Raw genomic sequence first — 57,529 nt, 5'->3', positions numbered from 1 at the left:
AGATCTGCATGATCTTCCACCTTGGGCACTTTGATGCCGTCGGCCCGTGAGGGTCCACCTTCCTTCTTCGCTTCCACCGCTCACGGGTGGGAGGCGTTCATATCATTCTTCGAGATTGCGCAAGCTCAGCGGGTAGGCCACGTACCAACGCACGCACACCAACATGATCTCAACCGGATAGTGCAACCGCTTCAGCACCTTGGCTACCGCCGGACTCAGCGCTTTCATTGTCGTTCACATCATTTCTGTAAGGTTCCGCAGCATACCAGCCTCCGCTATTGCGACGGAACCAAATTCGGACCCTTCCGAACAAAGCCCGTCAGCGCAAACGTGGGTCGACTGTTGCGAATCGACGAAGCGGCGCCATCTGCAGGATCAGCGCCTAGCTGCGTGGTCTCTCACGCACACCAGGCCGGTCCGCGCGCCAACGTGTGCCAGAACGCGATGTCGTGATTCGGCCAGATCGTGGCGCCAGTCTGCGCCGCGAGCGCTTTCAGCTTGCGAATGCTCATGAGGGCGAGATCTTCTCGATCGTTCCAGCAGACGCCAGGCGCCACCTCGTCGTCGATGTTCTCGGTCAGGTCGGCCGCGTCGCCCGCGAGTATCACGGGCCTGCCGCGCGGTAGCTCGATCCACAGCGACATGTGGCCCGCGGTATGGCCGGGCGTGTTGATTGTGCGTACGCCGGGCGCCACGTCGTACTCGTCGCGCTGCGTTCGCCAACGATAGTCGCCACTGAAGTCGTCCTGGAAGTAGGCGAGATCCGCTTGCGCGCGCGCTGCCTCGAGCTCATCCGCATGCACGTGGATGTCCGAGCCGCACACCTCGCACAGGCCGCCTGCGTGATCGAAATGCAGATGGCCGATCATCACCACGTCGATGTCCGACGGCTGCAGTCCGAGCCGTGCCAAATGGTTCGGAATGCGCTGCTCCTCGATCATCTGAGGCGCCGGCATCGGGGCGGCGCCGCACTCGTAGTAGCGCTTGCGCAGCGCCGGGTCCGCGATCTTGAGGTAGTCGCAGCCGACGTCGTAAAGGATGCGTCCGTTTCGCGTCTCGATCAGGTACGCAAGGATCGGGGCGTCGATGTCGGTGCCGATGCCGCGATTGCGTGTCGATATCGACTTGTCGTAACGGTGCATCGCGCTTAGGAGGGGCCATAGCCGCAAAACCTGTGTCATCAGTTTGCTCCTGCTCTTGGCAAGTCGCATCGCGCTGGGAGGCGCGATGCGACTTATCACTTAGCGTGCTGCGGTCAGCGACGGATCGATATAGTTGTTCACGTCCTGCTGCTGTTTGTAGACGGCGTTGCGCACGTTGAACTTGTCCGCGTTCTCGCTCGAACCGTAGAGCGAGTCGAGGCCTGGGCCCTTGCCGAACGCTTTCTTCGCGGCCGCGGCATCGAGCAGTTGTGTGCCTTTGAGCAAGGGAAGATATTGCTCGGGCGTGAGACCGACACGCGCGGACATGATCTTCAGCGCGTCCGGTTGCGTCTTCGGATCGTTGATGTAGGCAACGCAACGGTACCAGACGCCGATCACTTTCTCCCAATCTGCGCGACGCGCGGCGACGCTCGCCGGGTTGACGGTAAACACGTCGTAAATGAGACCCGGGGCATTGGCCGAGGTGAAGATCGGGCGCGAGCCGGGCACGCGCTTGAGCGCTTCACTCGCGTTCGGCTGCCAGAGTGCGACCGCCGCGATGTCGCTGGACGAGCCCAGCACCTGCGGCAGTTCGTTGGTCTTCGCATTTACAAGCGTCACGTCCGCTTCCTTCATGCCGTGCTTTTCGAGTGCGGTGTCGAGCAGCAGGTGGTCGACGAGACCGACTTCAACGCCGATCTTCTTGCCCTTGAGCGCTTCGACCGATTTCGTGCCCGGCTTCGCGACGATCATGTCGTTGCCGCTCGAGTAGTCCGTCAACAGGATCATCACGTTTCTCGCGCCACTTGCCCCGGTCACGAGCGCATCGCCGTTGGTCGTGCCCACCGCGTCGAGCTTGCCCGCCGAGAAGGCGTCGAGCGATGCCGAGTAATCGAACCATTCGAAGTCGACGTCGACCCCGGCTTGCTTGAACCAGCCCTTGTCGATAGCGATCTGGAAGGCGACGTAGCCGGGCCAGTCGCTGTAGCCGATCTTCAGCGGCGCGGCGGCCTGCGCAGGCACGGCGGCGCCGATTGCGAGCGCGGTCGCGATGCCCGCGAACGTGCGGCGCACAAGACGCGACGGCGCAATTTCGGTAAGAGCGGATTTGATTTTTTTCATCGATGGACTCCAGGAGACCGGTGAGGATTGAGTTGTCTAAGCGGCTCGTGCGACATGACGTGCACGGGCCCACAACATGACCGGTTCCTGCGGGACACGGAAGACGCAAAGCCGGCCATGGAGAGGCGCAGGTAGCTGTCGCTACCACCACAATCTCCCGGGCTTTTGTCCCGCCGTGTAATGAGCCGCCAGATCAGCTTTAAGCCAATCGCCACGGCGCACCGGGCTGCTCTCGGACCAGACGTTCTCGCGAACCGGAACCCTAGCACCCCTAAGATGCGACTCCGCCGCACCTCTCGCGCAAGGCTATGCGAGAACCATGCCAGGCGCATGCGGTTTTCGCATCGTCGTGTCGAACAGTGCGAACGGTCGCTGTCGATTCACTCGAGCGCGCCAAAACGCTGATGTACGAATGCGAGGAACCGCTCGAGCCGTTCCTCGATCATGGGCGCGAGTCGCACATACTTGATACGGCGGTCGTCCTTGGCGCCCGTCTGAAGCAGCCAACCCTGATCGATCAGGTCCTGGACGTAGCTGACGGCGGTGCGGCGGCTGATACCGGGCATGAAGCCGTAGAGCGCCGTCTTCGGAAAAGAGGCCTGTTCGTCCGCCCACATCTGACAGAACAGATCGCTGTAGTTGAGGTCGCTCAAACCCAAATCGCCGAAGTGAGCGGACCACTGGAAGTCCATGTCGAGAATCGCGCGCGCCACGGCTTGCGCTTTGGCGCGGCTGATTTTCTTCTTCATCGATTCACCACTATGAGCAAAGATGCGCGGTTTTCGTGCGCGCGAGCCCGGAAATCGTGCGCAGCCTGGGCGAGCCGCGCCGGTTCATCGTCAGCATATTGACGCCCACCCATTCGAATGTATTATTGCGTGCAATTTTACATGTAATGGGGCGATGATGAAGTTCGAACTATTCAAGACGTTCTGGGGCTATGGGGCAGGGCCACGCGAAGCTGCGCCGTTGGTGCGGACGGCCGGTTTTGACGGCATCGAGGCGCAGGTGCCTGCCGATGCGGCTCAGCGCGAAGCATTTGCATCCGCGATCGCAGATGAGCATCTCGCGTTCATCGCCGAGATCACGACTGCAGGCAGCTATGTGCCAGAGCGTTCGGCAACGCCTGCCCAGCATTTGCACGATCTGGAGGCGAAGATCGTCTTGGGCAAGCCGCTCAAGCCTCGCTTTTTCAGCGTGATCGCCGGCTGCGATGCGTGGCCGGCTGAGACGCAGATCGACTTTTTCTCGCGTGCCGTCGAACTGGCCGCGCGGCACGATGTAATCTGCAGCTTCGAGACACACCGAAGCCGCTCGCTCTTTAACCCGTGGATCACGCGCGACGTTGTGCGCGCGGTGCCGCAACTCAGGCTGACGTGCGACTTCAGTCACTGGGTCGTGGTGTGCGAGCGGCTGCTCGACAGCGAATGGGATGCTCTCGCGGAGATCGCGCCCCACGCGCACCACATTCACGGACGGATTGGCTATCCGCAAGGTCCGCAGGTGCCGCATCCCGCCGCGCCCGAATACGCCGATTGCCTGCAGTCTCATCTGCGGATCTGGGAGGCGCTCTGGACAGCGCAAGTCGCCGCCGGCTACGCGGTGACGACGATGACGCCCGAGTTCGGTCCCGACGGCTATCTCCACACGCTTCCTTTCACGAATGCGCCCGTCGCGGACCTGTGGGAGGTCAATACCTGGATGGGCGGGCAGGCACGCGGTCATTTCGCGGAGTTTCTCGATCGGTCGGCGCAGGATACGGCGAGCGTGCCTAGCACGAGGGCGGAGTCATGAGCCAGACTCATCACCATGCCACGTTTGATCGACTTCCGATCGTCGACGTGAGCGGACTCTACAGCGATGACCTGAGCGAGCGCATTGCGAGCGCGCGCGAACTCGATTTGGCGGCGCGGGAAGCGGGTTTCTTTTACGTGACCGGCCATCGCGTCGCGCGCGAATTGCGCGCGGCGCTCGTTGAGGAGGCTCGGCGCTTCTTTGCGTCGCCGCAAGAGTGGAAGATGCGCTACTACATCGGCCGCTCAAGAGCGCACCGCGGCTATGTTCCCGAAGGCGAGGAGGTGTTCGCGGGCGGCGCGCGCGACAGGAAGGAAGCATTCGACACGGGCCGCGACTTGCCGCTTGACGATCCCGATGTGGCGTGCAGTACGCCAATGCTTGGGCCGAACGTGTGGCCGGAGCAGCCGGGCTTTCGCGAAGCGGTGAGCCGGTATTACGAAGAGGCGTTTGCTCTCGGATGTGTGATGTTTCGTGGTGTTGCGCTTGCCCTCGGCTTGCCCGAGTTTTACTTCGACGCTTATCTGACGAAGCCGCCAAGTCAATTACGACTGGTCCACTATCCCTATGACGCGTCGGCCGACGATCGCCTAGGCATCGGTGCCCATACTGACTACGAATGCTTCACGATCCTCTTGCCGACCGCCCCCGGGCTCGAAGTGATGAACGGAGCGGGGCAGTGGATCGATGCGCCGCCGCTCGAGGATGCGTTCGTCGTGAACATCGGTGACATGTTGGAGACGTGGACCGGCGGTACCTATGTCGCCACCACGCACCGCGTGCGCAAAGTCGCGCAAGAGCGATATTCATTTCCGCTCTTCTTCGCTTGCGACTATCGGACCCAGGTCGCGCCGCTGCCGCAGTTCTCGACGCCCGAGGTCGTGGCGCGATACGAGCCGCTCACAGCGGGGGAGCATCTGTTTGCGCAGACCGCGCAGACCTTCGAGTATCTGCGGCGGCGTGTAGCGCGCGGCGAACTGACGTTGCCGGAAGGATCGAGGACGCCGGCGAGTTTCGGGAGAGAGATGCGGGCAGATCAGTCGGCGCAGTGAGGCGAGCCGGATGGACAGTACCGGCGTCGGCAAGGCCGTGCCATCGCACTGTCTTTGCTCACGTGCTGCCCATGCATGGGGCGTTTGTGCGCGAAAATCGTGCGCACGAACGCTGCGGGCAGCATGCCACGGTTCAGGTGCATCACGTGCGGTCGGGCCGTGTCGCTCGCGCCGCCTTTCCGACATGACTTCGCGCCACGCTGACGACTGCTGGCACAGTTCTCGCTTAATTTCCCCGCGAGAGGTGCGAAGCAATTTGCATCATCTTCAGGATCGCTAGGGTTCCGGTCGCCTTGCTTCATGGGCGATGCCTGGTCCGAGAGCGGTCCGGTCTTGCCCCCAATCTTGCTTGCAAGGCGTCGGCGAGGCTCCACGGAGGGATAAAAGCCCGGGAGGACGCGATTTCGTCTATCGCCCCTCTCATGCTGATCCAATCGTTAAGAGGAGCCTCCATGCAGTCGAACCCTTCAGTCGACTTTGACCTTCCGCCTATCCCGCACGTGCTGTGGGAAACAGTGCTGCCCGCCGGCACACACTGGTCCGGTGTCTTACGACGCGGGCTCGCGCTGCGTGTCGTCGATCTTGAAGGCGGCGCGAATCTCGCCGCGCTCTTTTATCGCCAGGAGGATCCGCTCGAGCGATACAACATGGCCGACACGCTCAAGGCGCAGCACACGGCGCGTTTCACGCGCGGTGTCGTGCTGTATTCGGACATGGGCCGCGTAATCGCGTCGATCACCGCTGACACTTTGGGCTGGCACGATCCGGTCGGCGGCGTGGGCGATGCGGGGTTGTTCGCGACGAAGTACGGCTCGGCGCGCTATCAGGAGCACCGCAACGAGATGATCCGCAACGGGCGCGACAGCCTGCTCGTCGAGCTGGCGAAATACGGGCTGGGCGCTCGCGACCTCGTTGCGAATGTCAATTTCTTCAGCAAGCTCGATGCTGCCGAGGACGGCTCGCTCACGTTCGCGCCGGACCATTCGCGTGCGGGCGACGCATTCGATCTGCGCTTCGAGATGAATACGCTCGCCGCGTTTTCGAGCGCGCCTCATCCATTCGACCCGAGCCCCAAGTACCAGCCAAAGCCCGTCAAGCTGATCGCCTACCGTGCCTATTCGGTCGACGATCGCGTACCGGCCGACGACCCATGCCGTTCGTCCTGCGCGGAGAACGAGCGCGGCTTTGTCAATACCGAGCGTCTGTTTGTTTAAGGAGACCGCGATGCCCATCGTCGAAAGCCAATTGGATCCGCGTGACGCGATCTACCATTTCACGCTGCCCGCCGGCGAGCCCTGGATTCACGAAGTGAAGCGAGGACAGGTGTTTCGCATTCTCGATCTCGAAGGCAACCAGGCCGTCGATACGCTGTTCTATAACAGCGCCGATCCGCTCGAGCGCTACAGTGCACAGGACACGATTCGCGTGCAACGCAATCTGTATCTGTCCGCAGGCAGCGTGCTCACGTCGAACCTCGGCAATCCGATGCTGACGATCGTCGCGGATACCTGCGGCCGCCACGACACGCTCGGCGGCGCATGCGCAGCCGAAAGCAACATGGTTCGCTACGCGCTCGAGAAGCGCTACATGCACAGTTGCCGCGACAGTTTTCTGCACGCCGTCACTCATTGCACCTGCGGGGTGGGCGTGGGACTGACGAAGCGCGACATCGTGAGCAACGTCAACTTCTTCATGAACGTGCCGGTGACAGCAAGCGGCGGCCTGACGTTTGAGGACGGCATCTCGGCGCCCGGAAAGTACGTCGAGATGCGCGCCGACATGGATGTGATCGTGCTGATCTCGAACTGCCCGCAACTGAACAATCCGTGCAACGCCTACAACCCGACGCCCGCGGAGCTGCTGATATGGAACTGACGACCTTGCGCGACTGGATTTACGACGTGCTGCGGGTTCGGTCGGAATGCTATTTCCCGATTCATCGTTGCGCGACATCGCACGCCTCCGTGAAGCGCTAAACGCCAGACAGCCTCATCGCTGACATGCCGTGGACGACCACGGCGTGCATGCCCACGTGGCGGGACGGCCCGCCCATGCCTAACACGTCCTCTCATGTTCGAGAAAGTCCTCATTGCCAATCGCGGCGCGATTGCCTGCCGCATTCTGCGCACGTTGCGCGAACTCGAAGTTGCGGGTGTCGCGGTCTATAGCGAAGCCGATCGCGCGAGCCGGCATGTCACCGAAGCCGCCTCGGCACACAGTCTCGGCGAAGGCGCAGCCGGCGCGACCTATCTCGACGTCGGCAAGATCCTCGGCGTTGCGCGCGCCGAACGCGTGCAGGCGATTCACCCCGGGTACGGCTTCCTGTCGGAGAACGCGGCCTTTGCCGAAGCGTGTGAAGCGGCCGGCATCGCCTTCATTGGACCCACACCCGAGCAGCTTCGTGCGTTCGGACTCAAACACACCGCACGCGCGATTGCTGCCACTCAGGGCGTGCCGATGCTGGAGGGCACGGGGCTGCTCGACGACCTTCCTGCAGCCCTGGATGCGGCAGAACGCATCGGTTACCCGGTGATGCTGAAAAGTACCGCGGGCGGTGGCGGCATCGGCATGCGCGTGTGCCGCTCGACCGACGAACTGAGCTCGCAGTTCGATGTCGTGAAGCGCCTCGGTCAGAACAACTTCAGCGACGCGGGCGTGTTCCTCGAAAAATACATCGAGCGCGCGCGTCACCTCGAAGTGCAGATCTTCGGCGACGGCAAAGGCGAGGCCATCGCCCTCGGTGTGCGCGACTGTTCCGTGCAGCGGCGCAACCAGAAGGTACTGGAGGAGACGCCCGCGCCGAACCTGCCCGAAGGCATGGCCGATGCGCTCTGCGACGCCGCGATTCTGCTGGCGAAGGCGGTCAGCTACCGCTCGGCGGGAACCGTCGAATTTGTCTACGACAGCCTCGCACAGCGCTTCTATTTTCTCGAAGTCAACACGCGTCTGCAGGTCGAGCACGGCGTGACGGAGCAGGTCTGGGGCGTCGATCTGGTGCGCTGGATGATCGAACTCGCAGCCGGTACGCTGGCGCCGCTCGATACGCTCGTACGCGGCTTGCGCCCTTCGGGCCACGCAATCCAGGCGCGGCTCTATGCCGAGGATCCGGGCCGCGATTTCAAGCCAAGCCCAGGTCTGCTGACGGACGTCGCATTCCCGGCCGCCGATGGCCGCACGCTGCGTATCGACACCTGGATTGAAGCGGGTTGCGAAGTGCCGCCGTACTTCGACCCGATGCTGGCGAAGCTGATCGCGTGGTCGCCTACCCGCGATGACGCGCGCCGCGCGCTCGGTGACGCGCTGGGCGAAACGCGTCTGTATGGCGTCGAGACGAATCGTGACTATCTGCGGCAGGTCCTCGATGACACGCCGTTCGCAAGCGGCGAGCCATGGACGCGCTGTCTCGACGGCCTGCGCTATCACGCCACCACTCTCGAGGTGCTGGGCGGCGGCACGCAGACGACCATCCAGGATTATCCGGGGCGGCTCGGTTACTGGGCGGTCGGTATCCCGCCGTCGGGTCCGATGGACGACCGCGCGTTGCGACTCGGCAATCGCCTGCTCGGCAACGAAACCTCCGCTGCCGCGCTCGAAATCACCATGAGCGGCCCGACGCTGCGCTTCAATACGGACGCGGTCGTCGCCATCACAGGCGCGGCGTTGCCGGTTACCGTCGACGATATCGCCCAGCCCATGGACACGGCGCTTTTCATCGCAGCCGGCGCAACGCTCGCGCTGGGTACGATCCGCGGCGCCGGCGCGCGCGCGTATCTCAGCGTGCGCGGCGGACTCGATGTCGCGCAGTATCTCGGCAGCAGAAGCACATTCACGCTCGGTCAGTTCGGCGGGCACGGCGGCCGCGCGCTGCGTGCCGGCGACGTGCTGCACCTTCAACCGTTGACCGACCGCACGGCGGGCGCGGTGTTGCCCGAGCCGCTCACGCCACAACTGCGGGACGTGCGCGTGCTGCGGGTCATCTATGGCCCGCACGGCGCGCCGGAATATTTCAGCGCCGCCTACATCGATCGCTTTTTTGCCACCGAATGGGAGACTCACTTCAATTCGAGCCGCACGGGCGTCCGCCTGATCGGCCCGAAACCCGAATGGACACGTGAAGATGGCGGCGAAGCGGGTCTGCATCCGTCGAACATTCACGACAACCCGTATGCGGTGGGCGCGATCGACTTCACCGGCGACATGCCCGTGATCCTCGGCCCCGACGGCCCGAGTCTCGGCGGCTTCGTGTGCCCGGTCACGATCATCGAAGCGGATCTCTGGCAGATCGGCCAACTGAAGGCCGGCGACAAGGTGCGCTTTGTTCCCGTCGATATCGCGACGGCACGCGCCGCCGCGCGGGCCCGCCATGCGGAAACCGCCACGCTCAAAGCCCATGCAGACGCCGCGCCGCTCGAAGCCCCGCCCATCGACGCGACGCCCGCACTGGCCTCGCCAGTGGTGTTCGACATCGGCTCGGATCGCGAACGGCTGGTTGCGCGCCTGTCGGGCGATACGCACCTGCTGCTAGAAATCGGACCGGCCGAGCTCGATCTCGTATTGCGTTTTCGCGGCCACGCCTTGATGCAGTCGCTCGAAGCACTCGGCATCGACGGCGTGACCGACCTCACGCCCGGCATCCGCTCGCTGCAGATTCATTACCAGCCGGAACGCCTGCCGCTTGCCGCGCTGCTCGCGACTGTCGCAAGCACATGGCAACGCGTCCTGCTCCAGCAGGACCTGCGCGTGCCCTCGCGCATCGTGCATTTGCCGCTGTCATGGGACGACCCGGCATGCCAGTTGGCGATCGACAAATACATGACCACCGTGCGCAAGGACGCTCCGTGGTGCCCGAGCAATCTGGAGTTCATCCGCCGCATCAACGATCTCGATTCGATCGAGGCAGTGAAGGAGATCGTCTTCGATGCGAGTTATCTCGTGATGGGCCTCGGCGATGTCTATCTCGGCGCGCCGGTTGCGACGCCCCTCGATCCGCGTCACCGGCTCGTGACGACAAAGTACAACCCGGCGCGAACGTGGACCGCCGAGAATTCGGTCGGCATCGGCGGGGCCTATCTGTGCGTGTACGGCATGGAAGGTCCGGGCGGATACCAGTTCGTCGGCCGCACGCTGCAGATGTGGAATCGCTTCCGGCAAACTGCGGATTTTGCTGGCCAGCCGTATCTGCTGCGCTTCTTCGACCAGATCCGCTTTTACGAAGTGCCGGCAGGCGAACTGCTGCGGATACGCGCGGACTTTCCGCTCGGGCGATACCCGTTGCGGATCGAAGAAACCGAACTGTCGCTGACCGACTACCAGACCTTTCTCGAACGCGAAGCCGGCGATATCGACCGTTTCCGCGCGCAGCAACAGGCCGCGTTTCAGGCTGAGCGGCAGCGCTGGCACGAAGCCGGCAGCGTGGAAGAAGCACTCGAGCCTCCCGTCTCCGTCGACACCGCCACAACGCCGCTCGATGACCACCAGATAGCGGTCGACAGCGAGATCGCCGGCAATCTCTGGCAGGTCCACGTGAACCGCGGCGCGAAGGTCGCAGCCGGCGACGTGCTGCTCGTCATCGAGTCGATGAAGATGGAGATTTCGGTCGTTGCACCGTGCGCCGGAATCGTCGATGAGGTGTACGTCGCGCCCGGTTCGCCGGTGCGGGCGGGGCAGCGCGTCGTCGTAATCGGCCGCGCGTGAGGCTTCAGCGATGAACCCCTATTCGAGCCATTCTTCAGGATCCACCATGCCTTCATTCGATCTCCATCTGCCGACGCTTAGTGCCGCCTATCGCGCCGGGACGACTACCCCACGCCGTCTGATCGGCGAACTGCGCGAACGCGCGGCCGCACTCAACGCGGACTATCACCTGTTCATCCATCTTCTGTCCGAGGCGGAGCTCGAGCCGTATCTCGCCGCGCTGGAAACACGCGATATCGACTCGCTGCCGCTCTATGGCATCCCGTTCGCGATCAAGGACAACATCGATCTCGCCCATATCCCGACGACGGCCGGCTGCCCGGCCTATGCCTACACGCCCGACAAGAGCGCCGCAGCCGTCGAGCGGCTGATCGCGGCCGGCGCCATTCCGGTCGGCAAGACTAATCTCGACCAGTTCGCAACGGGGCTGTCGGGACAGCGCTCTCCCTACGGCGCATGTCGCAACGCGCTCGATTCACGCTATGCGTCGGGGGGCTCGAGCTCTGGGTCGGCCGTGGCGGTGGCGCTCGGCGTCGCCGCGTTTTCGCTCGGCACGGACACCGCGGGCTCGGGCCGCGTGCCAGCGGCCTTTCACGGGCTCGTCGGCTTGAAGCCGACCAAGGGCGTGCTGAGCACGCTCGGGGTGGTGCCCGCCTGCAAGTCGCTCGATTGCGTTTCGATTTTCGCGTGCAATGCGAACGACGCGCAGCGCGTGTTCGACGTCGCGCGAGGTGTCGCTGACGGCGATCCTTATGCGCGTGAGTGGATGCCCCTCGCGGCGACATCGGGCTCGCCTGCGCCGGTGCGCTCGCTGCGCGGCGTGCGCTTCGGCGTGCCGCGCGCAGCGCAGCTCGAATTCTTCGGCGACGATTCGTACGCGCACGCTTTCGATGCCGCGCTCGCACGGCTGCGCGCGGCCGGCGCGCAACTGATCGAAATTGACTTCGCGCCGTTTCTCGCCGCCGCGCGCTTGCTCTATGAAGGGCCTTTCGTGGCCGAGCGCCTCGCTGCGATCCGCACGTTCTTCGAGGAGCAGCCGGACGCGCTTTTTCCTGTCACGCGCGAGATCATCGGTGGCGCGGCGCGCTGGAGCGCGGCGGACGCGTTCACCGCGCTCGATCGGCTTGCCGCATTGCGCACGCAGGCTGAAATGGTGTGGCAGCACATCGACGTGATGCTCACGCCGACTTCGCCCACAACGGCGACCGTCGACGAACTCGAAGCGGATCCGATTGCGGTCAACGCGCGTTTCGGCTACTACACGAACTTCGTCAATCTGCTGGATCTGTCGGCGCTCGCCGTGCCGGCCGGCGTATGCGATGCCGGAGCCCATGCGGGCCTGCCGTTCGGCGTGACGTTCGTTGGCCGCGCGCATCAGGACATCTTGCTGCTTGACCTGGCTCGCGCCTGGCTTGACGAGGCGGCAGACGATTGCGCGCCTCGCGTTGCGCCCGCCGCCGGTGAGCTGGCCCATGTGCGCGTTGCCGTCGTCGGCGCGCACCTGCGCGGCGAACCGCTCAACTGGCAGTTGACTCAGCGCGGCGCGCGTCTTGCCGAGACGACTGAGACCGCGCCGGCCTATCGGCTCTACGCGCTGCCAGCCGCGTCGAATGGCAACGTCGCGAAACCGGGGCTCGTGCGGGTGCCGGCCGGCGGCGCGGCCATCGAGGTCGAGGTGTGGGAGATGCCGCTCGCGGTGTTCGGGGGCTTTGTCGCGCAGGTGCCAGCGCCGCTTGGCATCGGTACGCTGACGCTTGCCGACGGTGCGCAGGTGCACGGCTTCCTGTGCGAAAGCATCGCGCTCGAGGGCGCGACGGACATCACGGCGTTCCGCGGGTGGCGTGCTTATCTCGCGAGCCGCGAGACGAGCGAGAGCTGAGTGGCGCAGGCAATGAATACGCGAGGAAAGCATGCAACGGAGGGTTCAATGACAGTCAATCGCCGGATGGAATGGTTCGGGGTGCGCCGCGAGTTGTCGCAGCGCGCTAAATGGATATTGGGGATCGGCTCGTTCGCGCTGCCGTTCCTCGTTTGGTGCGTGGTCAGTTACATACCGTTCGTCTGGCATCCGCAAATGCTGATCACCAGTCCGGGCAGCGTCGATTACTTCCAGGTGGGAATGCGCATTGACAAGGACACGTTCGCCGACGAGCTCGCCAACGCGCACGCGAAGCATGCCGCGCTGCCTGTTGGCGAGCCGGCCAATCCCGTGTATCTGCCAGCGCCGCATCAGGTGCTGCGCGCGTTCTATACGGCGTTCACGACGCCGCCCGCATCGCATGATGGCGTGTGGCTCCATCAAAGCCTCTGGCATAGCGTCCAGATCATCTTTTGGGGCTTCGTCATCTCGTCGGTGATCGGCGTGCCGATCGGCATCATCTGCGGCACGTACAGCGCGTTCGCGCGTTTGCAGGAGCCCTTCTTCGAGTTCTTCCGCTATCTGCCGGCGCCCGCGTTCGGCGCATTGATGGTGGCGATACTCGGCATATACGACGCGCCGAAAATCGCCATCATCGTGATCGGCACCCTCTTTCAGCAGGTGCTCATCATCGCGAACACAGCGCGCAAGCTCGACTACGGATTGTTCGAGGCCGCGATGACGCTTGGCACGAAGAAGCTGCGTCTGCTCACGCACGTGGCGATTCCGGGCATTCTGCCGGATCTGTACCGCGATCAACGCATCCTGCTCGGCTGGGCATGGACTTATCTGATCGTCGCGGAACTCGTCGGCACCAGTTCGGGCATTACCTGGTACATCACGCAGCAGGCGCGCTACGAGCATTTCGACAACGTCTACGCGGCGATCATGATGATCGGCATCATCGGGCTCGGCACGGACATCGTGCTCGCCTTCATCGGTCGCAAGCTGTTTTCGTGGGACCGTGTGCTGAAGGCATGACCTGCCTGTCGGCTTCTTTCATTTCGACCAGATTCGCCACGTAGCAAGGACTTCATCATGCTCAATCCTCAACCGGTCCCCTCTTACCTGATTCAATCTGAAGCCGTGCGTGTGCGCTTTGCGCGCCTGATGGCGCGAGAGACGATCCTGGAAGTTCGCGACCTGAAAAAACGCTTTGAGACGCGTCAGGGCGAGTACACGGCGCTCGACGGCTTGAACTTCAAGACGCATCGGCGCGAGTTCGTCTGCGTGATCGGCCCCTCCGGCTGCGGCAAGTCGACCTTGATTCGTATCCTCGCCGGCCTCGAGCGGCCGACGAGCGGCGAGGTGCTGCTGGACGGCAAGCCGGTCGAGGGGCCGGGTGCCGATCGCGGCATGGTTTTTCAGGGCTATACGCTGTTTCCGTGGCTCACCGTGAAGAAGAACGTCATGTTCGGCCTGACCATGAACGGCTTGAGCAAAGACCACGCGGAGCGTGAGGCACTGCAATGGCTCGATATGGTGGGCCTCACGAAGTTCGCCGACGTTCATCCGCATCAATTGTCGGGCGGCATGAAGCAGCGCGTTGCGATCGCGCGCGCGCTCGCGAATCGGCCGCGCATCCTGCTGATGGACGAGCCGTTCGGCGCGCTTGACGCGCAAACGCGCACGAAAATGCAGAACCATCTGCTCGATATCTGGCGCAACATCGACGTGACAATCCTCTTCATCACGCACGATCTGGATGAGGCAATCTTTCTCGCGGACCGCATCCTCGTCCTGAGAGCGAATCCGGGGCAGGTGCAGGAGTTGATCGAAGTGCCCGTACCACGTCCTCGCGACTATTCACAGGTCACGTCGCCCGAGTTCGTCGCGACGAAGGCGCGGCTCGAAGCGCTGATTCATCCGCCGGTGCCGTCGCAAGACGAGGACGACGGCGTGCGGCCGCACATGATTCGCATGACCCATATCGCCGATAACGTCGAATGAGCGCGATTGAGGGGGCATTGGAGGTAATCGCCCAATCCTCGCAACTTACAGTAAGAACAGGATTTCCAGCTGAGGCGGTAGTGTCAACTTGCCGGGGAACACGCAGGCGAATGCGCATAACATAAGGATCACTAACTTACGCGGCAAGGCGATCCAGCATCGGATTGCCAGTTTCGGTTTCCCATGCTTCGAAGGCCTGGTTGCGTGCCTGCCGCTTCTGCTGCGCGTTCGCGTTGTAGCGGCAGTGCATGAACAGGTTTGCCACCTGGTCGTGGACCGATGTGAATCGTTGCAGCTGACGCGCCGACTTGAAGCGGCGCATTACCTTTTCGCGTACCCGGGTTGGCTGGTGCGAATTCTCCGCCCGGTTGTTCAGTCCCTTGTGCTGACGGTGTTCGACTTTCAGCCCGAGATCCCTGTTTGCTGCCGCGTAGCTCTTGAGCTTGTCGGTGATCAGTACACGCGGAGCGCGCCCGGGCTCTGATGTGATGGACGACTCCCGCTAGACGGCGGGAGTCGTCCATCACATCAGAGCCGCTGTCAAGAAGGTACCGAAGTGGGTGAAGCCCTCGAGTGCCTCAGCCAGCGTCACCTCCGCAAGCCGGCGCTGACTCATGTTACGCGACGCGCTGTCGCAGTTCCAAGGGACACACTCGTGTTGTTGACCTCGATCAACTTAGCATGTCGCGAGACTTTCGATAATCCATAAGCGGGTTTAACGACAATTGGGGAAAACATGAAGAACAGATTTAAGGCAGCAGCCATTGTGTCCTGCATGTTGGGTGCATGGTTCGTGGCGCCGCAGGCCATGGCGGCGGACGACCAGATGGACGGCATCCACTCGGGCGATGTGCTCGTGCGCCTGCGGTCTATTAGCATCGTGCCGGAGGTGACTACGAGCGGCGGAAGCACGCTGTCGGCGATCAACGCCGGCGTGAACAATGCGACCGTCCCGGAACTGGATCTGACGTACATGATTCGCGATAGCATCGGTGTCGAGCTGATTCTCGCTACGTCGCGCCATCAGGTCACGTCGAGTCTTGGCGGACTTGGCGGCGTGAACGTACTGCCGCCGACGCTGCTGCTGCAATACCACTTCAACCACCAGGGGCGCGTGCGGCCATACGTCGGTGCGGGTCTGAACTATACGTACTTCTATAACGATGGCCTCCATGTCGGCGGTCAGGGCGTTCAGATCACCCATAGCAGTTTCGGCCCGGCGCTGCAGGCAGGTGTCGATATTCAGGTCGCGAAAAATCTGTTCTTGAACGCGGACATCAAGAAGGTCTGGATGAGAACTGAGGCCACGCTCGGCAATACTGAGCTGGGCACGTTGCACATCGACCCGACCGTGATTGGGGTCGGCATCGGCATGAAGTTCTGAAGGTGGCGATTCGCGGGCACGCAAGCACAGCGAGCAAAGCATCTCTCTCCGACTCCGGACGCATATTCCGCGCGCACAACAATGGCCGACTGGCTGGCGTGAGCCTCTCTGTAGGGCATGCGTGTGAATCCCACATTTGCGGACTCGTCTTGGCAATCGATCAAATTGGCTTTGGCTGGAGCATCTAATGATTAACAACACCGTGGTTGAACTGTCGCGGCTGCAGTTTGCTGCCACCGCGCTCTATCACTATCTTTTCGTCCCATTGACGTTGGGGATGACTTTTATGCTGGCGGTAATGGAAACCGTCTACGTGATCACCGGCAAAAAAATCTACCGCGAAATCACCCAATTCTGGAGCGGTCTGTTTTTGATCAACTTTGCCCTGGGTGTCGCTACCGGCCTGACGATGGAGTTCGAGTTCGGTACGAACTGGTCGTTCTATTCGGGCTTCGTCGGTGATATCTTCGGCGCACCGCTTGCAATCGAAGGTCTGATGGCGTTCTTCATGGAATCGACCTTCATCGGCCTGATGATATTTGGCTGGGAGCGCCTGTCCAAGGGCAAGCATCTGGTCGTTACCTACCTCGTGGCGCTCGGGTCGAATCTGTCGGCATTGTGGATTCTGGTTGCCAACGGCTTCATGCAGAACCCGCAGGGTGCGGCGTTCAACCCGGTGACAATGCGAATGGAGCTGACCAGCTTCGGCTCCCTGATCTTCAACGAGGATGCTCAGACCAAGTTTGTCCATACCAGCATCGCTGGGTATGTCACCGCGGCGATTTTCGTGACAGGGATCAGCGCGTACTACATGCTGCGCGGCCGTCACCTGGAACTTGCGAAGCGTTCTTTCCGGATGGCCAGCCTGTTTGGCGTGCTGTCGGTTGCCGGTGTGATCACCCTGGGCGACGCGCTCGGCTTCGTCGGTGGCCATGCGCAGCCGTCCAAGCTGGCTGCGATGGAAGCGATGTGGCAAACCGAGAAAGCACCGGCGCCGTTCAATATCGCAACCTGGCCGGTGCAGGGCGAGCAGCGTAATGCCTGGAGCATCCAGATTCCTTACGTGTTGACACCCCTGCTGACCCATACGTTTGACGCAACCGTGCCCGGCGTCGACCAGATCGAGGCCGATGCGGTTAAACGGATCAAGAGCGGGATTCCCGCCGTGGAAGCGCTCAAGGTGCTGAGCGCAGACCCGACCAATACCGCAGCGCTTGCGCAATTCAATGCCCACAAGGCGGACCTCGGCTACGGCTTTCTCGTGAAACGCTATGCGGCTGATCAGGATGTCTCGAAGGCGAGTGGCGACGATATCGCAAAGGCCTCGAAAGACACAATCCCGAATGTGTTTACGATCTTCTGGGTGTTCCGTGTCATGGTCGCCTGTGGCTTGCTGATGCTCGCTTACTTCGTGATCTCGGTGATCCTGTCGCTGCGCGGCGACGTCGCCCGGCAGAGATGGTTTCTCAAGCTTGCGCCGTGGATGATCCCTGTGCCGTTCATCGCCAACGAAATGGGCTGGGTCACTGCTGAAGTCGGCCGCCAGCCGTGGACGGTGTTCGGCATGCTGCCAACGTGGATGTCAGCTTCGAGTCACAGCGTCGGTTACATGGTCTTCTCGCTGATCGGCTTCGTGCTGCTGTACACGATTTTCATCGCGGTTGAAATGTTCCTGATGGTCAAGTTCATTCGCAAGGGACCCCAGAGCCATCACCCGGACACCACGGCAGGCCATGACGAGCCCCACCCGGCCTTCGGCGGCGAGCTTGCCACCGCGACGATGACGATCCCCCAGGAGCATTAAAAATGGATCTCTATTTCTTTTTCAAAGTACTCTGGTGGTTGCTCCTCGGCGTTTTGCTGATGGGCCTCGCGATCATGGTCGGCATGGATATGGGAGTGGGTGCGCTGCTACGTTTCGTCGGCCGCACCGACACCGAACGGCGCGTCGCACTGAATACGATCGCGCCGCACTGGGACGGCAACCAGGTCTGGTTCATTCTCGGCGGCGGGGCAATCTTCGCGGCTTTTCCGCTGATCTACGCGACGGCTTTCTCGGGGCTGTACATTGTGATGCTGCTACTGCTGTGGACGATGATCATGCGGCCGCTCGGCTTCGAGTATCGCAGCAAGCTGTCGTCGCCGACCTGGCGAAACGTCTGGGACTGGGTGCTGGTGGTCAGCGGCACCGTGCCGATGGTGATCTACGGCGCGGCCATCGGCAATATGCTGGTTGGCGTGCCATTTCACTTCAACTGGGATCTGACGTCCTACTACACCGGCAGCTTCCTGAGCCTGCTGAACCCGTTCGCGGTGCTGTGCGGCGTATTGTCGTTGTCCATGTCGATCTACATGGGCGGCGCGATGTTGATGGGACGCACCGAACCGGGCCCGCTGCAGCAAAGGGCTAAGGGCGCGGCGACGGTCGGCGTCGTACTCGCACTGGCGCTGTTCACGATCGGCGGTATCTGGATCAGTCGCATTCCAGGCTACCAGCTCGTACATTCGCCGGCCCCCGGCCTCGCGCAAACTCCGCTGCAACAGACCGTTCAGCTGGCTGACGGTGCCTGGCTCGACAACTTCCACGGCTGTTCGATCTTGTGGCTGGTGCCGGCGCTCGGCTATATCGGCATGGTCCTCGGCCTTTTCGCGATCCGCGCCGGCCGCTCGACGCTGGCGTGGTGGCTCGGCGCGCTGGCCTGGATCGGCATCATTGGTACCGCCGGCGTGAGCCTGTTCCCGTTCCTGATGCCCTCGTCCAGCGATCCGTCACAGAGCCTGACCGTCTGGAACTCGGTCTCGAGCCGTGGCACGCTGATGTGGATGACGGGTTGGGCTGCAGTCTTTGTGCCCATCATTCTGGCTTACACGAGCTGGGGGTTCTATGTGATGCGCGGCAAGGTCAAGGCGGAGCATGTGAAATCCAACCCGCACGCTTATTAATGGAGAGTGCGATGAAAACGTTGTTGTATTTTCTGGTGTTCATGGTCGTCGCGGTCATCGCGATTGTGCTTGGCGTGATTGTCGGTGACTACGGCGCGTGGTACTTCTCCTGGCTGATCGGCACCATCATGATTGTGCTGGTCGCCGCTGCCGGCGGCGTGCTGTTCGACTCACAGGAAACAGAACGAACTGCAAAGGGGCCTTAAAAGCGGACCAGTGTTCCGGATGATCGCGTGCAAGCCAGCCAGGCCTAACCAAACTCGTTTGTGTCATCGACGATCGGCTGTGGTTCGTGGCTTGCGCGCACCCCAGCCCGACATTATTCTGTTTTCTCAGGGTCGATTCCATGAGCCCAGCACAGGCGGGTTACACTTGCCTAATTAGCCTACCAATGCTAAAGCGACTACTGCGTCGGACGAAACATCAGGTGGCGCCTGCGCCCATGGCACTTTCACATTCGTCGTGTAGAGAAACTCGTGGCGCCGCGTCGGCTTCGCGTGTGTCTCGAAACCCGCACCCTGATCGACTGCCATCACCAGCGTCTGCTGCTTCATCCGATTCCGTTTTCCCCGTTGAGCCCGATCGTTATAGCGCTTGAAGTACGGGGGCGGTGGACTTGATCAGCGTCGGCTTAACACCAGACCGTTACCAGTTACGCATGTCCGGATGGACAATTGCTGTTGTACAACGGGTCTCGGTTCCAGCAGCCAACGCTCTGAAAGCTGGGTGTGAAAAGGCAATGAAGAGCTTGACGGCCTGATGCATACCGCGTAACGCGCGGCTGACCGCGACATGTCTCGCATCTGGTTCAGTGGACTATCTGGTGCGCAAACGCGGATTGTGCTGTAAGTCACACCATCGTCTGTACGCTTCATCCGAGCAAATATCCCCGTGTACCAACTCAGTCAACATTTGGACTATGCTTGGTGTCTGTGGTGTCTGTGGTGTCTGTGGTGTTATGCGCAAGACTGAGACGCCAGAGCGTGAAAGCGCCTCGATCTCGTGAGACCAGTCCACAACGTTCGTCGCCCCAGGTCGACCTCCGCTGCCCCGTCCGTCTGATACGTTATCTTCCCCGAGCGACGTGATCTCCTCTAGGCCGCCGGTGAAGAGACGTCTACGAGGGGTACGTCCGCCTCCGTTGTACTGGTCTGCGACGCGGGATGCAAAGACGGCGATCGGTTCGGGGCCAAATACAGGAACTTCGATTTCGCATGCTGCCTCGCGCATCTGGGATGTCTCATGCAGCACTTTACCAATGCAATTGGGCTGCGCAACCCAGCGTATGGCACCTAGCTCAACGAGCCGATTCAGTGCTTTGACATTAGGACATTCGATATTCGGTCCAGCGATGAACGGCGCCCCGCGTGCACCGATCTCGAGCGTTGCCAAATCGTTGACCTCCAGCGCAAACTCACCACTCGAGACTAATTTTCTAAGCCTGCTCAGGTCGGCATCACTTTTGGTGAGTGCCGACGTCGATAGCACTACTTCCTTGCCGTGGGACGCAAGATATCGCGCAATTGCGAACCAGTCCTTATGCTGCATCTGGTGGCGCTCAGTGCAAACGACGCTTCCGATATATACGACGTCAACCGACGATAGTGCTACGGCATCATAAAAGGTCATTACCGCGTTGCGCGACCATCGATGGGGAATCGGGCCAAGCGAAATCTTCATGGTTGGTAATTTCGTAAACGCGCGCGAGTCAATGGCGCGTGACATGCTCACTGGCCAGCAACGCGAACGCGCCATTTCCGTTCGCTCCATCGCATCGGACAGCCGATTGAGTGCGCGTACTTGCTGCAGGCTGTGAAATGGTTTGCGTTTTGCAGGTTTCCCCATCGACAGGAATGCCATCAAGGAACCTGACAACACGCCGCATATGCGCGTGCTTAGCCAACGCGAGAATCATGTCAGAAAGTTTTCGTATTCGAATTGTGACGAACGGTCACACGGCGTACTTTTCAATGCGCCATGTGATTGACTTGGTCCCGGGGACGCCAAAGCGTCAGGCTGCGACTCGATTCAGAGAGGAAAACTGCGCGAAGGAGTGGTACTGAAAATGAGCGTGGAAATGGTCTGAAAGCAGCGTGTTCAGTGTGTGAAGGAGATGGCATCTGGTCGTATCGGTCGAGTTATGCGGCGCTTTGCCACCCCGCAATTTCTAATTTCAAATCGACGGTGAATATTAGAATCTAGCCCGTTAGACATCGCGCCAATGACGGCATGGGGCGCGATATGTCAAAACGCGAGCGACCTCATTGTGCGTATAAACCACTACGCTCGGACCCGCCTGCACGAGTCTGCAATGGCGCTTCTCCAGCTCTGGCCGTCACGATGCAAGCTGCCGCCAACGCTCCTAGCCTGCTAATGTCCCATGGAGCGACTGAAAGGAAGCGCCCGAGGTTCGCGCAGGCTGCCATGTCCCCCGGCGCGTTGTATTGGGAAGTCTCGTGGTATTTTCAGACATATTTGGCGTTCGTTTTGTAGCAGCGCTCGCGCCCGCGTGGGACTCTGGCAAGGTTGAGCGCTTATAGCCGGACTCTCCTGTACGCGCATGACCTCCTTGTCCTTGGTGCCCGTATGAGCACAACCAGCCCGCAACTGAAAAAACACATCGATGCCTGGCTTGCCGCCCGCGCCGCGCGCATACGCCCCAGCATCAGGCTGGCGGTCGGCCTGGGTTTGAGCGCAGGCATGCTGGTAATCGTTCAAGCCGCGTTGCTAGCGTGGATCGTCGATACAGTCGTGATGCATGGTGCCCGGCTGGCAAGCGTATGGCCCGAGCTCGCTGCGATGTTGCCGGTCTTTGGTCTGCGCTTCGTCCTTGCGCAGGCGGCCGAGCGGGCAGCTTTCGTTGGCGCCGCGGCGATACGCGGCGAACTGCGCGGACAACTGTTGCGTAAATTGCAGGCGCTCGGTCCAGCCTGGCTGCAGGGCCAGTCGAGTGGCGCGCTGGCGAGCCAGTTGGTGACAGGCATAGAAGCGCTTGAAGGTTACTATGCGCGGTGGCTGCCTAACCGTGCACTCACGGTGCTACTGCCGTTCGCGATTCTAGTCGTGGTGTTTCCGGCGGATTGGACGTCCGGGTTGGTCCTGATTCTGACCGCGCCGCTAATCCCGCTGTTCATGATCCTGCTCGGCAAAGGCGCGGCCGACGTGAATCGGCGTCAATGGCGGCAGCTGGCGCGCCTGAGCGCGCGCTTTCTGGACGCGTTACAGGGATTGACAACACTGAAGCTGTTCAATGCCAGCCGGCGCGAGGCCGAGATGGTCGCGCGTGTGTCCGAAGCCTATCGCGAAAGCACAATGCGGGTACTACGGATCGCCTTTCTGTCCGCAGTGGTGCTGGAGTTCCTCGCGACGCTCAGCATTGCCGTGGTAGCGGTGCTGATCGGCTTTCACCTGCTGTACGGGAAGATCCATTTCCAGCCCGGCTTTTTCGTGCTGCTGCTCGCTCCCGAGTTCTATCTGCCGCTCCGCACGCTTGGCACTCACTACCATGCGCGGATGGAAGCGATCGGCGCGGCCGAGCGCATTGCCGAGATTCTCGAGATGCGGCCACCCGCAGGCGACGCGCGGATCGAGCCGCTTGCCGCTGCATCAGATTACGGAGTGAGCTTCGAAGCGGTTTCGTTTGCCTACGCAGCCGATCGGCCGGCCCTGGAACGCTTGAGCTTCGTCGCTGAGCCGGGCAGGATCACTGCGCTGGTCGGTCCGAGCGGCGCCGGCAAAAGCACGGTGTTGAACCTGCTGCTCGGCTTTGCCGACGGGCAGGCCGGCACGATCTGGATAAACCGGCAGTCGCTGGCGACACTCGATCAGGCAAGCTGGCTCGCCCAGGTTGCCTGGTTGCCGCAACGCGCCCATATCTTCGTTGGCAGCGTGTTGGACAACCTGCTACTGGCGCGTCCAGACGCAAGTCTGGCTGCGGTACGCGAAGCTGCCGCGCAGGCTGGCGCCGACGAGTTCATCATGGCCCTCCCGAACGGCTATGACACGCCGCTCGGAGAGCGCGGCGCCGGCCTGTCCGGCGGCCAGATCCAGCGGCTCGCGCTGGCCCGCGCATTTCTGAAGGATGCGCGGGTGATCCTGCTCGACGAGCCGACCGCCCATCTCGACGCACACAGCCAGGCGCAGATTCATGCTGCATTGCGTCGCTTGGCGCATGGCCGCACGGTGCTACTGATTGCGCATCGGCCGAGCACGGCGAAACTCGCGGATAAAGTAGTCGTTCTGGAGGACGGCCGCGCTGTTCAAAGCGGTACCCACGATCAGCTGAGCGCTGAGGGCGGGCAATACGGCCGTCTCATCCAGCCAAGCGCCGCAGATGCGTCCGCGATCCCCTTGGTGCGTTCATGAAGCCATCAGACAAACCCTCTTGCTCATCCGGTTGCACGGCACGTGAAGCGCGCGCCGACCTTTTGCGCCTGTTGGCGCTGTTTCGGCCTTACTGGCACTGGATGGCGGCCGGCGCGGCGGTGTCGCTTGCGACGCTGCTCGCGAATGTCGCTCTGATGGGGGTCTCGGGCTGGTTTATCGCTTCAATGGCGCTGGCCGGCATCGCGCATGTCGGGCTCGACTACTTCACGCCGGCGGCGTTAATCCGTGCCTGCGCGATTGTACGCACGGTCGGCCGCTACATTGAGCGACTGGTGACGCACGAAGCGACGTTTCGTCTGCTCGCACAATTGCGCGTCTGGTTCTACACGCGTATCGAACCGCTAGCGCCCGCGAGGCTGCAAAGCGTACGCGGCGCCGATCTGCTGAGCCGCATTCAGACCGATATCGACAGCCTGAATCACATCTATCTGCGCGTGCTGGTACCGGTCGCGGTAGGCGCAGTGGGAGCGTTCCTGATAGTCGCGGTGACTGCGGCATTCAGCTTGCCAGTCGCGCTGGTCTTGTTGCTGTTCCTCGCCCTTGCCGGCGTTGCGTTGCCTGGGCTGCTGCTCGAACGCGCTCGAGAGCCTGCGCGCGCAGGCGTTGCATTGCGCGCGCAACTACGCGAAACCATCGTTGACAGTCTGCAGGGTCTCGGCGAACTGCGCGTCTATCATGGTCAGGAAACCTATGCGCGCCGCGTCGATCTGCTGTCTGAGCAGTTGCTTGAAACTCAGTCCACGCTGAGCCGCATGAACGGTTTCTCGCAAGGCGCGCTGATCTCGTGCGCCTCGCTCGCGATGTGGGGCACGTTGCTGCTGGCGATTCCACCGGTCGACTCCGGGGCACTCCCTCGGCCTGACCTCGCGATGCTGGCGTTGCTTGTGCTGGCGAGCTTCGAAGCAGTGTTACCCCTGCCGCTCGCCATGCAAATGCTGGGCGAGAGTTTGGCCGCCGCGCGCCGCATTTTCGAACTGGTTGACGCCGCGCCCGTGGTGTCCGACCCGCAGCAGCCGACGCCACTGCCGGCCGGCAGCGACTTGCGGCTTCGCGATGTTAGCCTGCGCTACCGGGATTGCGATCCGTGGGCACTGCGCGATGTTTCTTTCGATCTGCCGGCCGGCCACCGGATCGCGGTAGTCGGTGCGAGCGGCGCCGGCAAGAGCAGCCTCACTAACCTTCTGCTGCGCTTTTGGGACTACCAGGAGGGAAGCATCAGCCTAGGTGGAGTCGAGCTGCGCGAATGCGCAGCCGAGAATGTACGCGCGCGCATCGCGGTAGTCGCACAGGACACTTACTTGTTCAACACAACGATCCGCGGCAACTTGCTGCTGGCACGACCTGACGCCGACCAGGCGATGCTTGAGGCGGCTTGCAGCGGCGCTCAGTTACATGCCTTCATCGCCAGCCTGCCACAAGGCTACGACACCGAAATCGGCGAGGCCGGCACCCGCTTGTCTGGTGGTCAGGCGCGTCGGCTCGCAATTGCCCGCGCGCTGCTGCTCGACGCTCCGATCCTCATTCTGGACGAGCCGACCGAGGGGCTCGACACCGTCACAGAACAGGCACTGCTGCAAACTGTTATGCACCTGATGCGGGACCGAAGCGTGCTGCTGATCACACACCGACTGTCGGCGCTCGCTGATCTGGTCGACGAGGTGCTGGTGATGGAGGAGGGCTGCATCGTTCAGCGCGGCACCGCACAGACGTTGCTCGGTATAGACGGTCCCTATCGGGACCTGAAGCGAGGCTGCGATGGTGGCGTCGGCAACCGGTCGTAGATAGCCTTTAGCCGAACGACGCCTCCGGGTCGAAAGTACGCGTCCGCTGAAGTAGGAACCGATCGCTCGTGGCTACGCAGTGACGAGCGTTCGGTTAGTAGCCCTACTGGACACCGCATTGTCAATCAGCGAATGGCAGCTTAGGCACCGAACACCCGCCTTCCTGTGCGAATAGCCGAACGGCCGTTGTACCTTGGAACCTGCCGCCCCCGGCGTCAGACTACTTGTCGGTGTGCCAAGAAGGAAAGCGACAGGAGGTCGCTGTACATGCTGTATCCGTGATGAGGGTTGGCCCCTCGGTTTCGCCGATCAGGCGGTGATACCAAACCACCCAGAGCTGCGTTCGTTTAGAGCGGGTGTGGTGAGCGTCTGTGGAAAGGGCGGGATAGATCCCGTCAGGTATGCAGGAAGGAGGCGAACGAAAGTGAACCATCGAAGAAGTGTCGATAATTGCAATGATGTCAAAACCGAGGACTCGACAACGCCTCGGGATAAGTCAAGCGGCAACCTGAATGTGGGCTTGACGGCATCCGGCATAGAGGTGGCGCGACCTTCCTGCAGGCATGGATACGGAACTTGGGAACCTGTCGTCTCGATGCCAAGGGAGGCGCTCAAGCGGAGAACCCGTGAGAGCCAGAGTACCAATGCGAGGCACAGGGGCGGAGTCATGCGTAGTAGCGTCGAAAGGGTTGTAATGACCTCTGGAGCGAAGGCATGACCTTGTCTGGTGGAGATCATGGAACAACTGCAACGCGGGAAGATTCCGGGGTTGCCACCAAGTCGTTCGAGATATCCAAGCGGTTGATTTGGGAAGCCTGGAAGCGCGTGGCCGCCAATCAAGGCGGGCCGGGTGTGGATAGGCAGAGTATCGAACTGTTCCGCAATCGCTTGGCGAGAAATCTATACGCCTTGTGGAATCGAATGAGTTCGGGGAGTTATTTTCCTCAACCGGTCAAAGAGGTGCTGATCCCGAAGGGGGACGGGTTTCGTCCTCTCGGGGTGCCGACCATCACTGACCGCGTGGCTCAGATGGCAGTCAAATTACTGGTTGAGCCGAAAATCGATGCGATATTCCATTCATCATCGTTCGGTTATCGTCCCAACAAATCGGGGAAACAAGCCGTGGCGCAAGCGAGAAGGAACTGCTGGCGCTACGACTGGGTAGTCGACATTGATTTGAAGTCCTTCTTTGACACCATCGACCACGAGCTTCTCGGACGTGCGGTAGAAAAGCACGTCAGAGAGCCATGGGCAAGACTCTACATCAGACGCTGGCTAGAGAGTCCGGTGCAGAAGCAAACCGGGGAGTTGGTTGCTCGGGATCGAGGCACTCCGCAAGGCGGCGTGATCAGCCCCCTGTTGGCAAATCTGTACCTGCACGAGCTTGACGTGGAAATGCGCCAGGCAGGGCTGGTTATGGTGCGCTACGCGGATGACGCCGTGGTGTTATGTCGCACACAGGAGGAAGCGGAAGCTGCGCTATCTCGTATGCGGGCCTGGGTGGATGCGAACGGCTTGAAACTGCATCCCGACAAGACCCACGTTGAGGACTGTCGGATGGAGGGTCAAGGGTTCGAGTTTCTGGGCTACCGGTTCGAAGCCGGTGAGCGTTGGGTGCGCAAGAAGAGTCTCATGGGGCTGCGGGACAAAATCCGGGCCCTGACCAGACGTAACAGAGGCGATTCGATCGAGGGCATCATTGCGTCGATCAACCCGATTCTGCGCGGCTGGTTCGGCTATTTCCAGAATGCTCACCGATACACCTTCTCGTCGGTCGACGGCTTTGTTCGCCGCTATCGGATCTCCGAGGGCAGACAGGGTAGGACAGCCCGGATATCGACATCCGGTGCCTCATCCCGACTTGGCGAACGACACGTGCTCCCGTCTCCCTAACGTCGTCCGTTTTCCCGCGATGTAATAGTCATGTCTCGACCCGTCATCGGTCAGTATGCGCCGAAGATCCGATCGAGCGCCGCGAGGACGGCTTCACGTCGATCTGAAAGGGAACCGATACACTTGCCAAGAGCGTTCAAGGGGACAGCGCTCATGCCAGGCGTATCAAGGAAACATTCTTCGCCATTGACTTCGAAAACGGGAAGCAGGTCGGATGGTTTGCCGGAGAAGGCGAGATGTTGGACAGGTCGCAGAGGAATCACGATGCGCGTCGGCAGAATGCCGACATGGGTGCTTTGCACGTCGAGCAGGTAGGGTGCAAGTTTGGGCGTCTCATTGTCGGGGTTCGTATAGAGATCAAACCGGGCCATTAAAACGTCCTGTATTTCGCGAGCGGAAGCCCGTCGCGATCGACCATCGCCGTGTAGGCGGCGACCAGCTCGGCGTTATCATCGGCCCAACGGCGCGCCTCCGCCTCCTGAATTTCTTCGCGCACGCCGCGCTCGCTCGCCCGCGAAAGGTTGATCCCCAGTTGCTTGGCCCGCTCCAGCACCTCAGGCGGCAAGGTGACGTTGGTGGATTTACGCGGTCGAACTTCGAGTGCTTTGCCCATGTGCGGCTCCATGTTGCATACCATGTGCATTATCGTGCACAAACGCGGCAGATCGCAAGTCCGTTGGCTACGCAGCTGGTCACAAGGAGAGCACTATGAGGCAGTTGGCGAGGTCGGTCTTGGTGCGCCTCAGTACGCGAGATTCTTAAGATATCGCCGCAGACGTAAGCGCCCTGCCGGTTCAGGCGTCGTTCTTCAACAATGCATGAGACGAAAGGCGTTAGAGACAAACCCCTGAAACCTGGACATTTGAACTTAGCCGGAAAGCGGACATTTCAGAATGGCTTTGACAACAGTGGTGTCGCAAGGGCGGGCAGCCCGGATCGGCTGGGGTTGTCCGGCTCGAAGCAGTATCGCTCTTTGCATTTCCTTAAGGGCCCCGACCGACGCAGCAGAAGGGCCGCTTTTCCGTAAGCTGCCACCTGATGACGAGCTAACAATGATCGCAATAGCCGACACCCGCGGGCCGCGACGACTCCTCTAAAGCGCGCTGTCCTTTGCAAGCAGTCCCGGGCGACATCGTGCCGGGCCGCCTGAAGTGGCGCACGTTCAGTCTCTTAACGCCGCCGTAGATGGCGAGCTATTCGGCGGTCACGAATACAGTTCTCGATGTTCGCGTGGATCTGATCGATCACACTACCGGAATGCGCAACAGGATCCCGGTCGACGCGAGAGCGCTGGTTGAAAAGCGCAAGGTTACTGAGTCCGCGACCATGTTTATCTAGTAGAAGTGCATTGCGCATGGCGCCCAAAACCGGCGGGAGCCTATCCTGCCATCACTCTTATCACATGTTGTTTTCGGTGCAAAGAGTGACTTCCGTGCACACGGTGTACAAGCGATGTGCAACATAAATTCGCTTCCGTGTAATCGCAGTGCGTTGTGTGTTGAAGGCAGTGGCGCGAAAAAAAGGCGGCGTGCGCATGGATCGATTGATCCCGGGAGTATCAGATGTGGCGATACGGCGAGAGCCTGCCAACACCAGAAAAGCCGAGAGTGCGCCCAACGCATCACCACGTGTAGAGCAGGCAACAGTCATTGTTGCATGGCCGTGAATGTCCGTTCAGATCGGATGGACGTGTAGGGGGACGGCGGAGCAATGGCGGGACAAAGCGGGTGAGCATCGCGTTCGCACGCCAGTGACATCGAATGCGTTCTGGTTGTCCGTCAGTGTGAATTGACGAGCACAAAATGTTCAACGACGTTGGCGCTGGTGTGCGCGAATGGCGAGCATGTGGAATCCCATGTGCATCGATGGGATATCGGATAACAACAGAAAAAATATTTCCTATGCCCTATAGATCCTCTGTATTCCAAGGTAATCCATCTCTCTCGATGACTGCGAGGAACAGGTGTTGACGACTTATAGACACGTGCGCAAGATGCAGTGAATGTCGTGTGTCGGAGCGAGTCATGCCGGTTGTCAGGAGTTTCACGCGAGGGCAATGGGAGGCGCTCGGACGCCGACTGGAGGCATTGCCTGAAAAGGCGAGAGACGCGCAGCCCGTCAAGGTAGGGGATGGCGTGAAATTCATCCGAACACAGATCAACGCAGCAAGGGAGAAAGGGTACACGCTGCATGAACTCATAGAACAGGCCACGCAGGAGGGCGTCGATGTGAGTCTCAATTCCCTGAGATATGCGATGCGCCGTGCGGACGGAAAAGGACGAATTCGACGGGGCGGCAGGGACGCGGCACGAGACCCGGCGGCAGCGCCGGTACGGGGCAGAAAATCGGTGAAAACCGATACGGCACGCGATAACTCGCTACGCACTGGACCACAGCAGAAGGGAGATGGGGGAGTAACCAGGCGGGGGCAACAGATACAGGGCTTCCTTGGATTTCCGATTAGCCCGGATACCGAAAACTTGTAGAGGTATGACATGGCAACGGATAATCCCCCCATCTATATGGTTGGTGGCAGCAAAGGTGGTGTCGGCAAGAGTTTCGTTACGCTGGCGCTGGTCGATTACCTTCGACGGACAGACGTCAATGTCGTGCTCGTCGAGACGGACACGACCAACCCCGATGTCATGAAGGCTGTCCATGACGAAATCGAATGCGGGTCATGGGCTCTTTTGAAAACGGAGTGGGTGATGGGGCTCAGCGGGCGTTTTCATTGAAGCGTGAGAAGTCGAGTTTTCCAGCGATGAGGAAGAGGACTGTGCGCATGGTTTCGAAGCGAGCGTATCCGCGTGCTTTGCGCTTGGCGGCCTGAAACAGGCCGTTGATAGCCTCAATAAATCCGTTGGTCTGACGCGTCTGAGTCCAGGCAACGATTCCGTCGAAATGTCGGCGAATCAATCTCACCACGTCCTTCATCGGTTCGACCTTCGAGCGCATGACGTTGGCGCACCACTGCTGCAACATCTCGGACACAACATTGATTTGCTTGCGTTCGAGAATGTCGCGCAGTTGTTCCCGGTACAGCCACGCTCGGGCAGTGCGATTGGTCGTGTACTGACTGATGAGCGCCTCGAGGTCGGTGAGTTGGGCGAGGCTCAGTTTGTCCGCATCCTTGAGCAGCGTCCAGCGCATGCCTTCGAGTTGAGGGTCGAGCTTCTGTTGCTGCCGGCGTACTGTGTCGAGCGCTTTGGACGCGTGCGCGACGACGTGAAACTTGTCGAAAGTCACCCGCGCTTCGGGCAGATATTCATTGACACCCTTGATGAAAGCCGGCGACATGTCGATGCTGACCGAGCCGAGTTGCTCGGGCGTGCCACCGTGTTCGTCCAGATAGGCCGCAAAGCGTTCAATTGTGCTGGCATCCTTGCCGGTCGTGACGAACACGACCCGGCGCGCCTGCATGTCGGCGACCAGCGTCAGATACTCATGACCGCGCCGGTAGGAAGTTTCGTCAATCGCCACCGCCGTCACATCCGACAGGTCGGCCGCCGCGAGTGCCAACTCTACATAGCGCGAACAGATGGCGTGTACTCGATGCCACGACAGGTTGACGGCACGCGCAACAGCGGCAAACGGCATCTGCTGGGCGAGCATCAGTACGAGCGCCTCGAACAGCAGCGTGAAGCCGTTGAGTTGACCAACCCAATCAGGTTCGACCAACCGTACGGAGCCATCGGGCAAGCGCACACGCGGCACCCGAACCTCCAGGAAGCACTCGTGTTGAAAGAAATTCAGGTGACGCAGACGTTTGATTTGCGTGTCGTGCACGGGGTGCTCACCGGCAACTCCGGCATAGCCAAACCGGCTGCCCGCGACGAAGTCCACGGCAATGGTGAGTTGACGCTGATCGGCATCAAAGTCAACGGCTTCGACGTACCAAGGTGCGGATATACCGAGAGCGGATTCGAACAGTTGATTCGTCATCGTTGTTTTGTCTTCCGTGGCTGGTTGCCGCATTCTGCCGCAACCAGCCACGGCTCAGCGTATCAATTGTGGGCGCCTCAAGGGTTCGCTGCGCCGGGCTTACGCCCGCCCTTGACCCGCCAAACCTACCCACTCAAAACTCAAAGGAAGCTAATTTTTTAAGAACGATTAAGGACTTCAACAAGGACTCAGAGAAACGCCGTCGATAGACTAGGTCTCAGTTTTCCTCGCACTTCAAGCGAGTGCTGCATGTCTCCCCATGTTAACTGAACCTTTAGGATGTACACGGCCATGGCAAATCCAAAACTCGAAGTCCTGACACCTGCAAACTCGCAGATCATCTTCATCGACCAGCAACCGCAAATGGCTTTCGGGGTCCAGTCGATGGACCGTCAGGCGCTCAAGAACAACGTAGTAGGACTCGCGAAGGCAGCGCGGGTATTTAAAATTCCGACCACTATTACGTCCGTGGAATCCGAAAGTTTTTCGGGCTATACGTATCCCGAACTGTTGGACGTGTTTCCTGATCACAAAGTGCTCGAACGCTCGTCCATGAATTCGTGGGATGACCAAAAGGTTCGTGATGCGCTTGCTGCAAACGGCCGGAAAAAGGTCGTGGTGGCAGGTCTGTGGACAGAAGTTTGCAACAACACGTTTTCGTTGTGCGCCATGGACGAAGGCGACTACGAAATCTATATGGTCGCCGACGCGTCGGGCGGCACCTCGAAAGAAGCGCATGACTATGCGATGCAGCGCATGATTCAGGCCGGTGTGGTTCCGGTGACCTGGCAACAGGTGCTGCTCGAATGGCAACGCGATTGGGCGCACAAAGAGACTTACGACGCAGTCATGGCGATCGTCAAGGAGCATTCGGGTGCGTACGGGATGGGCGTGGACTATGCCTACACCATGGTCCACAAGGCGCCCCAGCGCACGGCGGTGTCGCATGAGGTTCTGGCGCCGGTGCCCGCAAGGAAGTAAACGGCCGCATTGCGTCGCCCGGCGGGGCGGCTCGAACAGTGTGCGGGGCACGTCTACCTCGGATTTATTGAGCATCCACCGGCACGAACGTGCCAGTGGATGCGGCGGGGTTCGCGGGCGGTGCATCCATGTGCTGAATTCCGCATGCCGGCTGCAGCCTGTTTCTGAATGCTTCATGGAGGCAATCGCGACGCGCGACCGCTTCCCATGAATAGCTCCGTGCCTGAAAAACGGAGCGCTCCCCATGAGGATCGCCATGACTTCCAATACTTCCGCGCCGACACCGGCCGAAGTTGTCTTCTTCAACGGTAAGATCGCAACTCAGGACGACAAGCGCTCTTTTGCCGACTCACTTGCCGTCGCGGACGGCCGCATTATCGCTGCGGGTTCGCGCGACGCAGTGATGCGGCACGTGAACGGCAACACGCGTCACGTCGACCTCAACGGCCGCACGGTTATTCCGGGGCTGAACGACTCCCACCTGCACATCATTCGCGGCGGCCTGAACTTCAACATGGAGTTGCGCTGGGATGGCGTGCCTTCGCTGGCCGACGCGCTCGACATGCTGCGCAAGCAGGTGGCCCGCACGCCGGCGCCCCAGTGGGTTCGCGTGGTGGGCGGCTGGAACGAATTTCAGTTTGCCGAGCGGCGCGCGCCGACGCTCGAAGAAATCAATGCGATTGCACCGGATACGCCGGTGTTCATTCTGCATCTGTACGACAGCGCGCTGCTGAATGCAGCGGCGTTGCGCGCGGTCGGCTATACCAAAGACACACCGAATCCGCCCGGCGGCGAGATCCAGCGCGACAAGCGCGGCAATCCGACGGGCATGCTCATCGCGCGGCCGAACGCCGGGCTGCTATACGCCACGCTGGCAAAAGGCCCGAAGCTCGCACCTGACGATCAGCGGAATTCCACGCGCCATTTCATGCGCGAACTGAACCGGCTCGGCGTGACGAGCGCGATCGATGCGGGTGGCGGCTACCAGGCCTATCCGGACGACTACGCGGTCATCATGGACCTCGCGAAGCGCAACGAACTGACCGTGCGTATTGCGTACAACCTGTTCACGCAAAACGCGAAAAAGGAGATCGAGGATTTCGCGAAATGGGTGAAGATGACTAAGCCCGGTGAAGGCGACGATTTCCTGCGCGTGAACGGCGCGGGCGAGATGCTGGTGTTCTCTGCCGCCGACTTCGAAGACTTTCTGGAGCCGCGCCCCGATCTGCCGGACACGCTCGAAGACGAGCTCGGAGCGGTCGTCAAGCTGCTGGTGGCGAACCGCTGGCCGTTCCGCCTTCACGCGACCTACAACGAATCGATCGAACGCTTCCTGAATGTGTTCGAACGCGTGAACGCCGAGATTCCGTTCAACGGGCTGCGCTGGTTCTTCGACCACTGCGAGACCATCACGCAGAAAAATATCGAGCGCGTGCACGCGCTCGGCGGCGGCATCGCGATCCAGCATCGCATGGCTTATCAGGGCGAGTACTTCATCCAGCAATACGGTGATGAGGCGGTCAAGCGCACGCCGCCGATCCGCCACATGCTCGACGCAGGCCTGCCGGTCGGTGCGGGCACGGACGCGACGCGCGTCGCGAGTTTCAATCCGTTCGTCTCACTGTACTGGATGGTGTCGGGCAAGACGGTGGGCGGCACCTCGATGTACTCGAGCGAGAACAGGCTGGATCGCATGGAAGCACTGCGCCGCTACACGGTGGGCAGCGCGTGGTTTTCGAATGAAGACGACCGCAAAGGCGCACTCGTTCCCGGCCAGTTCGCGGACTTCGCGGTCCTTAGCGAGGACTACTTCAGCGTCGACGAGAGCCGCATCAAGTTCCTCGAATCGGTGATGACGGTGGTGGGCGGCAAGGTCGTGTACGCCGATGACGAATTCGCGCCGCTCGCACCGCCGGCATTGCCGGTCAGCCCGTCGTGGTCGCCGGTCGCGGAGTTCGGCGGCTATAGCCGTTACAAGCCGACCGCAGTCGCGTGCGTAGACGGCTGTGTGAATCTGTGTGGCGTGCATGCTCACGCGCACGGCTGGGCGTGGCGCAAGAACGTGCCGGTCAGCGATTCGAACGGTTTCTGGGGCGCGTTGGGATGTAGCTGTTTCGCGTTCTGATACGCGATTCTGATGGCCACCGGTTCGTGCCACCTGGCGAGCGAGGACCTTTATGCCGACCCTGACAGACGGTGTGTTGTTTGGCCTCGGCATTCTGGTGCTCGATTTTCTGGCGTGGCGTTTCATGGATCGAACGAGCGAACAGGTGCGCCTCGCTTTTCGCGCGATCATGTTCGCGCTGTCGACTTATGTGCTGTTCAGTTCGGGCATGAATCCGCTGGGCGCGGCGCCGTGGCCGGACGAACCGTTGCGACATCTTCTCGCGCAAGTGCTGGAAGTGGTGTGGTGGCTGCAGGGCGCGCGTCTGGCGACGATCGTGCTGGATCGTGCCGTGCTGCCCGAGACGTGGCACAAGGAACGTCTGTTTCAGGACGTGCTCGGCGCGCTGGTGTTTCTGGCGGCAGCAGTCGGCGCGATTGCGTTTGTTCTGCAACTGCCGGTGCGCGGCTTGCTCGCGACCTCCGGGGCGCTCGCGGTTGTGCTCGGCCTGGCGATCCAGAGCACGCTCAACGATGTGTTTTCCGGCATGGTGCTAAACGCCACGCAGCCATTTCGCATTGGCGACTGGATGACGATTGGCGACGTGGAAGGCAAAGTGGTCGAGAGCAACTGGCGCGCAACGAGCCTGCTTAACGGTCAGGGAAATATCGTCGTGCTTCCGAACAGCGTGGCGGCGCGTACCAACATCGTCAACGCGAATCAGCCGTCGCACACGCATGGCATCAGCGTCGTGCTGCCGGTCAATCCGTCGATCCGTCCGGCGCTCGTATTGGCGGCGCTTTCGAACGCCGCCAGGAGCTCCGGGGCCGTGCTGACCGACCCCAAACCGGTCGTGAGCGTGCGCCGCGCGACCATCGATGCCATCGAGTACGAGATCGTCTGCTACGTCCCCGAACTGGACCGGAAGACCGACGTGCGCAATGACCTGTTCGATCTCGCGCACCGCCATCTGCTCTCGCGCGGTGTGGTTTTGCAGCCGTTGTCGGTGCCCGAAGCGGCGCCCGGCGGCCCGGACGAGAAGCAGCGTCTGCTGCGCAACGTGCTGATCTTTCGGACGCTCGAGGCCGACGAGTTGGCCCAACTCGCCGCGAAGCTCACGACGCACGTGTTCGAAGCCGACGAGACCATTTATACGGCTGCGGATGAGAGCGGCCACGAGCTTCACATTCTCGCGCAGGGCGTGGCCAAAGTGATCGTGCCGAAGGATGGCGGCGAGATCGAACTGCGTCGGCTCGCGCCTGGCGATTCGATCGGCCAGTCGGGCATCCTCGCCGGCGTCAGGACGGCTGTCGTCGTGCGTGCGTTGACACACGCCACCGTCTTGCGGCTGGGCAAGAGCGCGTTGACGCCGGTGCTCGAACGGCGCCCCGAGGTGGCGAAGGAAATGTGCCGGCTGCTGTCGGAACACCATGCAAGCGAGCAGATGCTGCTGTCGACTCCGCCGAACGTGGACGATACCCCAGGTGGCCTGCTGCATTGGATTCGCGACGGCATGCGGCGCTTCCATGAACTGACGCTTTGAGCGCATGCCTTTGAGCGAATACACATCACTGTCGTGTCGATTAAGTCTTTTTAAGGATTCGCCAAAGCCTTTATCGATTTAATTCGCTACGCTGCAATGGACAGGACCCGACTCGACTCGACTTCGAGTCGTCCCGCTTACCCTGGCAGCGAGGCCGCCGGGCATGCGGGCAGAAGCACGCTGAAGCGCGGACGTCTGACACGGAGGAGTTGACATGAAGAAATCCATTGCCGGCGTGGATATACCCGACGGCGCAGTGGCTCAGGCAGCAACCGATCTGACGCAGAGGATGGAATCCGAGCTGATGTTTCATCACGCCCAGCGAGCGTTTCTGTTCGGTGCGCTCACGGGATACCGCGAGAACCTGAGGTTCGACGCCGAACTGCTCTATGTCGGCGCGATGTTTCACAACGCCGGGCTGAACGCCAGATATCAGCGTTCACCCTACCGCTTCGAAGTGGACGGCGCGAACGCCGCGCGCGAATTTCTGAAGCAGCACGCGGTTGCGGAGCACGGGATCGCCGAGGTCTGGATGGCCATCGCATTGCATACGACACCGGGCATTCCGGAGCACCTGTCGCCCCTGGTCGCGCTGATCAGCGCCGGTGTGCAGATGGATGCGCGGGGCGCCCGCTACGACGAATTCACCGCGCAGCAGCGCGACGAAATCGTGCAGGCCTATCCCCGTGAATCCGGCTTCAAGAAGAAGCTGATCGAAGCCTACGCGCGTGGCATGGAACATCGTCCTGCCACGACGTTCGGGACGGTGAATGCCGACGTACTGGACCGGTGGGACCCGAACTATCGCCGCCTGAACTTCTGCGGAATGGTATTGGGTTCGGACTGGCCAAATTGACCGTGGTTATAGAAAGGAGGAACAGCATGGGCTACATCATTTCACTCGGCGTCGGCTTCGGCGTCGGCCTGCTTTACGGGCTACTGAAGGTTCAGTCGCCCGCACCGCCGCTGATCGCGCTGGCCGGGTTGCTCGGCATGGTGCTGGGCGAGCATGCGATACCGGTGGTCAAAGCGCAGTTCTTCGCGCAGGCGCCGGCGCAGACAGTTCAGGTCGCGAAGCAGATGAACGACGGCGTAGCACAAAAGCCGCTGACGCCGGGCGCGACGAAGGAAGGCGGGTGATGTCGCAAGCAGGTGTTTTTCGCACGGCGAGGCACGGCTTGTGAATCGGCACGAAGACACGATTCTCGCGCTGATTGCGGGCTACGTCGACACGGTGGGCTTTATCGCGCTGTTCGGATTGTTCACGGCGCACGTGACGGGCAACTTCGTGCTGATCGGCGCGGAGGTGGCGGGCGTGGGCCAGGGTGTGCTGCTGAAGCTTCTGGCGTTTCCGTCGTTCATCGTAGGGATCGCCATGAGCAGTGTGATTTTCAAGTTTCTCGAACGCAGGCATGCGGCGCATGCGGCAAGTGCGTTGTATCTGCTTCAGGCGGCGCTGCTGGTGTCTTTCCTGGTGACCGGGTTGCTGGCGGCACCGATCACGGATGCGACCGCCGCGATGGTGCTGATATGCGGTGTATTGGGAACCATGGCGATGGGTGTGCAGAACGCGCGCGGCAAGTTGCTGCAAGTGGCCGGCCTACCGAATACGGTGATGACCGGCAATGTCACACAGGTCGTGCTGGACGCGATCGAACTGATCCATCGCGGGACGCGAGGCGACCACGGGCAGCAGGTGAGCGAACGGCTCAAATGGACGTTGGCGGCCATGTCAGGTTTCGCCGCCGGCGCGATTGCCGGGGCGCTTGCGTTCGTCAAGCTTTCGTTCATTGCCGTTGCGTTGCCGGTCGCCGTGCTGCTGTTTTTGGCCTGGAAGCGCAGGAGCAACCCGTGAGCGGCCAGGCTGCGGCGAAGCCGTCGCGGCGCAAACCCTCCGCTGACAACACGTACACGGCCTGCTGGAACAAAGGCCGGTCAATCAATCGTTGCTAACACTATCGGGTAATCAAAATGTTCAGGTCGCTTCATCGGGTTCGTCCTGTTGCGCTGCTTTCCGCAGCGCTGCTGATCGGGTTCACTCCCGTTTCGTCTGCCTTCGCCGATGCCGGGCCGCCGGAAACAGGGAGCGCCAAAACCGCGCTGGTGAAGCACCCCGACGTGTCGGTCGGCGCACAGTACGACACGACCCACGTGTATGTCGCTTCGGCGGACCTCGATGCGTTCGTCAACAGCTTCATCGCCACGTTCGGCGGCAAGGCGTCGCCGCGCGCCGTGTTCACAGTGACACCTACGCCGAGCAAGACCGCGTCGCAGTACGTGCAGACGCCGGTGGGCATGCTGTCGGTGTTCGGCTTCGAAACACCGGTTCCGTATCCGTTCGGTAATGAGCGAACCGGCTATCTGGTCACCGACATCGACCAGGCGTTGAAGGCGGCGCGTGCGGCCGGCGCGGACGTGCTGGTCGATTCGTTCGACGACCCGATCGGTAAAGACGCGATCATTCAATGGCCGGGCGGCCTGACGATGCAGTTGTACTGGCACACCAAAGCGCCCAACTATGCGCCGCTGCAGAGCGTGCCGGATAACCGCGTGTACGTGTCGCGTTACGAGGCGAACAACTTCGTGCGCCGCTGGCTGCACTTCTCGCATGGCAAGGTGGTGTCCGACAATCCGCGTGCGGATGCCGGTGTAATTGGCCGTCCGGGCGGGACAGTTCGCGAGATCCGTATCCAGTCAGGCTTTGGCCGCATGATCGTGTTCGTTACGGACGGCAAGCTGCCGTTCCCGTTCGGGCGTGAAACGACCGGCTACCGTGTCGCCGATGTGGCACAAACAATCGAGCATGCGCAGGCCGCCGGCGCGAAGGTCCTCTATCCGGCCTACACCGGTGGATCGGACAACACCGCCATGCTCGAATTCCCGGGCGGGTATATCGCCGAGGTGCACGATGGTCAGTGAAGCCGTCGTCACGAAGACGGCGACGTCGCCGAAAGCACGCACGCAGGTGCAGCGCGGTGGCGTGCTGCGCGCCGCTCGTGCATTGCTGCTCGGCACCGGGCTGGCAGCGGCGCTGCCGGCCTGGGCGGTGGACACCGCGCTAGGCGGCGCCGACGATACCACGACGGGCGCCGGCACGACAGCAAGCTCGTCGGCTGCGGCTGGCGCTGCTACGGCGCCGTCGTGTGCGCGCCCCGCGATCATGTTCAACCGTTGGCAGGAGAACTGGTCGGCGTTGGCCAATCCGTGCGTGCCGAAAAAGCCGTTCGATTCGCTCAAGTACATTCCGCTGTTCGGCAATCCCGATGCTTATATTTCGCTGGGCATGGTGCTGCGCGAGCGGCTGGAAATCAACGACGCGCCGCTTTTCGGTCTCGGCGCAGGCCACGACGACACTTATGTGCTGCAGCGGTTGGAGGTGCATGCCGACGTGCGCCTCGGCCCGCATGTGCAGATCTTCACGCAGTTCGAAGACGCGCGCCCGTTCGGCAAGGACACTGTCACGCCCGTCGACAAGAATCCGCTCGACTTGCGCCAGGCGTTCGTTGCGATCACGGAGCCGCTGGGGCCCGGTACGTTCAAGTTCCGCGTCGGGCGGCAGGAAATGGCATTCGACTTGCAACGCTTCATCTCGGTGCGCGACGGCCCGAACGTGCGCCAGGCGTTCGACGCCATCTGGGCCGACTATGAAACCGGCCCGTGGCGCTGGATCGCGTACGCGACGCAGCCGGTTCAATACCGCGACAACTCCGATTTCGACGACGTCTCCAATCGCGATCTGACATTCAGTGGCGTGCGTGTCGAGCGCAAAGGTGTCGGGCCCGGCGACCTGTCCGCGTATTACTCCCGCTACAACCGTAGCAACGCGCGCTTTCTCGATGCCACCGGCGCTGAACACCGCGACGTGTTCGACGCGCGCTACGCCGGCAACGTCGGCCATATCGATTGGGACGCCGAGGGGATGTATCAGTCCGGACATGTCGGCAGCAAAACGATCGGCGCGTGGGCGGTGGGGTCGCTGGCCGGCTATACGCTGTCCTCAGTGCCGTGGACTCCGCGCATCGGCCTCCAGGTGGATGCCGCATCGGGTGACACCCATCCGGGCGACGGCCGGGTCGGCACCTTCAATCCGCTCTTTCCGAACGGCTACTACTTTGCGCTGGCCGGCTATACCGGCTACGCGAACGTGATTCACGTGAAGCCGTCGCTGATTCTCAAGCCGAACAGCAAGCTGGCGCTGCTCGCGGGCGTGGGGCTTCAGTGGCGCGAGACGACTGCGGACGCCGTGTACCAGCAAGGCTCGGCCGTCGTGCCGGGCACGGCGGGGCATGGCAGCCGCTGGACCGGGTTCTATACGCAACTGCGCGCCGATTGGGCGGTCACCGCCAATCTCGCCGCAGCGCTCGAAGCCGTGCATTTCCAGGTCGGACCGTCGTTGCGCGATCTGGGCGCGCGCAATGCCGACTACGTCGGCGCCGAACTAAAGTTCGGCTGGTAGAGGCGCATTGTCCGCAATCCGTCGTCACGACGACGTGCTAGAAGAGGCCATGTCATGAACACCCCGGACTTATCCGCCGGCGCGGCGGCGCCGTCGGAACTCGAGATTCCGTATTCGTCGCTGGAGTACCGGCAGCATCAGATGTTTCCCCGCCTGTCGGCGGCAGAGATTCAAAGCTTGCGACGCTTTGCCAGGCCCATGTCCTTCAAGGCCGGCGAACTGATTTTTGAAACCGGGCATGTTGCGCTCGGCCTGTTCGTGCTGCTGCATGGGCGCGTGCGCATCTATTCGCGCGACAGTTTCGGGCGCACGACGCTCGTCACCGAACATGAAGACGGGCACTTCATGGCGGAGATGGCGCAGCTTTCCGGCAAGCCCGCGTTGATCGACGGCGTGGCGTTGACGGATGTCGAAACGCTCGTGATCGAGCCGGACCGGCTACGCGCCTTGATCGTCGCCGACGCGCAACTGGGCGAGCACATCATGCGTGCGCTGATTCTGCGGCGGCTCGGACTGATCGAGCAGCGGCTCGGCCCGATTATTGTCGGCAACGGCGACGACGCGCGGCTGGTCGCCTTGCAGGGATTCCTGCGCCGCAATGCGTACCCGGCGATGGTGATCGACGCGCGCAGCGATCCCGAGGCGATCACGCTGCTTGGCGGCATGACCACCGGCGCCGGCGATTTTCCGCTGGTCTTCTGCCCGAACGGCTCTGTGCTGCGCGCACCGGATGAGGCGCAACTCGCGTCGTGTCTCGGACTCGTACCGACCTTCGAGCCTTCGCATGTCTATGACGTCGCCATCGTCGGCGCGGGACCCGCGGGATTGGCAGCCGCGGTGTATGCGGCCACCGAAGGGTTGTCGGTCGCGGTGTTCGACCGACGCGCGCCGGGCGGCCAGGCGGGCGCCAGTTCGCGGATCGAAAACTACCTCGGCTTTCCCACCGGCATTTCAGGCCAGGCGCTCGCCGCGAGAGCCTTCCAGCAGGCGCTGAAGTTCGGCGCGCATCTGGCGATTCCCGGCAAGGTCCTGGACGTGCAGCGGCAGGACGGGATCTTTCTGCTGTCGCTGTTCGACGGGCAGCGCATCAGCGCCCGCACGGTCGTGGTGGCGAGCGGAGCCGCTTACCGCAAACCGGCGGTGCCGGGCTTCCAGAGCTTCGAAGGGCGCGGCACCTACTATTGGGCGTCGACGATCGAAGCCAGGCTGGTGAAGGGGCAGGACATCGTACTGATGGGCGGCGGCAACTCCGCGGGGCAAGCGGTCGTTTTTCTGGCAAATTTCGCGCGGAGCATCCGCGTGCTGATTCGCGGTGAAGACTTGAACGCGAGCATGTCGAAGTATCTGATCGACCGCATCGGTTCATTGCCCAACGTCACGCTGTGCACGCGCTGCGTGCTGCGCGGGATCGATGGCGACGAAGCCGGACTCACCCAATTGCAGATCCGGCATGAAGACGAGGGCACCGATGAAGTGATCGCCACGCGTCATCTGTTTCTGTTCATCGGCGCGGACCCGGAGACGGATTGGCTCGGCTCGAGCGGCGTGGAGCTTGATAACCGTGGTTTTGTCGTCACCGGGTCCGCCCGCGGCGAGCACGGCCTGACTGAAGCCAGCGCACGTTTTCCGCTCGAAACCAGCGTGCCGGGCATGTTCGCGGTCGGGGATGTGCGCTCGGAGTCGGCCAAACGTGTGGCCGCGGCGGTGGGCGACGGCGCGGCAGTCGTGAGTCAGATCCACGCGTATCTGAGCCGGATGGCAAGGGCTGCTGCTTAAGGCTGTGTAGCTGTTTAACCGGCGCGCTGCGCCTGCATGACGCCGGACACAATGGCGCAGACTGCTTGACCACAATGAATGGAGCAACAGCGAAGGCCTATTTCACGACTCAAGACGGCACGCAGATCTATTACAAGGATTGGGGTGCGGGCCAACCGATCGTGTTTTCCCATGCATGGCCGCTCAACGCGGACGCATGGGACTCGCAAATGATGTTCCTTGCGGAACACGGCTATCGTGTGATTGCGCACGACCGCCGCGGTCACGGACGCTCATCGCAGCCGTGGAACGGCAACGACATGAACACCTGCGCGGACGATCTCGCCGGGCTGATCGAAGCGCTCGATCTGAACACGATGATGATGGTCGGTCACTCGGCGGGCGGCGGCGAGGTGGTGCGCTATATCGCGCGCCATGGTACGAAGCGTGTCGCCAAAGCCGTGTTGATCGCCGCCGTGCCGCCGCTCATGTTGAAGACGGAAGCGAATCCGGGTGGCCTGCCGATGGCGGTATTCGACGGCATGCGCGAGGCCGTGTGCAATGACCGTTCACAATTTCTGAAAGACGTCGCGGTACCGCTGTTTGGCTTCAACAGGCCGAACGCCAAGGTGTCGCAAGGCATGCTCGACGCGTTCTGGCGGATCGGCATGCAAACCTCGATCAAGGGCGTGTACGACTGCATCAAGGCATTCTCGGAAACCGACTTCACTGAAGACCTCAAGCAGGTCACGGTGCCGGCTCTCGTACTGCAGGGCGGCGACGACCAGATGGTGCCGCTTGCCAACTCCGGCGTGCCGTCGGCGAAGCTCATGCCGACCGCGCGGTTGAAGATTTACCAAGGTGCGTCGCACGGCCTGCCCACGACGCATGCGGACCGCGTGAATGCGGATCTGCTCGCGTTCATTCAGTCGTAAAAGAGTAGGCCGGCGGCGCCGTTTCCCTGTCCGCCGGCCGTTGACGCGCGCCGCTCTTGCCGCAGCGATTGCTCAGCCTGCCGAGCAGTTCGTGCGCCTTCCGAACATCGGAAGTGCCGGCGGCGCTTTCCAGATCCGCCGCGATCGGAATCAGTAGTTCAACGGCTTCTTCAGTCTGGCCTTGCGCGTCGAGTAGGTGCGCCATCGCCATCGATGCACGCAGCTCCCACATTTTCGCGTCCTGCTCGCGGGCAAGGTGGAGCGCCTTCGAAAAACAGGAAGACGCGGCAGCGATCTTCGTCCGGCGGGCATGGCTCGTGTGGGCGTGCTTCTCTGCTTCGGCTTGTGCCGCGACGCCCAAAGCTCGCCAGACCTCCGGCAGAAAGAACAGTTCGCCGTTGCTCTGGCAAAAATCCAGCGCCTCATTGAGCCGGTTCGATGCCTCCGTCACGCGTCCTTGTTCAATCAGCGTCTCGGCGTACGTCACGATAAGCGGCGTGACCAAGCGCCGGAAGCCGTGTGACTTCAATGCATCGAGCCCGGCTTCGAGGACCGGCAGCGCCTGTTCCGCGCGTCCGTCGAGAATGTCGCGGTAAGCCGCAAGGCACGTGCAATAGTCCAACCAGATCGCAAAGCCGTGTAGCGCGGCTTGCGATCGCATGAGGTCGATGTAGCGCGAGCCGCGGCGCAAATCGCCGGACATCAGCGCAAGTGGAATGACTATGGCTCCGAGCAGGTGCGTGAGCGACGGCTCGATCGTTTCCGGGCGAATCGCGTCGACAAGCGTATCGACAAGGGCCGTGGCCGCATCGGGATCGCCCTGGAGCCAGGCGATTCGGGCCAGCGTGCCGTTGCAAAACACCACGGGATTGACAGCAAACCGGCCGTCGGGCCGCCCGTCGCCCGGCAACCGCATAAAGCGCTGGCTGGCGCTCGTGAGGCGTTGCTTTGCCTCGGTGTGCCGACCGTGACAATGCAGTGAAATCCCGATCATCTGGTCGGCGAGAACCTTCTGCCACGGCGTGCCGTTCCGCTCGGCCACCTGCTGAAACTGCTTCGCCAGGCTCATCGATTCATTGATGTTGCCGACAGAGAGCTTCGTGTTCCACAGGCCCCATAGTGCTTGGGTATAGAAGGCCTGGTCGCCGGACGCGACCGCGAATGCGAGGACTTCCCGCCACAGTTCCGCCGCCTTGGGAATCGGCCCGCGGACATAGGGTAACGCCGACGCCAGCGCACCGCGCACGCGCATTTCGACGGCGGCATCCACCGATCGGGCGGGCAGGGCTTCGAGTGCATCCACCGCTTGCACGGCACGCGTGCAGCATTCTTCGATCAGGCCCGCATCGAGCAGCGTACCGGCCAGATTCGACGCCAGCTCGACCCCGACGCGCACATCGCCCTCAGGTGAGAAGGCCCAGTCAAACGCGGCGCGCGCGTCGTCGAGCACCTGTTGGAGGTCGGTTGGGTTGCCGGTGTCGCCGAGCGGGTCGCCGTCCGTTTGCGCCTGGAAGCAGCGCGCCAGGTAGTGCGCGTTGCGTGAGGTCATGATCCGCAACTCGCCTTCCGCGAGGAGCTTCTCCATCGCATAGGCGCGGGTCGATTCGGAGAGGCGATATTTCCTGACCGGTCCGTGGAATTCGACGTTGACCAGCGATTTCGCCACCAGTTCGGTGATACCGCTGATCGCGTTTGCGACCGACTGTTCCTCGTCGCACGCCACGGCGCACATGGCCTCGAAAGTAAAGCTGCCACCGAATATCGCGAGACGTCGGAACAGCGACCGGGTGTCGGGGTCGAGTATCGCGAAGCTCCAGTCGAACGTCGCGCGCAAGGTTTGATGGCGCGGCAGAGCGGTCCGGTAGCCTCCCGTTAGCAATGCGAAACGGTCGTTCAGGTAGCGGTGAACACCCGCGAAGCCGAGGGCAGCGACGCGCGCCGCTGCCAGCTCGATCGCCAGTGGAATGCCATCCAGCCGGCGGCAGATCTCGCCGATAAGATGAACATCCGCGCTGACGGCCTCCACATGGCGTTGCGTTGAATTGACGCGTAGCAAAAGCAGCCTGACCGCGGAACACTGAAGAATCTCCGCATCGGTTGAATCCGAAGACGGGATGTCGAGTGGCTCGACCCTGTACATCGTCTCCGGCATAACGCGAAGAGGTTCGCGACTCGTCACGAGCACACGTAGAACTTCGCTTTCGGCTACGAGTGTGTCGACGATCTGCGCGACAGCGTCGATCACATGCTCGGCGTTGTCCAGCACGAGGAGCATACGTTTGCCGGAAAGCGCCGCAGCCAATTGAGGGATGCTGACTGCGGCATCGAGCGAGGCCAGCCCGCATGCCTTAGCGATCTCGCAAAGGATCGCACCCTGAGTTGTTGCCGTAACCAGTTCGACAATGTACACAGCTTCGGAAAACTCGTCCCATACCTGGTGTGCTACCTCCATAGCCAGGCTCGTCTTCCCTATGCCGCCAGCTCCAACCAGCGTTAATACCTGCCCTCCCTGGAGCAACATGCGGATCTGGCAAACGGCTGCGTCGCGGCCCGTTAGCCTGGTTTCGCGCGGCGGCAGGCGGCGCCTGACGATCGGCCGGGAGTCGACCGCAGGGGCCTGGATCGTAATGGGCCGCTGTCGCAACCGATACCCGCGGCCAGGGATCGTGACAATCAGGTCGCGATCCGTGCCGAGTATTTTACGCAGCGCGCACAGATGGACCTGGATATTGTTTTCTTCGACGATGGTTTCTGGCCAGACAATACGCAGCAGTTCGTCTTTCGTAACGAGTCGTCCAGCGGCCGACACGAGCGCGGCGAGGATATCGAAGGCGCGCGATCCAAGAGGCACGACTGCGCCGCTCTGGCGCAGCGTACGCATCGCCAGATCGATCTGAAACCGGCCCAATTCGATCATGCTGGTGCCGCAATTCGTGGGTCGCTCGGTAACCGTCATGTTTCTGCTCGCGTTGATCGAGGGAAAGCTGCGCGTCGGTTTATGCCAATGTCGATCGTATTCCGGCTGAGGCAACCAGTCGCCTACCTGGTCCGCAGACGCCTAACGTCACGGCGTATGCATGCGATAACAGCATCTTTGACTTATTAATCCCCGTGACATTGGAAAAGGTCTTGTTTCATCAGACCGAACCCATGTCTGTACCGCTCTGGGAGCGGCCCCTAATCGCGAAGGAGCGGAAGGTGATAGCGGCCCGAGTGTGCCTGCTTTACTTTTGTTCTGAAACTGGTCTATAAACAAAATTCTTTTGAAAAAAGATCAACAATGAACATCACCCTTGATGAGCTGGAGACTTTCACGGCTGTCGTCGACACCGGCTCGATGACGGCAGCTGCTCAACATCTCGACCTGACGGTTTCGGCGACGAGCCGGACCTTGGGGCGCCTTGAGGAAAAGCTGAAAACCACATTGATGCGTCGGACCACGCGCAAAATGGAACTGACCGAGGAAGGGCGAGCGTTCCTTCAACGCGCGCGCGCGATCATCGATTCGGTTGAAAGCGCGGAGGAACAGATGGTCGTGCGGCGTGAGAATCCGTCCGGACGCTTGCGGATCGACGCCGCGGGGCCTTTCATGCTGCATGTGATCGCGCCACTCGTGCAGGGCTACCGCGACCGCTATCCGCATGTCTTTCTGGAATTGACCACCAACGACGGCATCATTGATCTGCTCGAGAGTCGCACCGACGTGGCTATCCGGATCGGCCGGCTCAAGGATTCGACGCTGCACAGCCGGCTGATTGGCAACAGCCGCATGCGCGTTCTCGCGAGTCGCGACTATCTCGAGGCGCACGGTCATCCACGCAAGGTCGAGGACCTTGGCAAGCACGCGCTACTGGGTTTTACGCAGCCAGAGTCGCTCAATGTCTGGCCATTGTTCGGCGCCGACGGTGAGCCGTACCGTATCGAGCCGGTAGCGTGTTCGTCGAGCGGTGAGACGCTTCGTCAGTTGGCACTCGAAGGGGTTGGCATCGTCTGCCTGTCGGATTTCATGACTGCGCAAGACCGCGAAGCTGGGAGTCTCGTGCAGATTCTCGCTCGCCAGACCAGAGACATCCGTCAGCCGATCCATGCCGTCTACTACCGTAATACCGCCGTTTCTTCCCGGATAGCGTCCTTTATCGATTACCTGATGGATGAGATTGGAGGCAAGGCGTCGACCCGGCATCCGACTGCGTGGGCGCGTCAAGCGTAGGTCGGATCGAGTGCTGCCGAATTCAAGCTTCGAATAGTCTGACTCGCCGTTGAGCATAACTACCACGAAGTGGGGGACGGTGATCCCGGCTGGACGCTTCCCATGTCGGTCCGGTTTGTCATTGCCCAGGACGGCACTGTCGCGGACGCCGAGGTTAGCCCCCGCTCGACTCACAGGCCTGACACCTGAAGCGTTAACTCCGGCGCTGAATAATATCGGCCGTCTACCACTGACCTGCAGATAGTCTCCCCCCACTTGGCTATTTGCCGGGGCTTATTATTTCCAGTCGCTTGAACGTCCGTTGAGGAGAAATCGGATTGTCCCTTGTGGGTCGCGAAGAGTCCCTCGCATCGCCCGAAAGGAACCATTCGCCTTCCCGGGATGCGCGTCAATGAGAACGTGCGCTCACGCAAGCAAAGTTGTAACGTAACGTGCGATGCCGACCAAGGCGCTACTCCGTGCTACTTTTCTGTTGATTCATCGCCCAGACGCGCTTGACCTGGCTTTGACTGCATCGGGCAAGTTTTGCCGTTACTGTTGAAGTCCGTAGATTCTGCTAATGATGTCCATTGAAGCGCTAATCGTGTCCGTTAAATCCGCTAACGCAACCGGCGGATGCCCTCGAATTTACGCATCTCGCGATAACGGCTGATCGCGCGCAACGCCGCATCAAAGTGACTCGAGAGACGAAATATAGAGGCGGGGACTGTTTCCAGAAGCGTGTGATGCACAGTGCAAAATTCAACTGTCGGTTCGAGCCATTCGCGTTTCCAGCGAGGTGCCGATACGTCCGCGTCATTCAGCACAAGGCATCTGAAGCAGTAAGGCATGCAGCGCCGCTCGGAGATCCATGCCGAAGGCGTTTGGACGTGCCTCAACCTCTGTTCATCAAGACGGGCCAGCGCTGCGAATTGTTGCAGCGCTATCTTTGAAATAGGAGGGAAAAGGATCCATCCGGCAGTTCCATGCGCTGGTAGCGGCTCGCTTGCGCTCATTTCCCAGAGCATCGCAACACTCACCTGATATCGTGCGGCGACACGGCCTAACCAGCCACCAAAGGCTTCTTCGTAGAAAGGCCTGGGAGCAACCGGCCACGGGGTAACGCTACTGTGCGACTCGGCAGACATGTTCGAGATGCGTGATACCGATAAATTCGTCGCCACTGCGAATTGATAGTTCGGCTGCGTTGTTCAGTAACGTGGATATCTCGCCGGTCAATCCGCCGGTCGCGCTCAGAACAAACTGAACGATCTCGCGTCGCGCGAGATCCGATGGCTTGCGCAGTGGCAACACGCGTTCGAACGCCGCGAGAAGCCGCCGCAGACCATCGCTCTCCCGCCACCGTGGAATTTCGAACGGCGTATAACGACTTATCATCTGCGGATCGGTTTGGAGCGCAAGTACTGCGTCACGGGTACCGACTAGCACCATACTGATCTGGAGGTCATTGGCGAGGAATTTGAGTAGGTTCAGGGATGCCCGTTGCTCCCGATAGCTGCCCGCCAGCAGGTGGTGGACCTCATCGACAACCAGCATGCGTGGCGACATGCGCTTGAGAATCTCACGTGCCAGCCGTTCGAGGGACGCGAGGCCGGCCGCCGCGTTGTGGGGAGCGCCCAGTTCGAACAGTAACCCCGAATAAAACCGATGCTGGTCCGGGGTCGGTGGCATTTGCATCGCGACGACCGGACAACGTTCGACCCCGCTTCGCTCGTCAAACTCGTTGGGATGTGCACGCCGGAATTTGGCCGTGATTTTCGTCTTGCCTATATTTGAGTCTCCGTGCAGGAGCAGGCACGGCATCCGGTCGCGGCGTGGCGTTTCAAATAAACGCTCAAGCTGCTGCAGAGCCTGTGTCGCGCGGGGATAGTCGATCCAGCGGTCGCGCAAAAGTCCACAAACTCGTTCGTCGTTGCCTAGCTCGGCCTGTTTTCTAACGGCCGGCAACAGATGCGCGAGCGTCCCGTCCTTCATACTTCTCCTCACCATTCCTCGACGTTGAAGGCCTGAACCTGCGCGGTGTAGTCGATCGTTTCAGCCTCCTCGGTTGTCGCACGCGTGAGCGGCAGAATTCGGTCAAGCAACTCATCCAACGGGGGGCTATTTTTCCGTGACCGACGACGTGCGCGGGTCGTCGCCTGCCTAGCTTTGAGAATCAGGCGCCGTTGCTCTTCAATTGTCCTGAAGATCAGGGCCTCCGAGACAGTGTGCTGCCCTTCTGACCGAATGGCTTGCAACGCTGCCCGATGTTCAAAAAGAGAAATGGCCGGCCGCCGCATGTCCGCGTACCGGACTTCGAGGTATTCGCCCCTTCCTGCCGTCACAAAAACACGCGAGAGATCCTCAGGATGGTATCGAACCGTAACGTCACGCCTGGTCTGCCGCCAGGCGACAAATATCGGATGCCAGTAACGAACGTGGAATAGCGTCAGTCCGTTATCCTGGATCGTCCTCTGCGCAACAGGCAGAAAGCGAATCAGGAATCTCAGTTCGGCGTCGTTCGTCGCGGGCAGTTGCCGCGAATCGGGATTGCGGACGAGCATCCGCCACGTGTCGGCTGGCGTTGCTCCAAGCAGGCCACGATGCGGAACGTGATGGTAGCGTCTAGCGATCTCGATCGCGAGCCATTGTTCAAATTCTCGAAGAGTCAACGACGCCGTCTTTTCGGACCGGCGCGCCTTGCGGCCTTTGGGGGATGATCCCGTGGCCCCCGGAAGGCCTCGGACGCGCTCCATCAGCGTGCGGTTGACCCGCTCAATGTGACCACCGAAATGAGGACGCCCGACTGGACGATACATGAGGTGGATGCCGAATTCCCGACATCCACTGCGAAGGGCCCTGCTCTTGAACTCGGCAGCATTGTCGAGATGGAGAACTCGCGGAATTCCACGCATCGGCCATTCTGCATCCGCCTCGATCATTGCAAGCCAGGGGGCTTTGGATAGTGCCGCTCTGGTAAGCAGCAAACCGACGGTCGCTGCTCCCGGACGTTCCATGCTGACGTAAAAACTCAACACACATCTGGTCGCGACGTCCAGAGCAATAGTTAGCCATGGGCGGCCGATCACCTGTCTGTCGTATTCGCTGACCAGAAACACATCCGCTTGTGTATGGTCGACCTGAACGATTTCCAGAGGATACTTTGCGACAAGCGAGCCTGGAGGAGTCATCGCGTCGGCAAGAGCCGCTCGCTTCAGAGCGTCTGCCTCGCGATGCTGAGCCCACCGCCGGCCAATCGTGGTTCGGCCCGGTGGTTGCAGTCCGGCAAGTTCACATCTGCGTCGAACCTCCAGCACGAGATCGGTTGCAGGATGCGCCAATTGTCGTTGAGTTGGCAGCCAGACATGAACTACTTCGTCGATCACAGCATCAACAGCCCTTCCCAATCGACGATCACCCTCAGAAGGCCCTCGGCGTTTCGGGATGACGGCGCTCGCTACCGGGTTTGCGAGAAACTTCCGCCGCAGACGATAGACCGTAGTCCAATGGACGCCCAGCAAGTTCGCAGCCAACACCGCAAGCTTTTTCGACAGTGGTCCTCGCCCTAACGGCCGGAGAACGTCTGCTATTTTCGCAGCACGGCTATTTGTTTCCTCCGGAACCGCCATTGCCGCTCCTTATCGAGCTTCGCCAGACGCGTTAGCGGAATTAAAGGACAGGACGAACGCGTTAGCAAAATAAACGGACATCCGAGCGTTCGTTCGTTGCTGAAACGCAACGCCTAAAAAGGCATGCGAAGCCGCTGCTACGCCTTATTTCGTGGGTAACAATGCAATCTTACATTAGCGTAATCTATGGACGGGATTAGCAGTTTTGAAGGGCTTCAACAAAAATCTTGTATTTTCCCACCTGGGCACATCAATGCCGTTGGCCCGTGAGGATCCGCCTGCCTTTGCTCTCACGTTCACGGGTGGGACGCGTTCATTTCAATTCTGTCGATGTCGCCGACCTTCAGCGCCACCACTTCGCTCGCGCGCAGCCCGGCGCCGTAGGCGACTGACAGCGCGGTCTGGTGCTTCAGGTTGCCGGTGGCGGCGATCAGCCGGGCCACCTCGTCGCGGCTGAGCACGACCGGTAGCGTGCGGGGCACGTGCACCGGCTGCATCCTCGCCATCAGCTCAGGCTCGTGGAGGGTGATCTCGAAGAAGAACTTCAGTCCGGTGATCGCCGCATTGAGCGACACCGGTGATACGCCGTGGTCGACCAGATGCAGCTGGTAGCGCCGCAGGTCCTCGACGGTGGCGGTGTCCGGTGGGCGTCCGAGAAACGCGGCGAACTGCCGGACTACGCGCAGATAACCGGATTGGGTTCCGGGTGTGAGTTTGCGCATGCGCATGTCGTCGGTCATGCGCTGGCGCAGCGGACTGATACTCTGGCCGGTGTGAGTCATGGCTCTGCTCCTGATGAGGAACGAGGCGGATTGCCTCGTCCTCCATCATGGGAACAGCGCGGGTTTCCTCTTCCACACCGCTAACGTCGGGCCGGAGCCCTATTACCGCGCGAGCGGTTTCGTCCACTGTCGCGACATCGGACGGTGATGGCGAGGATCATTGTTAGCTTGATTTGATTGCGCCAGCGGATGCGCTGCCGGTGAGAGCAAGGACGGGCACGGTAAACTGGAATACGGCGCCACGGGGCACGTTCGCTGTGACCCAGAGCCGCCCCCCATGCGCTTGCATAATGGATCGGCAGATCGAGAGTCCCATGCCCATGCCGGCAGCCTTCGTCGTGTAGAAGGGCTCGAAGACGCGCTCGACGTTCTCCGCCGCCACGCCAGGCCCCGAATCTCGCACGGAAACGAGGACGTCACCCGAGTCGTCCAGGCCGCTGCTGATGATCAATTCCCGTGCCCTCTCGTCAACCGCGCTCATCGCTTCGATGGCGTTGAGCACCAGGTTCAGCGTTACCTGCTGGAGCTGGATGCGGTCCCCTTCCACCAGCGGCAAGTTCTCGGCTAGCTGCGTTCGCAGCGACACGCCGTTCCTATCGGCCTCGGCTCGCGTCAGGGCAATGACCTCGGCAATCGCCTCGCCGATCTGCAACTGTTGCTTACTCGGCGGAGCGTTCTTGATGAGGCCACGAATCCAGTTGGCGACCTCGCTTGCGCGCTTCGCGCCCTTGACGATCTGATCAAACGCCCGCCGAGCTTCCTCCCAATCCGGCGGCTGAGCATTGAGCCAGCGCAGCCCCGCCTGCGCGCTCATAGCATTCGCCGCAATCGGCTGCTTGATTTCGTGAGCGATGGACGCGACCAGTTGCCCCATGGTTGCTACGCGGTTCGCGTGCTCCAGCGCCGTCTGAGCCTCACGGTAGCGGCGCTCGACCTCGCGCATCTCGGCCTCCACGCGCTTCCGCTCGGTCAGATCGAGGACGAACCCAACGCCTTGCCTCCCGCCCTCGAAGGCGGCCGTGCCCACCAGCACGGGTACGCGAGTGCCGTCCTTGCGCAGGTACTCCTTCTCGTAAGGTTGGAACGTTCCGGTCCTCATCAGCTCGTCGTGCGCTCGTGCCGTGCGCGCGCGCCATTCCGGCGGCGTGAGGTTCGAACGCCGTACGCGGCCGGACAGGAAGTCGTCGCGGTCGTATCCCACCATCCTGAGAAACGCGTCGTTAACTTCATGGAGGACTGCGTCGGCGGCTTGAGGCGTTTCGCCTTCAAGCCGCCACATGAAGATCCCGATGATGTTGGCGTCGACGAGCCGCCGGATCTTCGCCTCGCGCTCCGCCAGACCTCGGTACAAGCGGGCGTTCTCGAGCGTCATCGCGGCTTGCGACGCCAGGAGCTTCAACACCGCGATGCGGGCCGGCGCGAACGCGCGCGGCGTCAGATTGTTCTCGAGATAGAGCGCGCCGATGAGTTCACCCTGGTTGATCAGCGGCAGGCAGAGGACCGAGCGGACCTGTTGTCGGCAAATGTACGGATCGGCGCCAAATGGGTCTTGATTCACTGCGTCATCGAGCGTGAGGCTTTCCCGGGTGCGCATGACGTAGTGCAGCACGGATTCGGGCAGCATCGCCGTTGTCACACACTCGTCGCGCACCTGCACGACGAGCGAGCCGCCCTCGACTGCCGCTGCCGCCTTGATGCGCGGTTCGCCCCCGCTCGCGAGGACCAGCAGCCCGCGCTCGCCGCCCGCCTGTTCGATCGCAGTGCGCATGAGCGTGTCGAGCAGCTTGTCCAGCACGATCTCGCCCGAGACTGCCTGCGAGACCTTGAGCACGGTGGCGAGGTCCAATTGCTCAACCGGTGCCCCGATCGCCCCGACCGTGCGAGTTGTGGGTTGTTCCCCGCTAAGGACCGGGTACGTCTGGTCGAGTTGCCACACCTTGCCATCCGCTCCCCAGCAGAGATAGCCGTAGCGGGCGTTCCGTAGATAAAGGTCAGCGATCTGGTCGAACCCGCGCGCCCGGTAGAAGTCGGAAGCGCGCTCATAAGCAATTGCCTCATTGTGGACGAAGCCATTGTCACGCGCCGAACGGATCGCCTGTTCGTAGAGGTGCATCGCGTCGGCGTCGCGGCCCTCGATGCGAGCAAGCTCGGCGCCCACCAGCGCGGCGCGGTTCTCGAAATTCTCCGGGCAATTGTCCGCCCACACCTGCAGCTGCCTGTGATGCGCAGCCAGAGCGTCCAGGTGCTGCTGCCGCTCGCCGGCTGCTGCGGAATCGAAGGCGGCGGCCCGGGACAGGGCCGCGTAAAGGTGATGCTCCGCCGTTTGCAGGAAAGATGGTGATGTCCAAAGCACTCGCTGCGCTCTGTTCGAGGCTTCCATGGCCGCAGCATAGTCACCCGCAAGGAAGCGCGCCTGCAGCTTTCGGATCCAGTACCAGCACTCGGCAAACGCCAAATTCGGATTGCTGGAGAAACGGCGCTCGTACCGGCGCTCATCGAACTGTGCATCGTCAAAGGAACCGAATTTCGGCGTTAAGCCACGGAGCGTACGGGCAAGCCCAAGCATTGGGGTGATGACATCAACGCCGAACGCAAACCGTGCTTTCTGCGCAAACTCTACCCCTTGCTCGGCTTCACGTTGAACTTCGGCAAGCGAATCGCCTGCCATGAGAAGGTTCGTAACTAAGGCGTCGTTTGTATAACATGCAAAGGTGAGGTCTCCAGCCCGCGTCGCCGCTTCGAGGGCGCGCCCAATCCACTGCCGCAGGGAACGGACGGGTTGCGACCATGGGGCAACTATTACTCCGAAACCCACATAGACTCGCGCCGCATAGCGGTCGAACCCGCGCTTTTCCACCAGATCGCAGCCGAGCTGACCAAAGCGAAATGCGGTCTTGTAGTCGCCGAAGCGCGCGCCGGCGACCATGCCAAGCATGACGTAGGCGTAGCACGAGCCATCGCAGTTGCCGCGCTCGAGGCTGAGACTGACCGCCTTGCACATCGTCAGGGAAGCCAGGTTCGCATCCGTAAACAAGGCCGGCGGCAAGGCCTTAGTCAGAACAGCGAGGGTCGCGAGGGATGCCGGGTCCTCCATCGGCGGCAAATCGATGAGATCCTCGATTGTCCGGCCCCCAAGCAGTGACCCGATCCGCTCGTATTCGCGTCGCACCTCGTCCTCTTTCGGATGGGGCGACCATTCGATACCGACATGCCGGAGGTAGTCGAGACACACAGCGACCGCGCGGCCGCTCTGATCGAGCGTCGTGCAGACATCCATCCGCAAGCACGCGACGATGGCTTGTTCGACCGTTGTCGTGGCGCGATTTGAGAGTGCCGCCAATCGCCCCTCTGCGACCGACGACTGGCCGGTCAAAAATTCGCATTCGGCCCGGTTGAGCTCCAGCGCAAAGATCAGCTCGTGCCTGCGTTCCCAGCAATCGTCCTCCAGGAGTTCTGCACCGGTATTGAGATAGGTAAGCGCCGAGGCGTAGGCTGTCGACGCCTTGGCGCGCTGGCCGGCGAGCAGGTTGAACTCGGCCAACTGCGCACGCTCGTCGCGTGAAGTAATCAAGGCCGCGCCGCGGTTCAGCTGATTGACGAGGTCGAAGATCGCCTCCGCTCGCTTTTCCGGTGGCGTCTGCACTGCGAGCAGCCTCCCGATCCGCAGATGGACCTTAGCGCGCAGTGCTTTCGGGATCAGCGAATAGGCTGCCTCCTGCACCCGGTCGTGGATAAACTTGTAGGAGCCATCCAGGCGCTCGATCAACTCCAGCCGGACCGCCTCCCACAGCGCCGCGTGGACCTGCTCCTTCAAGGTCCGGAGCACGATCGAAAGCATCGCGATGGCGGCAACGTTGCCGAGGCAGGCGAACTGCTGCAACGCCTGCTGCGTTTCGGCTGTCAGGCGGGTCAGCTTTCCGACCATCAGGTCGACGACATTCTCGGTGTAACCCTTGGCATGGATGCGATCGAGATCCCAGGACCAGCACGCCGCGTCATGATCGAAGGTAAGTAGATCCTCTTCGGCGAGCGCGTTTAGAAACTGAATCACGAAGAACGGATTGCCGGCGGTCTTCAGATGCACCAGCTGCGCCAGCGGCGCGGCGCGTTCCGGTTCGCAGTGAAGGGCATCCGCAATCAACTTCTCGATGTGCTCACGGGCGAGCGGCGCAAGCGTGATTTCATCGATCTTGGCGCCTGCGTTCCTGAAGGCCTGAAGCTTGGCCACCAGCGGATGCGTGGCATCAACCTCATTGTCGCGATAAGCGCCAATCAACATCAGGTGTTGCAGATCCGACCGGGTTAGCAGATCTTCCACCAGGTCAAGCGTCGCCGCGTCGAGCCACTGCAGATCATCGAGAAAGAGCGCCATCGGATGTTCCGCTCGGGCAAATACGCCAATGAATCGGCGAAATACTAGCTGAAAACGGCTTTGCGCCTGCTGCGGCTCAAGCTCCGGGACCGGCGGCGGGTCCCCGATGACGAGCTTCAGTTCGGGGATGAGGTCGGTCATGAGCCGTGCATTTGGCTCCAGCGCCTCCAGCAACGTGCCGCGCCAGCTCGCCAACTCGGTGTCGCGCTTGCCGAGTAGAGGCCGCACCAGGCTTTGAAAAACCTGCACCAGAGTCGAATAGGGAATGTCGCGCTTGTACTGGTCGAACTTGCCGGAGGCGAAGAGCCCCCGCGGTGGCACCAGTACCTTGTTCAGTTCGTTGACGACCGACGATTTGCCGATGCCGGAATAGCCAGCAACCAGCACCATTTCCGGCACGCCGCTCTTGACCACGCGGTCGAACGCGGCGACTAAGGTATCGACCTCGCGCTCCCGCCCGTACAGTTTCTCGGGGATTAGCAGCCGGTCGGGCGTGTCGTGTTCGCCCAGCGGGTAGTCATCGATGCGGCGCTGGCGCTCCCAATCGGATAGGCAGCGCCGAAGATCATGCTCAACACCGGCGGCAGTCTGGTAGCGCTCTTCGGCCGTCTTGGCGAGGAGCTTCATGACGATTTGGGAGACCGGAGCCGGGATAGTAGCCAACCGCTCGCGTGGCGGCACCGGCTTTCTGGCGATATGGCAGTGCACCCATTCCATGGGCTCAGCGGCCGTAAACGGCAGCGCGCCGGTGAGCATCTGATAGAGCGTGACGCCGAGCGAATAGAGGTCGCTGCGCGAATCGATCGAGCGATTCATCCGGCCGGTCTGCTCAGGCGCCATGTAGGCGAGCGTGCCGGCGATGGTCTCGGGCAGCTCGGGCGCCTGTCGCTCGCGCGGCAGCCGCGAGGCGATGCCGAATCCGGTGAGCCGCGCCTGTCCGTCCGCGCAGTTCACGAGGATATGGGCGGGTTTGAGGTCCTTATGGACGAGGCCGCGCTGGTGGAGCTTGCCGAGCGCCGCGGCGATGCCGACGGCAAGGTGCAAAACACGGCCCACTTCCATGGGCGCGCCGAGCAGCCGCTCGATCGGTTCACCGCCCGGATCCTCGAACACCAGTTGGGTCCGACCGCCTTCGCGCACCAGCTCCAGCGGCCGCACCGCCCACGCGCCATCGAGTTCGTCCTTCAGTCCGAACTCGTGAGCGAGGCGATCGAGGCTGGCGGGCGGGGGATGTTCGGCGGTGGGCCGCACCGCCAGCACGGTCCCGTTGTCGCCGGGGTGGTCCCGCCATACGCGGTATAAGGCAAGCTCGCCGTCCTCCAGCAAGACCTCGACCCTGTCATCCCCAAGCGGTCCGAATCGAAAAACCGGATTCAACTGGTGCCTCCCCATCAGGCCGGTCGCCGCGGCGCAGGAAGCACTGCCTCCCAGGCAGACCGTAAGAAGCCAGTTTGCCACACGCAACAAGGAATGGTGTTTGTTACCGGTCCGTATCCGCGGGTATCGGCCTGACGATGCAGCAGCGGTTCCGGCCGCGAACAAGGATCAGACCTGATCAGACCTGGCAAACCTCATGAAGGCCCGAGCGAAAAACGGTCCTTCCCGGAGGTCCGAGCCGGAGTCGACAGCCGACATCCACGGGCAAAGAATGAATGTCGGAAATTGGCCGGTGGACTAAACCGCTCGCGCGGTAGGGGCTACGGTCAGACGCCGGTGGTCAGGGAGAGGCCGGCATCGCGGTTCCGTATGTTGGCGAATGAGGCAACCCGCCTCGTTCTCCAG

39 protein-coding genes, 4 pseudogenes and 2 riboswitches are annotated in these 57,529 nt (G+C 61.5%); of the genes and pseudogenes, 27 read left to right on the top strand and 16 right to left on the bottom strand.

Annotation, left to right across the window (positions count from 1 at the left end; genetic code table 11):
• Positions 1 to 105 precede the first annotated feature (105 nt).
• From HV744_RS31305 to HV744_RS31290, 4 genes and pseudogenes are all read right to left on the bottom strand, one after another.
• Positions 106 to 228 (bottom strand): annotated as a pseudogene (locus HV744_RS31305) (IS6 family transposase); the annotation flags it as partial.
• A gap of 170 nt (positions 229 to 398) precedes the next feature.
• Positions 399 to 1,181, bottom strand: a complete 783-nt coding sequence (locus HV744_RS31300) for an N-acyl homoserine lactonase family protein (protein WP_175153201.1) — start codon at positions 1,179 to 1,181, stop codon at positions 399 to 401.
• A 60-nt stretch (positions 1,182 to 1,241) separates the two neighbouring features.
• Positions 1,242 to 2,264, bottom strand: coding sequence for an ABC transporter substrate-binding protein (locus tag HV744_RS31295; RefSeq protein ID WP_175153200.1), 1,023 nt, complete (start codon positions 2,262 to 2,264; stop codon positions 1,242 to 1,244).
• Positions 2,265 to 2,416: 152 nt separating this feature from the next.
• Positions 2,417 to 2,541: riboswitch (guanidine-I (ykkC/yxkD leader) on the bottom strand.
• A gap of 103 nt (positions 2,542 to 2,644) precedes the next feature.
• The gene (locus HV744_RS31290) at positions 2,645 to 3,013 is read right to left on the bottom strand and encodes a MarR family transcriptional regulator (RefSeq protein WP_175153199.1); all 369 of its coding nucleotides are present in this window, start codon (positions 3,011 to 3,013) and stop codon (positions 2,645 to 2,647) included.
• 154 nt (positions 3,014 to 3,167) lie between these two features.
• Between HV744_RS31290 and HV744_RS31285 the strand changes: the two genes are divergently transcribed.
• The 8 genes from HV744_RS31285 (at position 3,168) to HV744_RS31250 (ending at position 14,672) form a co-directional block, all read left to right on the top strand.
• Positions 3,168 to 4,058 carry a sugar phosphate isomerase/epimerase family protein gene (locus tag HV744_RS31285; protein WP_246279279.1) on the top strand — a complete coding sequence of 297 codons (891 nt, stop codon included), beginning with the start codon at positions 3,168 to 3,170 and terminating at the stop codon, positions 4,056 to 4,058.
• The gene (locus HV744_RS31280) at positions 4,055 to 5,110 is read left to right on the top strand and encodes an isopenicillin N synthase family dioxygenase (RefSeq protein WP_175153198.1); all 1,056 of its coding nucleotides are present in this window, start codon (positions 4,055 to 4,057) and stop codon (positions 5,108 to 5,110) included. The genes HV744_RS31285 and HV744_RS31280 overlap by 4 nt, the downstream gene beginning before the upstream one ends.
• Positions 5,111 to 5,375: 265 nt before the next feature.
• A riboswitch (guanidine-I (ykkC/yxkD leader) is annotated at positions 5,376 to 5,507 on the top strand.
• Between the two features lie 55 nt (positions 5,508 to 5,562).
• The gene (locus tag HV744_RS31275; protein WP_175153197.1) at positions 5,563 to 6,324 is read left to right on the top strand and encodes an urea amidolyase associated protein UAAP1; all 762 of its coding nucleotides are present in this window, start codon (positions 5,563 to 5,565) and stop codon (positions 6,322 to 6,324) included.
• A gap of 10 nt (positions 6,325 to 6,334) precedes the next feature.
• Complete coding sequence (locus tag HV744_RS31270) at positions 6,335 to 6,985, top strand: urea amidolyase associated protein UAAP2 (RefSeq protein WP_175153196.1); 651 nt, start codon at positions 6,335 to 6,337, stop codon at positions 6,983 to 6,985.
• Between the two features lie 195 nt (positions 6,986 to 7,180).
• Positions 7,181 to 10,804 carry an urea carboxylase gene (gene uca / locus HV744_RS31265; RefSeq protein WP_175153195.1) on the top strand — a complete coding sequence of 1,208 codons (3,624 nt, stop codon included), beginning with the start codon at positions 7,181 to 7,183 and terminating at the stop codon, positions 10,802 to 10,804.
• A gap of 46 nt (positions 10,805 to 10,850) precedes the next feature.
• Positions 10,851 to 12,683: an allophanate hydrolase gene (gene atzF / locus HV744_RS31260; protein WP_175153194.1), complete on the top strand. Its 1,833-nt coding sequence runs from the start codon at positions 10,851 to 10,853 to the stop codon at positions 12,681 to 12,683.
• 48 nt (positions 12,684 to 12,731) lie between these two features.
• Positions 12,732 to 13,703, top strand: coding sequence for an ABC transporter permease (locus tag HV744_RS31255; protein WP_175153193.1), 972 nt, complete (start codon positions 12,732 to 12,734; stop codon positions 13,701 to 13,703).
• A 57-nt stretch (positions 13,704 to 13,760) separates the two neighbouring features.
• On the top strand, positions 13,761 to 14,672 hold the full coding sequence (locus HV744_RS31250; protein WP_175153192.1) for an ABC transporter ATP-binding protein: 912 nt from the start codon (positions 13,761 to 13,763) through the stop codon (positions 14,670 to 14,672).
• A gap of 136 nt (positions 14,673 to 14,808) precedes the next feature.
• Here HV744_RS31250 and HV744_RS31245 read toward each other — a convergent pair.
• A pseudogene (locus HV744_RS31245) lies at positions 14,809 to 15,147 on the bottom strand (DDE-type integrase/transposase/recombinase); the annotation flags it as partial.
• 261 nt (positions 15,148 to 15,408) lie between these two features.
• Here HV744_RS31245 and HV744_RS31240 point away from each other — a divergent pair.
• The 4 genes from HV744_RS31240 to HV744_RS31225 all read left to right on the top strand — a co-directional run bounded on the left by HV744_RS31240 (position 15,409) and on the right by HV744_RS31225 (position 19,205).
• Entirely contained in the window at positions 15,409 to 16,056 is a 648-nt protein-coding gene (locus HV744_RS31240) for an OmpW/AlkL family protein (RefSeq protein WP_175153191.1), read from the top strand.
• Positions 16,057 to 16,243: 187 nt separating this feature from the next.
• Positions 16,244 to 17,860 carry a cytochrome ubiquinol oxidase subunit I gene (locus tag HV744_RS31235; RefSeq protein ID WP_175153190.1) on the top strand — a complete coding sequence of 539 codons (1,617 nt, stop codon included), beginning with the start codon at positions 16,244 to 16,246 and terminating at the stop codon, positions 17,858 to 17,860.
• 2 nt (positions 17,861 to 17,862) lie between these two features.
• Entirely contained in the window at positions 17,863 to 18,999 is a 1,137-nt protein-coding gene (cydB, locus tag HV744_RS31230) for a cytochrome d ubiquinol oxidase subunit II (RefSeq protein ID WP_175153189.1), read from the top strand.
• An 11-nt stretch (positions 19,000 to 19,010) separates the two neighbouring features.
• On the top strand, positions 19,011 to 19,205 hold the full coding sequence (locus HV744_RS31225) for a hypothetical protein (RefSeq protein ID WP_175153188.1): 195 nt from the start codon (positions 19,011 to 19,013) through the stop codon (positions 19,203 to 19,205).
• A 174-nt stretch (positions 19,206 to 19,379) separates the two neighbouring features.
• On the opposite strand, the gene HV744_RS31220 is transcribed toward HV744_RS31225, so the two are convergent.
• Both HV744_RS31220 and HV744_RS31215 read right to left on the bottom strand, forming a co-directional pair.
• On the bottom strand, positions 19,380 to 19,553 hold the full coding sequence (locus tag HV744_RS31220) for a hypothetical protein (RefSeq protein ID WP_425497891.1): 174 nt from the start codon (positions 19,551 to 19,553) through the stop codon (positions 19,380 to 19,382).
• Between the two features lie 262 nt (positions 19,554 to 19,815).
• The gene (locus tag HV744_RS31215) at positions 19,816 to 20,859 is read right to left on the bottom strand and encodes a U32 family peptidase (RefSeq protein ID WP_175153187.1); all 1,044 of its coding nucleotides are present in this window, start codon (positions 20,857 to 20,859) and stop codon (positions 19,816 to 19,818) included.
• A 726-nt stretch (positions 20,860 to 21,585) separates the two neighbouring features.
• Here HV744_RS31215 and cydD point away from each other — a divergent pair.
• The 3 genes from cydD to ltrA all read left to right on the top strand — a co-directional run bounded on the left by cydD (position 21,586) and on the right by ltrA (position 27,059).
• A complete protein-coding gene (gene cydD / locus HV744_RS31210; protein WP_175153186.1) occupies positions 21,586 to 23,364 on the top strand; it encodes a thiol reductant ABC exporter subunit CydD in 1,779 nt (592 codons plus the stop codon).
• Entirely contained in the window at positions 23,361 to 25,166 is a 1,806-nt protein-coding gene (cydC, locus tag HV744_RS31205; RefSeq protein ID WP_175153185.1) for a thiol reductant ABC exporter subunit CydC, read from the top strand. The genes cydD and cydC overlap by 4 nt, the downstream gene beginning before the upstream one ends.
• A 714-nt stretch (positions 25,167 to 25,880) precedes the next feature.
• Positions 25,881 to 27,059 (top strand): group II intron reverse transcriptase/maturase, encoded by a 1,179-nt coding sequence (gene ltrA, locus HV744_RS31200; RefSeq protein WP_175153184.1) that lies wholly within the window; start codon positions 25,881 to 25,883, stop codon positions 27,057 to 27,059.
• Between the two features lie 50 nt (positions 27,060 to 27,109).
• Here ltrA and HV744_RS31195 read toward each other — a convergent pair whose 3' ends face one another.
• Together HV744_RS31195 and HV744_RS31190 are read right to left on the bottom strand one after the other, a co-directional pair.
• Positions 27,110 to 27,430 carry a CcdB family protein gene (locus HV744_RS31195; RefSeq protein WP_175153183.1) on the bottom strand — a complete coding sequence of 107 codons (321 nt, stop codon included), beginning with the start codon at positions 27,428 to 27,430 and terminating at the stop codon, positions 27,110 to 27,112.
• The gene (locus tag HV744_RS31190) at positions 27,430 to 27,672 is read right to left on the bottom strand and encodes a type II toxin-antitoxin system CcdA family antitoxin (RefSeq protein ID WP_246279278.1); all 243 of its coding nucleotides are present in this window, start codon (positions 27,670 to 27,672) and stop codon (positions 27,430 to 27,432) included. The genes HV744_RS31195 and HV744_RS31190 overlap by 1 nt, the downstream gene beginning before the upstream one ends.
• A 1,882-nt stretch (positions 27,673 to 29,554) precedes the next feature.
• Between HV744_RS31190 and HV744_RS31185 the strand changes: the two are divergent.
• Positions 29,555 to 29,740, top strand: a pseudogene (locus HV744_RS31185) (P-loop NTPase); the annotation flags it as partial.
• 34 nt (positions 29,741 to 29,774) lie between these two features.
• Here HV744_RS31185 and HV744_RS31180 read toward each other — a convergent pair.
• Positions 29,775 to 31,001 carry an ISL3 family transposase gene (locus HV744_RS31180; RefSeq protein WP_175153181.1) on the bottom strand — a complete coding sequence of 409 codons (1,227 nt, stop codon included), beginning with the start codon at positions 30,999 to 31,001 and terminating at the stop codon, positions 29,775 to 29,777.
• Between the two features lie 291 nt (positions 31,002 to 31,292).
• Here HV744_RS31180 and HV744_RS31175 point away from each other — a divergent pair, with 291 nt between their 5' ends.
• From HV744_RS31175 to HV744_RS31130, 10 genes are all read left to right on the top strand, one after another.
• Positions 31,293 to 31,982: a hydrolase gene (locus tag HV744_RS31175; protein WP_175153180.1), complete on the top strand. Its 690-nt coding sequence runs from the start codon at positions 31,293 to 31,295 to the stop codon at positions 31,980 to 31,982.
• A 256-nt stretch (positions 31,983 to 32,238) separates the two neighbouring features.
• Positions 32,239 to 34,107 carry an amidohydrolase gene (locus tag HV744_RS31170; protein WP_175153179.1) on the top strand — a complete coding sequence of 623 codons (1,869 nt, stop codon included), beginning with the start codon at positions 32,239 to 32,241 and terminating at the stop codon, positions 34,105 to 34,107.
• Positions 34,108 to 34,159: 52 nt separating this feature from the next.
• The gene (locus HV744_RS31165) at positions 34,160 to 35,629 is read left to right on the top strand and encodes a mechanosensitive ion channel family protein (RefSeq protein WP_175153178.1); all 1,470 of its coding nucleotides are present in this window, start codon (positions 34,160 to 34,162) and stop codon (positions 35,627 to 35,629) included.
• 214 nt (positions 35,630 to 35,843) lie between these two features.
• The gene (locus HV744_RS31160) at positions 35,844 to 36,485 is read left to right on the top strand and encodes an HD domain-containing protein (protein ID WP_175153177.1); all 642 of its coding nucleotides are present in this window, start codon (positions 35,844 to 35,846) and stop codon (positions 36,483 to 36,485) included.
• A gap of 26 nt (positions 36,486 to 36,511) precedes the next feature.
• A complete protein-coding gene (locus tag HV744_RS31155; protein WP_175153176.1) occupies positions 36,512 to 36,769 on the top strand; it encodes a DUF1427 family protein in 258 nt (85 codons plus the stop codon).
• 40 nt (positions 36,770 to 36,809) lie between these two features.
• A complete protein-coding gene (locus tag HV744_RS31150; RefSeq protein WP_175153175.1) occupies positions 36,810 to 37,484 on the top strand; it encodes a YoaK family protein in 675 nt (224 codons plus the stop codon).
• Between the two features lie 116 nt (positions 37,485 to 37,600).
• Positions 37,601 to 38,548, top strand: a complete 948-nt coding sequence (locus HV744_RS31145; protein ID WP_175153174.1) for a glyoxalase — start codon at positions 37,601 to 37,603, stop codon at positions 38,546 to 38,548.
• Positions 38,538 to 40,085, top strand: coding sequence for an alginate export family protein (locus HV744_RS31140; RefSeq protein ID WP_246279277.1), 1,548 nt, complete (start codon positions 38,538 to 38,540; stop codon positions 40,083 to 40,085). The genes HV744_RS31145 and HV744_RS31140 overlap by 11 nt, the downstream gene beginning before the upstream one ends.
• 54 nt (positions 40,086 to 40,139) lie before the next feature.
• Entirely contained in the window at positions 40,140 to 41,861 is a 1,722-nt protein-coding gene (locus tag HV744_RS31135; protein WP_175153173.1) for an FAD-dependent oxidoreductase, read from the top strand.
• 74 nt (positions 41,862 to 41,935) lie between these two features.
• Entirely contained in the window at positions 41,936 to 42,775 is an 840-nt protein-coding gene (locus HV744_RS31130; protein WP_175153172.1) for an alpha/beta fold hydrolase, read from the top strand.
• On the opposite strand, the gene HV744_RS31125 is transcribed toward HV744_RS31130, so the two are convergent.
• Positions 42,762 to 45,731 carry an ATP-binding protein gene (locus HV744_RS31125; protein WP_175153171.1) on the bottom strand — a complete coding sequence of 990 codons (2,970 nt, stop codon included), beginning with the start codon at positions 45,729 to 45,731 and terminating at the stop codon, positions 42,762 to 42,764. The genes HV744_RS31130 and HV744_RS31125 overlap by 14 nt on opposite strands.
• Before the next feature lie 324 nt (positions 45,732 to 46,055).
• Here HV744_RS31125 and HV744_RS31120 point away from each other — a divergent pair, with 324 nt between their 5' ends.
• Complete coding sequence (locus tag HV744_RS31120; protein ID WP_175153170.1) at positions 46,056 to 46,985, top strand: LysR family transcriptional regulator; 930 nt, start codon at positions 46,056 to 46,058, stop codon at positions 46,983 to 46,985.
• 599 nt (positions 46,986 to 47,584) lie between these two features.
• Here the strand turns inward: HV744_RS31120 and HV744_RS31115 are convergent.
• The 5 genes and pseudogenes from HV744_RS31115 to HV744_RS31095 form a co-directional block, all read right to left on the bottom strand.
• Positions 47,585 to 48,112 (bottom strand): TniQ family protein, encoded by a 528-nt coding sequence (locus HV744_RS31115; protein WP_175153169.1) that lies wholly within the window; start codon positions 48,110 to 48,112, stop codon positions 47,585 to 47,587.
• Positions 48,090 to 48,959: a TniB family NTP-binding protein gene (locus tag HV744_RS31110; RefSeq protein ID WP_175153168.1), complete on the bottom strand. Its 870-nt coding sequence runs from the start codon at positions 48,957 to 48,959 to the stop codon at positions 48,090 to 48,092. The genes HV744_RS31115 and HV744_RS31110 overlap by 23 nt, the downstream gene beginning before the upstream one ends.
• A gap of 8 nt (positions 48,960 to 48,967) precedes the next feature.
• Entirely contained in the window at positions 48,968 to 50,593 is a 1,626-nt protein-coding gene (locus HV744_RS31105; RefSeq protein WP_175153167.1) for a Mu transposase C-terminal domain-containing protein, read from the bottom strand.
• A gap of 314 nt (positions 50,594 to 50,907) precedes the next feature.
• Positions 50,908 to 51,375, bottom strand: a pseudogene (locus HV744_RS31100) (tyrosine-type recombinase/integrase); the annotation flags it as partial.
• Positions 51,376 to 51,538: 163 nt separating this feature from the next.
• Complete coding sequence (locus HV744_RS31095; protein ID WP_246279276.1) at positions 51,539 to 57,124, bottom strand: trifunctional serine/threonine-protein kinase/ATP-binding protein/sensor histidine kinase; 5,586 nt, start codon at positions 57,122 to 57,124, stop codon at positions 51,539 to 51,541.
• Positions 57,125 to 57,529: the final 405 nt, after the last annotated feature.

Source organism: Paraburkholderia ultramafica, from assembly GCF_902859915.1.
In the GTDB taxonomy this organism is placed as follows: domain Bacteria; phylum Pseudomonadota; class Gammaproteobacteria; order Burkholderiales; family Burkholderiaceae; genus Paraburkholderia; species Paraburkholderia ultramafica.
This window is presented reverse-complemented; position numbering and strand designations above follow the sequence as displayed.

Bases quoted from the DNA above. Each gene is read 5' to 3' on its own strand.
- HV744_RS31135 (WP_175153173.1), top strand. From the start codon at position 40,140: ATGAACACCCCGGACTTATCCGCCGGCGCGGCGGCGCCGTCGGAACTC.
- HV744_RS31240 (WP_175153191.1), top strand. From the start codon at position 15,409: ATGAAGAACAGATTTAAGGCAGCAGCCATTGTGTCCTGCATGTTGGGT.
- HV744_RS31235 (WP_175153190.1), top strand. From the start codon at position 16,244: ATGATTAACAACACCGTGGTTGAACTGTCGCGGCTGCAGTTTGCTGCC.
- HV744_RS31145 (WP_175153174.1), top strand. From the start codon at position 37,601: ATGTTCAGGTCGCTTCATCGGGTTCGTCCTGTTGCGCTGCTTTCCGCA.
- HV744_RS31175 (WP_175153180.1), top strand. From the start codon at position 31,293: ATGGCAAATCCAAAACTCGAAGTCCTGACACCTGCAAACTCGCAGATC.
- HV744_RS31110 (WP_175153168.1), bottom strand. From the start codon at position 48,959: ATGAAGGACGGGACGCTCGCGCATCTGTTGCCGGCCGTTAGAAAACAG.
- HV744_RS31270 (WP_175153196.1), top strand. From the start codon at position 6,335: ATGCCCATCGTCGAAAGCCAATTGGATCCGCGTGACGCGATCTACCAT.
- HV744_RS31215 (WP_175153187.1), bottom strand. From the start codon at position 20,859: ATGGCATTCCTGTCGATGGGGAAACCTGCAAAACGCAAACCATTTCAC.
- HV744_RS31225 (WP_175153188.1), top strand. From the start codon at position 19,011: ATGAAAACGTTGTTGTATTTTCTGGTGTTCATGGTCGTCGCGGTCATC.
- HV744_RS31105 (WP_175153167.1), bottom strand. From the start codon at position 50,593: ATGGCGGTTCCGGAGGAAACAAATAGCCGTGCTGCGAAAATAGCAGAC.
- cydB (WP_175153189.1), top strand. From the start codon at position 17,863: ATGGATCTCTATTTCTTTTTCAAAGTACTCTGGTGGTTGCTCCTCGGC.
- HV744_RS31255 (WP_175153193.1), top strand. From the start codon at position 12,732: ATGACAGTCAATCGCCGGATGGAATGGTTCGGGGTGCGCCGCGAGTTG.
- HV744_RS31295 (WP_175153200.1), bottom strand. From the start codon at position 2,264: ATGAAAAAAATCAAATCCGCTCTTACCGAAATTGCGCCGTCGCGTCTT.
- uca (WP_175153195.1), top strand. From the start codon at position 7,181: ATGTTCGAGAAAGTCCTCATTGCCAATCGCGGCGCGATTGCCTGCCGC.
- HV744_RS31195 (WP_175153183.1), bottom strand. From the start codon at position 27,430: ATGGCCCGGTTTGATCTCTATACGAACCCCGACAATGAGACGCCCAAA.
- cydC (WP_175153185.1), top strand. From the start codon at position 23,361: ATGAAGCCATCAGACAAACCCTCTTGCTCATCCGGTTGCACGGCACGT.
- HV744_RS31170 (WP_175153179.1), top strand. From the start codon at position 32,239: ATGACTTCCAATACTTCCGCGCCGACACCGGCCGAAGTTGTCTTCTTC.
- HV744_RS31300 (WP_175153201.1), bottom strand. From the start codon at position 1,181: ATGACACAGGTTTTGCGGCTATGGCCCCTCCTAAGCGCGATGCACCGT.
- HV744_RS31285 (WP_246279279.1), top strand. From the start codon at position 3,168: ATGATGAAGTTCGAACTATTCAAGACGTTCTGGGGCTATGGGGCAGGG.
- ltrA (WP_175153184.1), top strand. From the start codon at position 25,881: ATGACCTTGTCTGGTGGAGATCATGGAACAACTGCAACGCGGGAAGAT.
- HV744_RS31160 (WP_175153177.1), top strand. From the start codon at position 35,844: ATGAAGAAATCCATTGCCGGCGTGGATATACCCGACGGCGCAGTGGCT.
- HV744_RS31165 (WP_175153178.1), top strand. From the start codon at position 34,160: ATGCCGACCCTGACAGACGGTGTGTTGTTTGGCCTCGGCATTCTGGTG.
- HV744_RS31220 (WP_425497891.1), bottom strand. From the start codon at position 19,553: ATGAAGCAGCAGACGCTGGTGATGGCAGTCGATCAGGGTGCGGGTTTC.
- HV744_RS31190 (WP_246279278.1), bottom strand. From the start codon at position 27,672: ATGGGCAAAGCACTCGAAGTTCGACCGCGTAAATCCACCAACGTCACC.
- HV744_RS31115 (WP_175153169.1), bottom strand. From the start codon at position 48,112: ATGTCTGCCGAGTCGCACAGTAGCGTTACCCCGTGGCCGGTTGCTCCC.
- HV744_RS31120 (WP_175153170.1), top strand. From the start codon at position 46,056: ATGAACATCACCCTTGATGAGCTGGAGACTTTCACGGCTGTCGTCGAC.
- HV744_RS31280 (WP_175153198.1), top strand. From the start codon at position 4,055: ATGAGCCAGACTCATCACCATGCCACGTTTGATCGACTTCCGATCGTC.
- HV744_RS31155 (WP_175153176.1), top strand. From the start codon at position 36,512: ATGGGCTACATCATTTCACTCGGCGTCGGCTTCGGCGTCGGCCTGCTT.
- atzF (WP_175153194.1), top strand. From the start codon at position 10,851: ATGCCTTCATTCGATCTCCATCTGCCGACGCTTAGTGCCGCCTATCGC.
- HV744_RS31290 (WP_175153199.1), bottom strand. From the start codon at position 3,013: ATGAAGAAGAAAATCAGCCGCGCCAAAGCGCAAGCCGTGGCGCGCGCG.
- HV744_RS31140 (WP_246279277.1), top strand. From the start codon at position 38,538: ATGGTCAGTGAAGCCGTCGTCACGAAGACGGCGACGTCGCCGAAAGCA.
- HV744_RS31275 (WP_175153197.1), top strand. From the start codon at position 5,563: ATGCAGTCGAACCCTTCAGTCGACTTTGACCTTCCGCCTATCCCGCAC.
- HV744_RS31180 (WP_175153181.1), bottom strand. From the start codon at position 31,001: ATGACGAATCAACTGTTCGAATCCGCTCTCGGTATATCCGCACCTTGG.
- HV744_RS31130 (WP_175153172.1), top strand. From the start codon at position 41,936: ATGAATGGAGCAACAGCGAAGGCCTATTTCACGACTCAAGACGGCACG.
- HV744_RS31125 (WP_175153171.1), bottom strand. From the start codon at position 45,731: ATGACGGTTACCGAGCGACCCACGAATTGCGGCACCAGCATGATCGAA.
- cydD (WP_175153186.1), top strand. From the start codon at position 21,586: ATGAGCACAACCAGCCCGCAACTGAAAAAACACATCGATGCCTGGCTT.
- HV744_RS31250 (WP_175153192.1), top strand. From the start codon at position 13,761: ATGCTCAATCCTCAACCGGTCCCCTCTTACCTGATTCAATCTGAAGCC.